The sequence below is a fragment of the Pseudomonas sp. YQ_5 genome (genome assembly GCF_043103305.1).
Classification (GTDB): Bacteria; Pseudomonadota; Gammaproteobacteria; order Pseudomonadales; family Pseudomonadaceae; genus Aquipseudomonas; species Aquipseudomonas putida_Y.
Genome location: NZ_JBICJS010000027.1, coordinates 1 through 57,671, shown reverse-complemented (window position 1 = coordinate 57,671; position 57,671 = coordinate 1). Strand labels below are relative to the sequence as shown.

At 62.6% G+C, this 57,671-nt stretch carries 47 protein-coding genes, 1 tRNA gene and 1 pseudogene (1 of these 49 running past the window's edge); 22 read left to right on the top strand and 27 right to left on the bottom strand.

The window, feature by feature from the left end; translation table 11 throughout:
- Together glp and moaB are read right to left on the bottom strand one after the other, a co-directional pair.
- A protein-coding gene (gene glp / locus ACF8EA_RS04675) for a gephyrin-like molybdotransferase Glp (protein WP_392521183.1) crosses the window boundary here: on the bottom strand, nt 1-133 show its start. 1,094 nt of this gene lie to the left of the window's left edge; 133 of the gene's 1,227 nt are visible here — the first part of the coding sequence; its start codon is at nt 131-133; its stop codon lies beyond the left edge, outside the window.
- Entirely contained in the window at nt 117-656 is a 540-nt protein-coding gene (gene moaB, locus ACF8EA_RS04670; protein WP_021785442.1) for a molybdenum cofactor biosynthesis protein B, read from the bottom strand. Before moaB ends, glp begins: the two co-directional genes overlap by 17 nt.
- Before the next feature lie 187 nt (nt 657-843).
- Between moaB and ACF8EA_RS04665 the strand changes: the two genes are divergently transcribed.
- The gene (locus tag ACF8EA_RS04665; RefSeq protein WP_003248738.1) at nt 844-1,065 is read left to right on the top strand and encodes a YgdI/YgdR family lipoprotein; all 222 of its coding nucleotides are present in this window, start codon (nt 844-846) and stop codon (nt 1,063-1,065) included.
- An 80-nt stretch (nt 1,066-1,145) separates the two neighbouring features.
- Nucleotides 1,146-1,222 (top strand) — tRNA-Pro (locus ACF8EA_RS04660).
- A 108-nt stretch (nt 1,223-1,330) separates the two neighbouring features.
- Here the strand turns inward: ACF8EA_RS04660 and ACF8EA_RS04655 are convergent.
- The 3 genes and pseudogenes from ACF8EA_RS04655 to ACF8EA_RS04645 form a co-directional block, all read right to left on the bottom strand.
- On the bottom strand, nt 1,331-2,035 hold the full coding sequence (locus tag ACF8EA_RS04655) for a methyl-accepting chemotaxis protein (protein ID WP_392521220.1): 705 nt from the start codon (nt 2,033-2,035) through the stop codon (nt 1,331-1,333).
- Between the two features lie 228 nt (nt 2,036-2,263).
- Nucleotides 2,264-2,374 (bottom strand): annotated as a pseudogene (locus ACF8EA_RS04650) (hypothetical protein); the annotation flags it as partial.
- A gap of 744 nt (nt 2,375-3,118) precedes the next feature.
- On the bottom strand, nt 3,119-4,882 hold the full coding sequence (locus ACF8EA_RS04645; RefSeq protein ID WP_392521182.1) for an ABC transporter transmembrane domain-containing protein: 1,764 nt from the start codon (nt 4,880-4,882) through the stop codon (nt 3,119-3,121).
- A gap of 210 nt (nt 4,883-5,092) precedes the next feature.
- Here ACF8EA_RS04645 and ACF8EA_RS04640 point away from each other — a divergent pair, with 210 nt between their 5' ends.
- Nucleotides 5,093-5,266, top strand: coding sequence for a PA1571 family protein (locus tag ACF8EA_RS04640; protein ID WP_003248731.1), 174 nt, complete (start codon nt 5,093-5,095; stop codon nt 5,264-5,266).
- 114 nt (nt 5,267-5,380) lie between these two features.
- Here ACF8EA_RS04640 and pdxB read toward each other — a convergent pair whose 3' ends face one another.
- The 3 genes from pdxB to rlmM form a co-directional block, all read right to left on the bottom strand.
- Nucleotides 5,381-6,523, bottom strand: coding sequence for a 4-phosphoerythronate dehydrogenase PdxB (pdxB, locus tag ACF8EA_RS04635; protein WP_392521181.1), 1,143 nt, complete (start codon nt 6,521-6,523; stop codon nt 5,381-5,383).
- A 60-nt stretch (nt 6,524-6,583) separates the two neighbouring features.
- Complete coding sequence (gene tusA / locus ACF8EA_RS04630; protein ID WP_003248727.1) at nt 6,584-6,826, bottom strand: sulfurtransferase TusA; 243 nt, start codon at nt 6,824-6,826, stop codon at nt 6,584-6,586.
- Nucleotides 6,827-7,182: 356 nt separating this feature from the next.
- Nucleotides 7,183-8,247 carry a 23S rRNA (cytidine(2498)-2'-O)-methyltransferase RlmM gene (rlmM, locus tag ACF8EA_RS04625; protein WP_392521180.1) on the bottom strand — a complete coding sequence of 355 codons (1,065 nt, stop codon included), beginning with the start codon at nt 8,245-8,247 and terminating at the stop codon, nt 7,183-7,185.
- 224 nt (nt 8,248-8,471) lie between these two features.
- Between rlmM and acnA the strand changes: the two genes are divergently transcribed.
- Both acnA and ACF8EA_RS04615 read left to right on the top strand, forming a co-directional pair.
- Entirely contained in the window at nt 8,472-11,213 is a 2,742-nt protein-coding gene (gene acnA / locus ACF8EA_RS04620) for an aconitate hydratase AcnA (protein WP_392521179.1), read from the top strand.
- A 250-nt stretch (nt 11,214-11,463) separates the two neighbouring features.
- Entirely contained in the window at nt 11,464-13,029 is a 1,566-nt protein-coding gene (locus ACF8EA_RS04615; protein ID WP_014591799.1) for a PAS domain-containing methyl-accepting chemotaxis protein, read from the top strand.
- Between the two features lie 208 nt (nt 13,030-13,237).
- Here the strand turns inward: ACF8EA_RS04615 and ACF8EA_RS04610 are convergent, their stop codons facing one another.
- From ACF8EA_RS04610 to ACF8EA_RS04590, 5 genes are all read right to left on the bottom strand, one after another.
- Nucleotides 13,238-14,122, bottom strand: coding sequence for a pseudouridine synthase (locus ACF8EA_RS04610; protein WP_021785449.1), 885 nt, complete (start codon nt 14,120-14,122; stop codon nt 13,238-13,240).
- 51 nt (nt 14,123-14,173) lie between these two features.
- Nucleotides 14,174-14,482, bottom strand: a complete 309-nt coding sequence (locus tag ACF8EA_RS04605; protein ID WP_103443928.1) for a transcriptional regulator — start codon at nt 14,480-14,482, stop codon at nt 14,174-14,176.
- A 65-nt stretch (nt 14,483-14,547) separates the two neighbouring features.
- Nucleotides 14,548-14,979 carry a D-Ala-D-Ala carboxypeptidase family metallohydrolase gene (locus ACF8EA_RS04600; RefSeq protein WP_021785451.1) on the bottom strand — a complete coding sequence of 144 codons (432 nt, stop codon included), beginning with the start codon at nt 14,977-14,979 and terminating at the stop codon, nt 14,548-14,550.
- A gap of 108 nt (nt 14,980-15,087) precedes the next feature.
- Nucleotides 15,088-15,327, bottom strand: coding sequence for a glutaredoxin family protein (locus tag ACF8EA_RS04595; protein WP_010953106.1), 240 nt, complete (start codon nt 15,325-15,327; stop codon nt 15,088-15,090).
- A gap of 234 nt (nt 15,328-15,561) precedes the next feature.
- Entirely contained in the window at nt 15,562-16,770 is a 1,209-nt protein-coding gene (locus ACF8EA_RS04590) for an ammonium transporter (protein ID WP_021785452.1), read from the bottom strand.
- A 312-nt stretch (nt 16,771-17,082) separates the two neighbouring features.
- On the opposite strand from ACF8EA_RS04590, the gene ACF8EA_RS04585 reads away from it, so the two are divergent.
- From ACF8EA_RS04585 to dacB, 8 genes are all read left to right on the top strand, one after another.
- Complete coding sequence (locus tag ACF8EA_RS04585; RefSeq protein WP_021785453.1) at nt 17,083-17,397, top strand: YqjD family protein; 315 nt, start codon at nt 17,083-17,085, stop codon at nt 17,395-17,397.
- 9 nt (nt 17,398-17,406) lie between these two features.
- Complete coding sequence (locus ACF8EA_RS04580) at nt 17,407-17,781, top strand: phage holin family protein (RefSeq protein WP_021785454.1); 375 nt, start codon at nt 17,407-17,409, stop codon at nt 17,779-17,781.
- Complete coding sequence (locus tag ACF8EA_RS04575; protein ID WP_003248704.1) at nt 17,778-18,107, top strand: hypothetical protein; 330 nt, start codon at nt 17,778-17,780, stop codon at nt 18,105-18,107. The genes ACF8EA_RS04580 and ACF8EA_RS04575 overlap by 4 nt, the downstream gene beginning before the upstream one ends.
- Before the next feature lie 75 nt (nt 18,108-18,182).
- Nucleotides 18,183-19,514: a deoxyguanosinetriphosphate triphosphohydrolase gene (locus ACF8EA_RS04570; protein ID WP_021785455.1), complete on the top strand. Its 1,332-nt coding sequence runs from the start codon at nt 18,183-18,185 to the stop codon at nt 19,512-19,514.
- A gap of 281 nt (nt 19,515-19,795) precedes the next feature.
- Nucleotides 19,796-20,413 (top strand): response regulator transcription factor, encoded by a 618-nt coding sequence (locus tag ACF8EA_RS04565; protein ID WP_021785456.1) that lies wholly within the window; start codon nt 19,796-19,798, stop codon nt 20,411-20,413.
- An 8-nt stretch (nt 20,414-20,421) separates the two neighbouring features.
- Nucleotides 20,422-24,054 carry an ATP-binding protein gene (locus tag ACF8EA_RS04560; RefSeq protein ID WP_021785457.1) on the top strand — a complete coding sequence of 1,211 codons (3,633 nt, stop codon included), beginning with the start codon at nt 20,422-20,424 and terminating at the stop codon, nt 24,052-24,054.
- A gap of 41 nt (nt 24,055-24,095) precedes the next feature.
- The gene (locus ACF8EA_RS04555) at nt 24,096-24,440 is read left to right on the top strand and encodes a YggL family protein (protein ID WP_021785458.1); all 345 of its coding nucleotides are present in this window, start codon (nt 24,096-24,098) and stop codon (nt 24,438-24,440) included.
- 202 nt (nt 24,441-24,642) lie between these two features.
- Nucleotides 24,643-26,097 (top strand): D-alanyl-D-alanine carboxypeptidase/D-alanyl-D-alanine-endopeptidase, encoded by a 1,455-nt coding sequence (gene dacB, locus ACF8EA_RS04550; RefSeq protein WP_021785459.1) that lies wholly within the window; start codon nt 24,643-24,645, stop codon nt 26,095-26,097.
- 104 nt (nt 26,098-26,201) lie between these two features.
- On the opposite strand, the gene ACF8EA_RS04545 is transcribed toward dacB, so the two are convergent.
- Nucleotides 26,202-28,592, bottom strand: coding sequence for a diguanylate cyclase (locus ACF8EA_RS04545; RefSeq protein ID WP_392521178.1), 2,391 nt, complete (start codon nt 28,590-28,592; stop codon nt 26,202-26,204).
- Between the two features lie 94 nt (nt 28,593-28,686).
- Entirely contained in the window at nt 28,687-30,879 is a 2,193-nt protein-coding gene (rlmKL, locus tag ACF8EA_RS04540; protein WP_392521177.1) for a bifunctional 23S rRNA (guanine(2069)-N(7))-methyltransferase RlmK/23S rRNA (guanine(2445)-N(2))-methyltransferase RlmL, read from the bottom strand.
- 561 nt (nt 30,880-31,440) lie between these two features.
- On the opposite strand from rlmKL, the gene rmf reads away from it, so the two are divergent.
- Nucleotides 31,441-31,656 carry a ribosome modulation factor gene (gene rmf / locus ACF8EA_RS04535; RefSeq protein WP_003248687.1) on the top strand — a complete coding sequence of 72 codons (216 nt, stop codon included), beginning with the start codon at nt 31,441-31,443 and terminating at the stop codon, nt 31,654-31,656.
- 142 nt (nt 31,657-31,798) lie between these two features.
- Here rmf and ACF8EA_RS04530 read toward each other — a convergent pair whose 3' ends face one another.
- A complete protein-coding gene (locus tag ACF8EA_RS04530) occupies nt 31,799-32,821 on the bottom strand; it encodes a quinone-dependent dihydroorotate dehydrogenase (protein WP_021785461.1) in 1,023 nt (340 codons plus the stop codon).
- Nucleotides 32,822-32,958: 137 nt separating this feature from the next.
- On the opposite strand from ACF8EA_RS04530, the gene ACF8EA_RS04525 reads away from it, so the two are divergent.
- The 5 genes from ACF8EA_RS04525 (at nt 32,959) to cobA (ending at nt 39,028) form a co-directional block, all read left to right on the top strand.
- The gene (locus ACF8EA_RS04525; protein ID WP_392521176.1) at nt 32,959-34,173 is read left to right on the top strand and encodes a CmpA/NrtA family ABC transporter substrate-binding protein; all 1,215 of its coding nucleotides are present in this window, start codon (nt 32,959-32,961) and stop codon (nt 34,171-34,173) included.
- A 15-nt stretch (nt 34,174-34,188) separates the two neighbouring features.
- On the top strand, nt 34,189-34,764 hold the full coding sequence (locus ACF8EA_RS04520) for an ANTAR domain-containing response regulator (protein ID WP_003248677.1): 576 nt from the start codon (nt 34,189-34,191) through the stop codon (nt 34,762-34,764).
- A 604-nt stretch (nt 34,765-35,368) separates the two neighbouring features.
- Entirely contained in the window at nt 35,369-36,580 is a 1,212-nt protein-coding gene (locus tag ACF8EA_RS04515; RefSeq protein WP_392521175.1) for a nitrate/nitrite transporter, read from the top strand.
- A gap of 9 nt (nt 36,581-36,589) precedes the next feature.
- Nucleotides 36,590-38,260 carry a protein kinase gene (locus tag ACF8EA_RS04510; protein WP_392521174.1) on the top strand — a complete coding sequence of 557 codons (1,671 nt, stop codon included), beginning with the start codon at nt 36,590-36,592 and terminating at the stop codon, nt 38,258-38,260.
- A 27-nt stretch (nt 38,261-38,287) separates the two neighbouring features.
- Nucleotides 38,288-39,028 carry a uroporphyrinogen-III C-methyltransferase gene (cobA, locus tag ACF8EA_RS04505; protein ID WP_103462806.1) on the top strand — a complete coding sequence of 247 codons (741 nt, stop codon included), beginning with the start codon at nt 38,288-38,290 and terminating at the stop codon, nt 39,026-39,028.
- A gap of 86 nt (nt 39,029-39,114) precedes the next feature.
- On the opposite strand, the gene ACF8EA_RS04500 is transcribed toward cobA, so the two are convergent.
- The 8 genes from ACF8EA_RS04500 to ppsA form a co-directional block, all read right to left on the bottom strand.
- Nucleotides 39,115-40,149, bottom strand: a complete 1,035-nt coding sequence (locus ACF8EA_RS04500; protein WP_003248667.1) for an OmpA family protein — start codon at nt 40,147-40,149, stop codon at nt 39,115-39,117.
- 111 nt (nt 40,150-40,260) lie between these two features.
- Entirely contained in the window at nt 40,261-40,827 is a 567-nt protein-coding gene (gene sigX, locus ACF8EA_RS04495; protein ID WP_003248665.1) for an RNA polymerase sigma factor SigX, read from the bottom strand.
- 113 nt (nt 40,828-40,940) lie between these two features.
- A complete protein-coding gene (locus tag ACF8EA_RS04490) occupies nt 40,941-41,765 on the bottom strand; it encodes a mechanosensitive ion channel domain-containing protein (protein ID WP_003248659.1) in 825 nt (274 codons plus the stop codon).
- Nucleotides 41,766-41,767: 2 nt separating this feature from the next.
- Nucleotides 41,768-42,040, bottom strand: a complete 273-nt coding sequence (locus ACF8EA_RS04485) for a hypothetical protein (protein ID WP_012271268.1) — start codon at nt 42,038-42,040, stop codon at nt 41,768-41,770.
- An 87-nt stretch (nt 42,041-42,127) separates the two neighbouring features.
- Entirely contained in the window at nt 42,128-43,123 is a 996-nt protein-coding gene (locus tag ACF8EA_RS04480; protein WP_021785499.1) for a zinc transporter ZntB, read from the bottom strand.
- 27 nt (nt 43,124-43,150) lie between these two features.
- Complete coding sequence (gene rraA / locus ACF8EA_RS04475; RefSeq protein WP_021785500.1) at nt 43,151-43,642, bottom strand: ribonuclease E activity regulator RraA; 492 nt, start codon at nt 43,640-43,642, stop codon at nt 43,151-43,153.
- A 336-nt stretch (nt 43,643-43,978) separates the two neighbouring features.
- Nucleotides 43,979-44,971 carry an alpha/beta fold hydrolase gene (locus ACF8EA_RS04470; RefSeq protein WP_274148069.1) on the bottom strand — a complete coding sequence of 331 codons (993 nt, stop codon included), beginning with the start codon at nt 44,969-44,971 and terminating at the stop codon, nt 43,979-43,981.
- A gap of 102 nt (nt 44,972-45,073) precedes the next feature.
- The gene (ppsA, locus tag ACF8EA_RS04465; protein ID WP_020193548.1) at nt 45,074-47,449 is read right to left on the bottom strand and encodes a phosphoenolpyruvate synthase; all 2,376 of its coding nucleotides are present in this window, start codon (nt 47,447-47,449) and stop codon (nt 45,074-45,076) included.
- A 191-nt stretch (nt 47,450-47,640) separates the two neighbouring features.
- On the opposite strand from ppsA, the gene ACF8EA_RS04460 reads away from it, so the two are divergent.
- A complete protein-coding gene (locus ACF8EA_RS04460) occupies nt 47,641-48,459 on the top strand; it encodes a pyruvate, water dikinase regulatory protein (RefSeq protein WP_021785502.1) in 819 nt (272 codons plus the stop codon).
- Between the two features lie 114 nt (nt 48,460-48,573).
- Here the strand turns inward: ACF8EA_RS04460 and ACF8EA_RS04455 are convergent, their stop codons facing one another.
- The gene (locus ACF8EA_RS04455; RefSeq protein WP_392521173.1) at nt 48,574-53,439 is read right to left on the bottom strand and encodes an NAD-glutamate dehydrogenase; all 4,866 of its coding nucleotides are present in this window, start codon (nt 53,437-53,439) and stop codon (nt 48,574-48,576) included.
- Between the two features lie 275 nt (nt 53,440-53,714).
- Between ACF8EA_RS04455 and ACF8EA_RS04450 the strand changes: the two genes are divergently transcribed.
- Nucleotides 53,715-54,068 (top strand): hypothetical protein, encoded by a 354-nt coding sequence (locus ACF8EA_RS04450; protein WP_014591821.1) that lies wholly within the window; start codon nt 53,715-53,717, stop codon nt 54,066-54,068.
- Between the two features lie 65 nt (nt 54,069-54,133).
- Here ACF8EA_RS04450 and ACF8EA_RS04445 read toward each other — a convergent pair whose 3' ends face one another.
- Nucleotides 54,134-55,039, bottom strand: coding sequence for a LysR family transcriptional regulator (locus ACF8EA_RS04445; RefSeq protein ID WP_021785504.1), 906 nt, complete (start codon nt 55,037-55,039; stop codon nt 54,134-54,136).
- Nucleotides 55,040-55,162: 123 nt separating this feature from the next.
- Between ACF8EA_RS04445 and lysA the strand changes: the two genes are divergently transcribed.
- A complete protein-coding gene (lysA, locus tag ACF8EA_RS04440; RefSeq protein ID WP_392521172.1) occupies nt 55,163-56,401 on the top strand; it encodes a diaminopimelate decarboxylase in 1,239 nt (412 codons plus the stop codon).
- Here lysA and ACF8EA_RS04435 read toward each other — a convergent pair.
- Nucleotides 56,391-57,314: a LysR family transcriptional regulator gene (locus ACF8EA_RS04435; RefSeq protein WP_172402883.1), complete on the bottom strand. Its 924-nt coding sequence runs from the start codon at nt 57,312-57,314 to the stop codon at nt 56,391-56,393. The two genes, lysA and ACF8EA_RS04435, sit on opposite strands and share 11 nt — an antisense overlap.
- Nucleotides 57,315-57,671: the final 357 nt, after the last annotated feature.

Below are 57,671 nucleotides of genomic sequence, written 5' to 3'. Positions count from 1 at the left end.
CTTCGGCTTCGGCCAGCGGCAGGTTTTCGGTCTCGCCAATCGGTGCAGCTTCGGCAAGCGCCAGCAGTTGCTCCAGCGCCTGTTCCACCGGCATCAGCGGCCGGGCCTGGCTGACCTCAGCCACGGCTGTCACAGGCCGCTGCCTGCTTCAGGTGCGGCACGAAGTTGCACGGACGATGACGGGCATCAAGCTGCTCGGCCAGGATGCCATCCCAACCGGTGCGCACAGCGTTGGTCGAGCCCGGCAGGCAGCACACCAGAGTGCCGTTGGCCAGCCCGGCCAGGGCACGCGACTGCACGGTGGAGGTGCCAATGTCGGCCACTGAAATCTGCCGGAACAGCTCGCCAAAACCGTCCACTTGCTTGTCCAGCAGGCAGGCCACCGCCTCGGGGGTGCTGTCGCGGCCAGTAAACCCGGTACCGCCCGTAATCAGCACCACTTGCACGCTGTCATCGGCGATCCATGTGGCTACCTGGGCTCGGATCTTGTAAAGGTCATCCTTGAGCAGCACACGCTCGGCAAGGCGATGACCGGCGGCGCTCAGGCGGTCGACGAACATCTGGCCAGAGGTGTCGGTGTCGAGGGTACGGGTGTCGCTGACCGTGAGCACGGCGATGTTCAGCGCCACGAAGGGGGTATCTGCCTTGGCTTTCATGGGTGTCCGTCACAACAGGATGAGATGGACGCAGTTATATCACAGCGCACCTTTTCCGGCGTTGCCCCCATCGGCCTTGCCCTGGATCAAGGGGACGAATTAGTCGCTATGCTGCACTTGGAGTGAACTTGCACTAACGTCCTGCGTCATAAATGTCATCTAGCACCATCGCACTTGGAGAAACACGATGATCAAACGGACCCTACCCGCCTTCCTGCTCGCCTTGGGCTTGGGCGCCCTCGCCGGCTGCTCGACTCCAACCGTCATTACCCTGAACGATGGCCGGGAGATCCAGGCAACCGACAAACCGTCCTACGACGAAGACTCTGGCTTCTATGAATTCGAGCAACTCGACGGCAAGCGCACGCGCTTGAACAAGGACCAGATCCGCACCGTCAAAGAGCTCTGATCAAGGCCCCGTTCAGGCCATGGCCCTTTAAACAACAAGGGCTTGCGGGCAAAAACGGGATGCAGTAGGATTTTGGTCATCGGAGTGTAGCGCAGCCAGGTAGCGCGTCTCGTTCGGGACGAGAAGGCCGCAGGTTCGAATCCTGTCTCTCCGACCAGATCCTTGTCAAAAAGCCCGCCATGCGCGGGCTTTTTGTTGTGTGCGAAAAATGCCTCCGTGCGCGGGTTGCAGCCGCTGTGGGCACCTGCAACCACTGCAGACCGAGTCAAGCACTCAGGCGGGAGGTGACTTCGCCCAACTGCCCTGACAAACCATGCAGGCGCTGCCCCGCCTGCTCCGTATGCTGCACCGCTTCCTGATTGGCTGTGGCAATGCGGGTAATTTCGATCAGGTTGCGCGAGATATCTTCGGCCACGCTGGTCTGCTCCTCTGCCGCCGTGGCGATCTGCCGGTTCATGTCGCGGATCGCCTCCACCGCCTGGGTAATGCGTTGCAGCATCTGCCCGGCCTGCTCGACCTGCTCAGCCCCTTCCTGGCTACGTTGCTGGCCGCTTTCGATGGCCTTGACCGCCTCCACAGCCCCCGACTGTACCGCTTCGATGATCTGGTGAATCTCTGCAATCGACGCTGCCGTGCGCTGGGCCAGGCTACGCACTTCATCAGCGACTACCGCAAAACCACGCCCGGCTTCGCCAGCACGGGCCGCTTCGATGGCTGCGTTAAGCGCCAGCAGGTTGGTCTGTTCAGCAATGCCGCGGATCACTTCCAGCACTTTGCCTATACGTGTGCTGTCATGCTCCAGATCGCGAATTACCGACGCCGTGCCGGCAATTTCGCGGTTGACCAACCCGATGATGTCGATGGTCTGCTGCATCACCTGCTCGCCCGCCTGGGCGCTGTGGTCGGCGTCATCGGCCGCACGGGCAGCCTCGGCGGCGTGGCGTGCGACCTCTTGTGCAGTGGCGGACATTTCGTGCATGGCCGTGGCCACCTGGTCGGTACGCTGGAACTGGTCATGGGTACCGCGGGCCATGTCACCGGCAATATTGCGCAACTGGCCGCTGGCACCTTCCAGCTCCTGAGCGTTGTCCTGCAGCCGGCCGACGGTGTCGGCAAGGAAGTCACGCAGGGTGTTGGCTGCCCGCGCCAGACGCCCCAACTCATCCTCCCGACGGCTGTCGACCCGGGCAGCAAAGCAGCCCTGGCTGAGCTGCGCGACGTACTCGATCAACTGACGGATCGGCTCGATCAGGCTACGGTTGACCAGCCACAGGCTGAGCAGCCCCACCAGCACCGCAGAAGCCAGCATCACCAGCAGGCCCAACCATACCGTGCGCTCGGCACTGGCATTGATGCTGGCTGCGCGCTGACGGGCATCGGCGCGCAGCTGCTCGACCAGTTCGCTCATCTGCTCACTGGCGGCACGATCCACGCCTTTGACCGCCCGGTCTCCCGCTACCGGATCGCCGCCTGCCGCAAGGAAGGCCTGGCGGCCTTGCGCATAGGCCTGGCCCAACTGGCGGTGGCTGTCGCGCAATTGCTGCAGCGACGCCTTGAGCCTGGCATCGCTATTGTCGATCAATTGCCCGAGCAGTTGTTGTACTTGCTGTTCGCGGGCCTGGAACTGCTGCCAGTACTTGTCCATCTCCGCTGGCTGGCGCCCGCGCAGTAGCACGTTTTTCCATTCCTGCACCTGTATCTTGAACTGCAGGTTGGCTTCGTCAATCAATTGCGAGGCCCGCAGCGGCCCGTCGACCAGCTCGGCGTAGCCACGCACGCTGGACGACAGGAACTGGAAACACACCAGGGCGATCAGCAGCATCGCCAGCACACTGCCGCCGAGCAGCGAAAGAATTTGCACTCTGAGGGATTTACGCAACATCGAGGGTCTCGGAACCAGAGGGAGTAGGCTGAGGCCGCTGTACAGCCTCATTACTGGCAGGCCAAAAAAAAGCTGCCATCACGCAATGGCAGCCAGGTCGAGCACTTACGCAACAGTTGAGGCAAATACTCTCAGGCAATTACTACAGAAATGTTACAAGGCCGCGACACGCTAACCGGTGGTGAACTGCAGCGCTGCCAGCCGTGCATACAGCGGGCTGTCCTCGATCAACTGACGGTGGGTGCCCACCGCCACCAGCCGACCCTGGTCGATGACCGCGATGCGCTCGGCGTGCTGCACTGTGGCCAGGCGATGGGCGATCACCAGCGTGGTACGGCCGGCCATCAGCCTGGGCAGCGCTTGCTGGATCAAGTATTCGCTTTGTGCATCGAGGGCACTGGTGGCTTCGTCCAGCAACAGGATCGGCGCATCGACCAGCAAGGCCCGGGCGATCGCCAAGCGCTGACGCTGCCCGCCGGAAAGGCCTATGCCGCCCTCCCCCAGTTGTGTCTGGTAGCCTTGGGGCAATTGCCGGATGAATTCGTCGGCATGGGCGCCGCGGGCTGCTGCTTCGACTTCAGCCAAGGTCGCCTCGGGCCGGCCATACCGAATGTTGGCCTCCACCGTGCCACGGAACAACGAGGGGTTTTGCGCCACCAGGGCGAACTGCCGGCGCAGCTGGTCGGGATCAAGCTCGGTAACCGGCTGGCCATCAAGCAGGATGCGGCCTTGCTGAGGGTCGTAAAAGCGCAGCAACAAATCGAACAGGGTCGACTTGCCTGCCCCGGAAGGGCCTACCAGGGCGACGGTCTGCCCAGGCTCGATGGTCAGGCTCAGGCCGTCAACAGCCGCCACTGTGGGCCGTGAAGGATAAGCAAACACCACCTGCTGCAACTCGATACGCCCACTGGCCCGCTGCTGTGGCAGCACCTGCGCCGCGGCGGGCGGCAGGATGGCACTTCGCGCGGCCAACAATTCGGCAATGCGCTCGGCGGCACCCGCGGCCCGCTGCAGTTCGCCGATCACCTCACTGAGGGTACCGAAGGCGCTGCCGACGATCAGGCTGTAGAACACGAATGCAGCCAGCTCGCCTGCGGATATGCGCCCGGCGATCACATCCATGCCGCCGACCCACAGCATCACCCCCACCGCCCCCAACACCAGCACGATCACCAGGGTAATCAGCCAGGCACGCTGGGCAATCCGCTTGCGGGCAACAGTAAACGCTGCTTCGACCGTATCGGCGAACAGTTCGCGGTCGTGCGCCTGGTGGTTGTAGGCCTGCACGGTCTTGATCTGCCCCAGCGTCTCAGCCACGTAGCTGCCCACATCGGCGACCCTGTCCTGGCTCTGCCGCGACAGGCTGCGCACCCGACGGCCGAACAACAGGATCGGTGCCAACACCAGCGGCAACGTTACCACCACGATGCTGGTGAGCTTGGGGTTGGTAATGAACAGCAATGCCACACCGCCAATGACCATCAGCGCGTTGCGCAAGAACATCGACAGCGATGAACCGATCACTGATTGCAGCAAGGTGGTGTCCGCTGTCAGCCGCGACTGGATCTCGGAGCTGCGGTTGTCTTCGAAAAAACCTGGGTGCAGGCCGATCAGGTGGTCGAAGACGGCACGACGGATATCGGCCACACAGCGCTCGCCAATCCACGACACCAGGTAAAAACGGCTGAAGGTACCCACCGCCAGCGCCAGCACCAGCAGCAGGAACAGCCCGATGGTCTGATTGAGCTGGTGCGCGGAGCGGGTCATGAAGCCTTGATCCACCAGCAGGCGGATGCCTTGGCCCATCGACAGGGTGATGCCAGCTGTGACTACCAGCGCCAGCAATGCCAGCAGCACCTGCCGGCGATAAGGGCGAACGAACTGCCAAGCCAGGCGCAAGGCGCGGCGTTGGCGCGGGGAAACCGATTCGGGCATGGCGACGACCACAAAGGGTGGGGAAGCGGCAGCCTACCACTCATCCCGGTCGGGAGACTGCATGAAGGTTGCTATAACGCATCGATCTAAACAGCTTATGGAGCTTTCACAGGCTTTCTGCTGGACTGTTGCTGCCGTGACCCAGAAGCTGTCACAGGCCAGTCACGGCGCAGGGCTACCCTGAGCTTGAACCTGAAGAGGAGACAGTGCATGAGCTTGCAGCATGGCAGTGATAACCAGAAGCCCCAGACCTCTCCGCAACCGCAAGTATGCGGTTCGATCATCGACGCCAAGGGGCGCGAAGTGCCGATCACCGAGCAGATGATCCAGCAGGCCTGCAAGGCCCTGGAAGAAAGCCGTGTCGAGCGCGTACGCAAAGGTTGATCGGCGAATTCTTTGCAACCCGGCGCTTGCGCCGGGTTTTTATCTGCCCAGCAAGTTGGCTTGGCCACCCCCACAGGTAACCGCACATACCTGCAAAGTCACGACAAGGTTTGCTTAGACCAACACCCCACCCAGGGCACTGACCAACTGCGCCAACTGCGGCGCCTCCCCGTGCAAGCGCACGGCCAGCCCCTCGATCTCGCGCCTTGGCGGGTATTGCTTGCGCAACTGGTCGAACGCCGCTCGCTGTTGCTGCGGATCATCGCTCAGGCTACGGCGGAAATCGGCATCATCGCGGCGCGGGTCATATACGGCGCGACACAGGGTGGCCAAGGCCCAGGACAGGTCGGTGCTGGCATCCAGATCGATCTGCGCCAACGGTGGCTTTGGCAGCAGCTCGGCCAGTCGCACCTGCTCGTCCACACCCAGGAAGCGGCACAGCGCCTGGTAGATCTGCGCCGTACCACGCTGGCGGCCATCGAGGCTATAGCCGGCAATGTGCGGCGTAGCCAGCGTGCACAGGTCGGCCAACTGCAGGTCAACCTGCGGCTCCCCTTCCCACACATCCAGCACCGCGTGCACGTCTTCGCGGTCCAGCAGCAGCTCGCGCAGGGCCACGTTGTCCACCACCGGGCCACGGCTGGCGTTTACCAGCCAGGCACCTGGGCGCAACTGTGCCAGCTGCGCCTGCCCCAGCAGGTGCCAGGTCGGGTACTCGCCGCCGCGTTGCAATGGGGTATGCAAGCTGATCACATCGCACTGCTGCAGGATGGTTTCGAGGCTGACGTAGTCGCCGCCCTCGGCGGCCTGACGCAACGGGTCGCACACCAGCACCTTCCAGCCCAGGCCGTGCAGCACCCGCACCAGACGGCCACCCACTTCACCCGCGCCCACAACACCATACACGCGCTCAGGCAATGCCACGCCATCCAGCTCGGCCAGGGTCAGCAGGCTGCCCAGCACGTAATCGACCACGCCGCGGGCGTTACAGCCAGGCGCGCTGCTCCAGCGGATACCGGCCTCTGCAAAGTAGTCCAGGTCCAGATGATCAGTACCAATGGTGCAAGTGCCGACAAAGCGTACACGGCTGCCTTCGAGCAACTGACGGTCGACCTTGGTCACCGAGCGTACCAGCAGGATATCGGCGTCCTTGACGTTGGCAGCATCGAGGCTTCGGCCGGGGTAGCGGCGAATTTCACCGAACCCCTGGAAGAAGGCATCGAGCAGCGGGATGTTCTCGTCGGCAACTATCAGCATGGTGCTCTCCTGTCTGGGGAGAGCAGTGTAGGCGCAACGCCGGGCCTGTTCCAGAGCGATTCAGTCGGCTTTCTTGCGGATCCAGTACAGGAAAGTGCCGGCGTCCTCTTGCTGCTGCAGCAGCTCGTGGCCGAGAAAGTTGCAGAACTTGGGGATGTCGCGGCGGGTCGACGGGTCAGTGGCGATGACCTTGAGCAGGCCGCCGGCAGCCAGGTTGCGTACGTGCTGGTGCAGCATCATCACCGGTTCCGGGCAGTTCAGGCCGGTGGCATCGAGGATGGCGTCGGGGGTGAAATCGGTCATGGGGGGCTCCGAAAATGATCGCTATTGTCGCGCATAGCGCGGTGCGGTCCAAGGGGGCTTAGACGCATGCCTTCAGCATTGTGTGAATATCGAGATCGAGCGCCGCCCGCGCGGCGCATCGCGAGCTTCGCTCGCTCCTACGTTTGTTTTTGGCCAGTAACGCCTGTTACAGGCGCGCGCGACCGTTTTGTTTGTACGACGCAATATCACGCCAAGCGCCAAAGCGTTCGCGCGCAAATCCCCCAGGAATAACTGGCCCGAAACAAACGTAGGAGCGAGCGAAGCTCGCGATGCGCCGCGCGGGCGGCGCTCGATCTCAATGCAAACAGCAAATGCAAACCATCCACCTGAAACGCTCAGCGCGGTTTCAAATCGAGCCGCCGCAGGTGGCAAGTCACTTCCTCGCGGTCGTGGTACAGCTGCTTGCAGGCGATCGACACCTTGATCTTGCGTGCCTTGAATGTCGCCTCCATACGGTCGAGCAAGCGCCGTACTTCGGCATAACGCTGCTTCATCGGCAACTTCAGGTTGACCACCGCCTCGCGGCACAACCCCTCACCCAGCCAGGTTTCGATCAGCGAGGTGGTACGCGCCGGCTTCTCGACGATATCGCACACCATCCAGTCAACCGGCTGCTTTGGCTGCCAGGTAAAGCCATCGGCCATCAAGTGTTGGACCAGGCCAGTGTCCATCAGGCTTTCGGCCATCGGCCCGTTGTCGATGGCTGTCACCAGCATGCCACGACGCACCAGCTGGTAGGTCCAGCCGCCCGGCGAGGCTCCCAGGTCGACGCCGGTCATGTCATCACCCAGGCGCAGCTCCCACTGCTCACGCGGAATGAACTGGTGCCAGGCTTCTTCCAGCTTGAGTGTCGAACGGCTAGGTGCCTCGCGAGGGAACTTCAGGCGCGGGATGCCCATGGGCCACAACGCGCAGTTGCTGGCCGATGCAACGCCGACAAATACCCGCCGGCCGCTGATGAAGGTCAGTAGCAAACGTGGGCGGCCAGGGTCATCGACCAGGCGGCCGGCCTTCTCCAGGGCCTTGCGCAACGGCACTTCGAACTTTCGGCAAAAGGTGGACAATTCCTTGCCTTCGTTGCTGTCCAGCACCTCCAGCCAAAGGCTGCCGAACACCGGGAAGTCGGCCAACTGCGCCAGCAGCACACTGATGCGGTCACTTTCCGGCAGTTCAACGTAACCGCCACGTGCCCACTGCCGCGGGAAAATCAGCTGGTTGAAACGCAGTTCCCCCATCAAGCGCTCGGCACCGCCCTCCTCGCTACAGACAAACTCGGCACTGGCACTTTGCGGCTTGCCTTTGGCATAGCCGGCAACACCCAGGCGGGCGGCATGTTCGCTGATCTCGGCGCAAACCTCGCCCTCGAAACCGGGCCGGCAATGCATGAACAGGGTATTCATCTCTCACTCCACTACGGCTGGCGCACCACAGGCGCCGGCAGGGCGGCGATGATAAAGGAAGTTCGGAACCTGCGACACGCCCCGCCGGTCCAGAAAAGGGTCAGGTAGCCTAAACCGGTCTAACCTGACCACTCAGCCAGGTCCGTACCGTGCGGACCGATACAGAGCGGTGCTGCCGGCAAACCGTGAATATTTGCCGGGCACCGGTGCAGAAGGAGTTGGCAATGCCCTCGCTCGATAGCCTGAACACCCTCAAGCCCCTAAAGGTCGGCGACCAGACCTACCACTACTTCAGCCTCACCGAGGCCGCCCGCCAGCTGGGTGACCTGCAGCGCCTGCCCATGTCGCTGAAAGTGCTGCTGGAAAATCTGCTGCGCTGGGAGGACGGCACAACCGTCACTGGCGACGACTTGCGCGCCATTGCCCAATGGCTTGGCGAACGGCGCTCTGACCGCGAAATCCAGTACCGCCCGGCGCGGGTGCTGATGCAGGACTTCACCGGCGTACCCGCCGTGGTCGACCTGGCGGCCATGCGCGCCGCCATGGCCAAGGCTGGTGGCGACCCACAACGGATCAACCCGCTGTCACCGGTCGACCTGGTGATCGACCACTCGGTAATGGTCGACCGCTACGGCACGCCGCAAGCCTTTGCCGAGAACGTCGACATCGAAATGCAGCGCAATGGTGAGCGCTATGCCTTTCTGCGTTGGGGCCAGAGCGCGTTCGACAACTTCCGCGTTGTACCCCCGGGCACCGGCATTTGCCACCAGGTCAACCTGGAATACCTGGGCCGCACGGTGTGGACCCGTGAGGCTGATGGCCGCACCTATGCCTTCCCCGATACCTTGGTGGGCACAGACTCGCACACCACCATGATCAACGGCCTGGGCGTACTTGGCTGGGGTGTCGGTGGCATCGAAGCGGAAGCGGCCATGCTCGGCCAGCCGGTATCGATGCTGATCCCCGAGGTAATCGGCTTCAAGTTGACCGGCAAGCTGCGAGAGGGCATCACTGCCACTGACCTGGTGCTGACCGTGACGCAGATGCTGCGCAAGAAAGGCGTGGTGGGCAAGTTCGTTGAATTCTATGGCGACGGCCTGGCCGAGCTGCCCCTGGCCGACCGCGCGACCATTGCCAACATGGCACCGGAATACGGCGCCACCTGTGGTTTCTTCCCGGTCGACCAGGTCACCCTCGACTATCTGCGCCTTTCGGGCCGCCCCGAAGCGACCGTGCAGCTGGTGGAGCAGTACTGCAAGGCGCAGGGCATGTGGCGCCTGCCCGGCCATGAACCGTCATTCAGCGACACGCTGGCACTGGACATGGACGAGGTCGAAGCCAGCCTGGCCGGGCCCAAGCGGCCACAGGACCGCGTAGCACTGGGCCAGATCAGCCAAGCCTTCGACCACTTCATCGAGCTGCAGCCCAAACCGCTGGCCAAAGAAGTTGGCCGCCTGGAAAGCGAGGGCGGCGGCGGTGTGGCGGTGGGCAACGCCGACCAGACCGGCGCAATCGACTACAGCCATCAGGGCCAGACCCACACCCTGCGCGATGGAGCCGTGGTGATTGCCGCGATCACCTCATGCACCAACACGTCCAACCCCAGCGTGATGATGGCTGCCGGGCTGGTGGCGAAAAAAGCACTGGAAAAAGGCCTGCAACGCAAACCCTGGGTCAAGAGCTCGCTGGCGCCGGGCTCCAAGGTGGTCACCGACTACTTCAAGGCAGCCGGGCTCACGCCTTACCTCGACCAGCTGGGTTTTGATCTGGTCGGTTATGGCTGCACCACCTGCATCGGCAACTCCGGCCCGCTGGACGAGGCGATCGAGAAAGCTATTGGCAGCGCCGACCTCACCGTGGCCTCGGTGCTGTCGGGCAACCGCAACTTCGAAGGCCGCGTGCACCCGCTGGTCAAGACCAACTGGCTGGCTTCGCCCCCGCTGGTGGTGGCCTATGCCCTGGCCGGCAGCGTGCGCCTGGACCTGACGCGCGACCCGCTAGGCTCAGGCAAGGACGGCCAACCGGTCTACCTGCGTGATATCTGGCCGAGTCAGCAGGAAATTGCCGAGGCTGTGGCCAAGGTCGATACGGCGATGTTCCACAAGGAATACGCCGAAGTGTTTGCCGGTGATGCGCAGTGGCAGGCCATCGAGGTGCCACAGGCCGCCACTTACGTGTGGAAGGCTGACTCCACCTACATTCAGCACCCACCGTTTTTCGACGGTATCGGCGGGCCGCCACCACAAATTGCCAATATTCACGGCGCACGGGTGCTGGCGCTGTTGGGCGACTCCGTGACCACTGACCACATTTCCCCCGCCGGCAACATCAAGACCGACAGCCCGGCCGGGCGCTACCTACGGGAACAGGGTGTGGAGCCACACGATTTCAACTCCTACGGTTCGCGGCGCGGCAACCATGAAGTGATGATGCGCGGCACCTTTGCCAACATCCGTATCCGCAACGAAATGCTGGCAGGAGAAGAAGGCGGTAACACCTTGCATGTGCCCACTGGCGAGAAGCTGTCGATCTACGACGCAGCCATGCGTTACCAGCAGGAAGGCACCCCGCTGGTGGTGATTGCCGGCCAGGAGTACGGCACCGGTTCGAGCCGCGACTGGGCAGCCAAGGGTACCAACCTGCTGGGGGTCAAGGCCGTGCTGGCGGAAAGCTTCGAGCGTATTCACCGCTCCAACCTGGTGGGCATGGGCGTGTTGCCGCTGCAGTTCAAGGCGGGGCACAACCGCAAACAGTTGGGGCTGACCGGCAAGGAGCAGATCGATGTACTGGGGCTGGACGGTGCACATCTCCACCCCGGCATGAGCCTGCCCTTGCGCATTACCCGCGAAGATGGCCAGCAGGAACAGATCGAGGTGCTATGCCGAATTGATACCCTGAACGAGGTGGAATACTTCAAGGCGGGGGGGATTCTGCATTATGTGTTGCGCCAGATGATCGCTGGCTGAGACGGATAGCCTGGCACAAGATTTGTGCCGTTTTCTAAACCGAGCGCCGCGCGGGCGGCGCTTGGTCACATGCGCGCCGGTGCCCCACAGCCGTAAGCGTCCAAGTCCCTCGCGACAGGGCTGGCCCTTGGCCACCCATTCGGTCATCATCTGACTCACCCGTCATTGATGGCAATCAATGAACCAAATATCCATTCAATAAAACCAGCGGCTTGCCGATACCTGTCGAAAGCCCTGCGGACTATCACCCATGCGTAACAACCAGCCGATTACCCAGAGAGAACGGACTTTCCCTGCCCAGCAGCGGTTGATCTCCACTACCAACGCCAAGGGTGTGGTGACCTACTGCAACGATGCCTTTATCGAAATCAGTGGTTTCACCCGCGAGGAGCTGACTGGCGCACCGCACAACCTGGTGCGCCACCCCGACGTACCGCCTGCCGTGTTTGCCCATATGTGGCAAACCCTCAAGCAGGGCCAGCCGTGGATGGGTATCGTCAAGAACCGCTGCAAGTCCGGCGACCATTACTGGGTCAACGCCTATGTCACACCCATCTTCGATAACAACCAGGTCGTCGGCTTCGAGTCGGTGCGGGTCAAGCCCACCGCCGAGCAGATCCGCCGCGCCGAGGCTCTGTACCAGCGCATCAACCAGGGCAAGCCGCCGGTACCGCGCCGCGACAAGTGGCTGCCGGTGTTGCAGGACTGGCTACCGTTCATCCTGATCAGCCAGGTGGGCTTCCTGATTGGCAACTGGCTGGGTCATTCCTGGGGCTTTGCCTTGGCCGCAGGGCTTTCGGTACCACTGGGCCTGCTTGGCCTGAGCTGGCAGCAACGCGGCCTCAAGCGCCTGCTGCGCCTGGCCGAGCAAACCACCTCCGACCCACTGATTGCGCAGATGTACACCGACAGCCGTGGCGTGCAGGCGCGCCTGGAAATGGCCATGCTCAGCCAGGACGCACGCATGAAAACCTGCCTGACACGCCTACAAGACAGTGCCGAGCACCTGAGCGACCAGGCACGGCAGTCCGATGCCTTGGCGCACAAGAGCTCTTCGGGGCTGGAGCGCCAGCGGGTGGAGACCGAACAAGTCGCCGCTGCGGTAAACCAGATGGCTGCCACCACCCAGGAAGTGGCCAACCATGTGCAGCGCACCGCCGATGCCACCCAGGAAGCCAACCGCCTGACCAGCCAGGGCCGGCAGATTGCCGGAGAAACCCGCGAGGCCATCGAACGTCTGTCGGCGGCAGTGGGCGAAACCGGCCAGACAGTTACGCAACTGGCCAAAGACAGCGACGAGATTGGTGGCGTGGTCGACGTGATCAAGGGCATTGCCGACCAGACCAACCTGCTGGCGCTGAACGCAGCCATTGAAGCGGCGCGCGCCGGTGAGATGGGCCGTGGTTTTGCCGTGGTAGCTGATGAAGTACGTCAGTTGGCCCAGCGCACCGCCGAATCCACCGGGCAGATCCACGGCCTGATCGCCAAGCTGCAACAGACCGCCAGCAACGCAGTGCTGACCATGGAAACCGGCCACCGCCAGGCACAGGAAGGCGTTGATCGGGTAATGCAGGCCGACGAGGCGCTGGTAGGCATCAGCGAAGCGGTAGCCAATATCACCGACATGGCTACCCAGATTGCTGCTGCAACCGAGGAGCAGACCGCAGTGGCTGACGAGATCAGCCGCAACATCAGCACCATTGCCGAACTGGCCGACCAGACCGCCGAACAGGCGCAGCACTCGGCACTGCTGAGCGAGGAATTGACCAGCACTGCGGGCAGCCAGTATTCGCTGGTGGAGCGTTTCAACCGCTGAAGCTCACGGCTTGCCGCGCCACCGCTGTGGGTGGGCACCGGCTCTGCCGGTGTTCGCGGGCAAGCCCGCTCCTACAACGGAATGTGCCGAACCACCGCGTATGTAGGAGCGGGTTTACCCGCGAATACGGTAGCGGCGGCAACGGTGAACGACGAGTGGAAATTGGCCAGCAGGCCGGGCCCTTTCGCAGGCAAGCCCGCTTGCTGTGTTACCAGTCCAACCGCAAGCGGCTCTCGAAGTAGCGCTCTTCACCGCTCAGCGGGTCCTCGAAGCGCAGGCTTTGCGCCAGCAGTTTCAGCGGCCGCTGGTAGTCATCCTCTTCATTGAGCAATTGCGGATAGAACGGGTCATTGCTGATTCCTGCACCCAAAGCCGCCATGTGAACACGCAATTGATGGGTCTTGCCGGTCACTGGCGACAGCCCATAGCGCCATTGCTCACCGTTCTTCTCCAGCACCTCGGCCAGCGTTTCACTGTTGGCATCACCCTCCACCTCATGCATGCGGAAAAATGGCTCGCCATGCACCAGGCGGCTTTTGTGCACCAGCGGAAACACATGCTGCGGCATGGCAGCGGCAATGGCCTGGTAACGCTTGTCGATACGCCGCTCGGGGAACAGCCGCTGGTAGGCGCTGCGGCTGTGCGGGTTGGCAGAAAACAGCACAAGCCCGGCGGTGTGCCGGTCAATGCGGTGCAACGGCACCAGGTGCGGGTTGTCCAGGCGACGGATCAGGCGGCGCAACAAGGTCTGCTCGACGTATTCACCGGTCGGCGTCACCGGCAGAAAATGCGGTTTATCGGCCACCACCAGGTGCTCGTCTACATGCAGCACCACCTCCTGCACCGGGATCGGCCGTTCGTTCGGCACCTCACGGAAGTAATGCAAACGCATGCCACGCTTGTAAGGCAGGTCGGCGGCAACTGCCTGCCCTTCGGCATCCAGCACCCGGCCACGGGCAAAGCGGTCAAGCCACTGGGCGCGGTCAATGGCCTTGAAATGGTCACACAAGCAATCGAGCACGGTCACCCAGTTACCAGGCGGCAAGCACACCGTACTGGCTTGCTGGCGGGCGGGGTCGAAAGGCGTGGTCATGGCTGGGCTCGGTACATTGATGGCCGCGCATTATCGCCCAACCCCGTGCCCTCAACCAGCCCGGGCCATCGCCTCGCAGCGCTCCTTCAGCCAGCGCAGTACCTGCACCGGCTCCCAGCGGCCAGGGTCATAGAGTGCATAGAGCAACCCCTGATAGCCCACCACATCCAACCCGCGGTGGTAACCGGCCCGCTGGAACAAGGCCTCAATCTCGGCGAAGCAGGTATTGAAGTGAACTTTGCCGAACGGCGTGCAGTCGCCGGTTACCAGGCCTTCGAGGCGCAGTTCCAGAACGGCGTCAGCCACCCGTTCCACGGGCATGCGGTTGACGCTGTACTTGAGTTGCTCGACATTGAGCATGGCTTTACCTCGATACTGTATTTATATACAGCATACGAACATCCCCTTGCTGCCGTCAATGCGCTTCATTGCAGCCCCGCCAGGTAGCCGCTGCCTTTGCGCAGGGTCAGCACCTGCCTGCGCGGCGTACCGCGCGTCACCGACAGATGCACCCATTTGTCGAATTCCAGGATCAACTGATCGAAGGGCACCGCACTTTCGCTGATTCGCCGGACGGTCTCACGCGGGCTGACCTCGATTACCGTGAAGTCCGCCGCCAGCCCTTGTACGTGCTGGCTGTCCGAGGCGCCACCGATCAACCGGTTGACCCTTTCACTGCGATACCCGCTGCTGATGATGATGGGCGCGTCGAACAATGCACGTACCTGCTCCAGCGCACAGCACAGCAATTGCAGGTTGGCCCTGGCTTCGAGGGGCGGTGCATTATCGAACCCGTCCCGGGCGGCGAGCTGGGAAACGGTCATTTCATCGAAGGTGAAATGTGGAGTGATCAGCATGGCGAGCTATTCCGATGATGGAGAAGGTTACCGGCGACGGTGCGCCTGCAACAGATCATCAGCTCGCTTCACAAATCATGGAGCAGGGTTGCAACTCCTCTGCAACCATCATTGCCCAAGAAAGGCCACCACTTGTTCGGTATCGAAGGGCCAGTGCAGCTCGGCGCCGTTGTCACAGCGCCGCAGCACCGGAATGATCAGGCCATAACGCTCGAACAAAGGCTCGCTCTCGGCGATGTCGACCAGCTCTACCAGCAGGCCATGATCGACGAGGGGCATCAACACGGCCTCGGCCACTTCGCACAGGTGGCAGCCGAGGGTACCGAACAGTTGACATTCAGGCAGCATGGGGCAGGTCCCGGGTTGGCGTACACAACAGCCTATTCTAGTGTGGTGTTTCACAAATAACGACCATAACTCGCGGCGCTTTTTGCGCTCATGCGGCGTTGTCGCTCCTCGCCGTAGCTGGGCTACGACTCGTCGCGACGCCTTGCCTGAGCGCAACAATCGCTCGCGAGTTATTGGCCGTATTTGCAAAACACCACACTAGGCCCGCCACGCCCACCCTGCACCTGACCTGGCTCAATCCTGGCTGGTAGCACCGATCCGGTGCAGCGACAGGTCCGCGCCCTGGAACTCCTGCTCATGGCTCAAGCGCAGACCATGCAGCGCACGGATTGCTCCATACACGGCAAAGCCACCGGCCAAAGCCACCAGCACCCCCATCAGGCTGCCCAGCAGCTGGCTGACCAGGCTGACACCGCCCATGCCGCCCAACGCCACCTGGCCGAATACGCCACAGGCGATGCCCCCCCACACGCCACACAGGCCGTGCAATGGCCACACACCCAGGACGTCGTCGATTTTCCAGCGATTTTGCGCTGCGGTGAAAGTCCAGACAAAGAGCGCCCCCGCCACCAGGCCGGTGACCAGCGCTCCAACCGGGTGCATCAGATCGGAACCTGCGCAAATCGCAACCAGCCCGGCCAGCGGACCGTTATGCAGGAAGCCGGGGTCGTTGCGCCCGGCCAGCAACGCTGACAGGGTGCCACCCACCATGGCCATCAGCGAGTTGATCGCCACCAGGCCACTGACACCCTGCAAGGTCTGGGCACTCATGACGTTGAAGCCGAACCAGCCGATGATGAGGATCCACGAGCCCAACGCCAGAAAGGGAATGCTCGACGGCGCGAACGCCACCAAGCGGCCCTCGCGGTAGCGCCCACGGCGCGCGCCCAGCAGCAGCACCGCCGCCAGCGCCAGCCAGCCCCCCATGGCGTGTACCACCACGGACCCGGCAAAGTCATGGAACGGGGCGCCGAAGCGAGCCTGCAGCCAAGCCTGCACGCCCAGGTTGCCGTTCCACACCACACCCTCGAAGAACGGATAGACGAACGCCACGATCAATGCCGTGGCGCACAACTGCGGCACGAATCGCGCCCGCTCGGCGATGCCCCCGGAAATGATCGCCGGAATCGCCGCCGCAAAGGTCAGCAGGAAGAAGCACTTGACCAGTGCATAGCCATGGTCGACAGCCAGCGTCGCTGCCGGCTGGAAGAAGTTGACCCCATAAGCGATCCAGTAGCCTATAAAGAAGTAGACCAGCGCCGAGATGGCAAAGTCGCTGAGGATCTTCGACAAGGCGTTGACCTGGTTCTTGTGGCGCACCGTGCCCACTTCAAGAAACGCAAAGCCGGCATGCATGGCCAGCACCAAGATGGCGCCCATGAGAATGAACAGGGTGTTGGAACCGTGGACCAGAGAGTCCATAGCGCTGTGCATGTTTTCCATGAAATAGGCAGACCTGCTGAAAAAGGCACCAGGACAGTTCAAGAACCTGCATCCCTGCACCGAATCGGTGCCAGCCCCTACCCTGTTCACGTGAGCGGGGTGAAGCCTGCGTGGTTTTTTCTTGGGTTTGTCGTGGATTGGGTTAAGGTTTATCGGTATTCGCTGCGCCGGCGCCCTGAAACGGCGCAAAACCGGTCACAGGCGCTCCGCAACGTGGCAAAAACTTAGCAAGGCCCATACCAGCAGCCGCACTTGAACCTTCCATGCGTGCTGTCACTCGAACTACCAACACTCATCGACAGGGAGAGACCCATGGCCAGCAAATCGGCAAAGAATGCACAAGAGATATTGATGGCTGACTTCCAGGCCTTGGTGCGCGACACCGAGAAGCTGCTGGCCGACACCGCCAACCTGGCCGGCGACCAGGCCGACGAATTGCGCGAGCAGATTCACGAGCGCCTGGCCCAGGCCCGCGAAACCCTGCAACTGACCCAGGACTCGGTACGTGAACGGGGTCAGGCGGCGCTGGGCAGCGCCGAGCAGTACGTGCAGGAAAACCCGTGGCAGGCGATCGGCATCGCGGCCGGCGTCGGCCTGTTGATCGGTCTGCTGGCCAACCGGCGCTAAGGGGAACCCATGGAGAATGACGCCAACGGCGCCGGCGCTTCGGGCAAGCGCCTGGGTGCGGCCATGCTGGGGCTGCTGCACAGTCACATCGAGCTGTTCGGTATCGAGCTGCAGGAGCAGAAAGGCCGCACTTTGAGCCTGCTGCTGTTCGCCGGCCTGGCGCTGGTGTTCGCCCTGCTGCTGCTGACCGCACTGTCCGGACTACTGCTGGTGCTGCTGTGGGACAGCTATCGACTGGCCGGCATCATTGGCCTGTGCGTGTTCTATGGCATTGCCGCACTGTACTGTGCCATGCGCCTGAAGGCGGCGGTGTTCGACGAATCATCGCCTTTCGGCGCCACCCTCGAAGAACTTGCCAAGGACAGGGAGCGCCTGTTGCCATGAGCCTGCCAGAACTGCCAAACACGCGTAACCCGCGTGAACTGCGCAAGGCGCTGCTGCGCCTGCGCATGGAGATGCACCGCCAGGAAATCCGCCATGAGTCCGGGCAGTTGCTTGAACCGCTGCGCCGCGTGCGCGGTATGGGCAGCTCACTACATGAAGGCCTGGGTATCAAGCATGCGCCACTGTGGGGCATCGGCGCCGTGGTGGCGCTGGGCTTTCTCACCGGCAAGGGCGTACGCAGCGGCAACCTGACCCGCCTGGTGCGCTTGGGCAGCACCCTGCTGCCGCTGGTGCGCCTCTACCTGCAAGGCGGCCGCCGCCCCTGACCTGCGCGCGACCCGGCAGCACAATGCCCTTGCTGCGGGGTATGCTGCTGCCTTCAAACTAAAGGAGTACGCGCCTTGGACTGGCACACCTTGCTTACCCGAGAACGGCTGGGCAAAGCCCTGTACAGCGCCGATGAACTCGGGCGCAGCCCCTTCCACAAAGACCATGACCGCATCATTTTCTCCGGTGCCTTTCGCCGCCTCGGCCGCAAGACCCAGGTGCACCCGGTGTCGAGCAACGACCATATCCATACGCGCCTGACTCATTCGCTGGAAGTCAGCTGCGTCGGCCGCTCGCTGGGCATGCGCGTCGGCGAAACCCTGCGCGACAACCTGCCGGACTGGTGCGCCCCCAGTGACCTGGGGATGATCGTGCAGTCAGCCTGCCTGGCCCACGACATCGGCAACCCGCCATTCGGTCACTCCGGCGAGGACGCCATTCGCCATTGGTTCCAGCAGGCCGCCGGGCGTGGCTGGCTGGACGACATGAGCGATGACGAGCGGGCCGACTTTCTCAACTTCGAAGGCAATGCCCAAGGCTTTCGCGTGCTCACCCAACTGGAATACCACCAGTTCGATGGGGGGACGCGGCTGACCTATGCCACCCTCGGCACCTACCTTAAATACCCTTGGAGCGCCCGCCATGCCGACGCCCTGGGTTACAAGAAGCACAAGTTCGGCAGCTATCAGAGCGAACTGCCGCTGCTTGAACAGATCGCCCGCAAGCTTGGCCTGCCGCAGCTGGAACACCAGCGCTGGGCGCGCCACCCGCTGGTGTATCTGATGGAGGCTGCCGATGACATCTGCTACGCGCTGATCGACCTGGAAGACGGCCTGGAAATGGAGCTGCTGCAATACACAGAAGTCGAAGGGCTGTTGCTCGACCTGGTCGGCGATGACCTGCCAGAAACCTACCGCCAGCTCGGCCCAAGCGACTCCCGCCGGCGCAAGCTGGCAATCCTGCGTGGCAAGGCCATCGAACACCTGACCAACGCCGCCGCCCATGCCTTCGTCGAGCAGCAGCAGGCGTTGTTGGCCGGGCAACTGGCGGGCGACCTGGTGGAACACATGCATGGCCCAGCCAAACGCTGCGTACTGCAAGCCAAGGACATGGCACGCAACAAGATCTTCCAGGACAAGCGCAAGACCCTGCACGAAATCGGCGCCTATACCACCCTGGAGATTCTGTTGAACACGTTCTGCGGTGCGGCCCTCGAACAGCACGGTGGACGCACGCCATCGTTCAAGAGTCGCAGGGTGCTGGACCTGATCGGCAACAACGCGCCAGACCCGCATGCCTCGTTGCACAGCGCCTTCCTGCGCATGATCGACTTCATTGCCGGCATGACCGACAGCTATGCCAGCGAAATGGCCCGGGAGATGACCGGGCGCTCCAGCCCGACCTGAACCGCGTCCGTGCAGCGCGGGCTCGGCCTGGCGCTGCACCACGCTTGCAGGAAACTTCCTACATCAACAGGGCCAGACTAAACGGCACGAATATAAACTAATGAAAAGTTACCAAAATCGCTTTGACATCGAGTTAAGCACACCTAATTCGTAGCCCATTTTGTTTTATCTTGTAAGCCGTTTCCCATATAGGCCTAACAGCCATTCCCCGCACGCCCGACGACTTCCAACTGCGATAAGGTGCCCTCTGTCACCCTCAATCGATCGCAGGGAAATCGAACATGCACTCCATATTTATCGTTGACGACCATCCAGTGATTCGCCTGGCCGTCCGTATGCTGTTGGAAAACCAGAATTACAAGATTGTCGGCGAGTCGGACAACGGCGTAGACGCCATGCAGATGATCCGCGAGAGCAACCCCGACCTGGTCATTCTCGACATCAGTATCCCCAAGCTAGACGGCCTGGAGGTGCTGGCCCGCTTTCAGACCATGGCCCTGCCCTTGAAGGTTCTGGTATTGACTGCACAGTCCCCGGCCTTGTTTGCCGTACGTTGCATGCACTCAGGCGCGGCAGGTTATGTCTGCAAGCAGGAAGACCTGAGTGAACTGCTCAGTGCAATCAAGGCCGTACTGGCCGGTTATAACTATTTCCCCAGCCAGGCAATAAAAAACAACCAGACGACCGACAGTGACCTGCAACTTTTCCGACAGGTCAATGACCGCGAACTGATGGTACTTCAACTCTTCGCCCAAGGCCGCAGCAACAAGGAAATTGCCAAGGGCATGTTCCTCAGCAGCAAGACTGTCAGTACCTACAAAAAGCGCCTGATGCACAAACTGCAAGTCAATACGCTGGTCGACCTGATCGAGATGGCCAAGCGCAACGCGCTGGTCTGAACGTGGTCATGGCCCGAGCCATCAATCGCCTGCTGCTCGCCCTGCTGCTGTTCAGCGGCGCGACACAGGCTGTCCATCGCGAAGCCGCGTCCTTTACGTTGATCGCGCGCTCATCGGCCCGACCGGTCCAGCCCGTGCTCACGCCCGAACAACGACAATGGCTCGAAGGCCGTCAGGAACTGGTGCTGGGTACGTCGGCCCCCGACTATCCGCCGTTCGACATCACCGGTGGCGGCAACGACTACCAGGGCCTGACTGCCGAATATGCAAGCCTGATCGGCAAGGCCTTGCAGTTGCCAGTGAGGGTACTGCGTTTCTCCAGCCGGCAGGCGGCGGTAGAGGCGCTCAGGCACGGCGATATCGACCTGCTGGGCAGCGCCAATGGCTACGAAGCGGCCAGTGACGGCCTGGCACTGTCGCAGCCCTATGCCGTCGATCAACCCGTACTGGTAACGCGTGAAGACGAAAACCGGGCGCTGGACATGGACCTTGCCGGCATGCGCCTGAGCATGCTTTACCACTATTTGCCCAGACAGGAAGTCCTCAGCGCCTACCCCAAGGCCGAGCTGCTGGCCTTCAGTTCTTCCAGCCAGGCACTGAATGCCGTCGCGTTCGGCCAGGCCGACGTGTTCATCGGCGACACCATCTCCACGCACTACCAGCTCAACCGCGGCCATCTGCCCGGCCTGCGCATGGCCAACTTCGGCAAACACGAGGCCATCGGCTTCAGCTTTGCGTTGCGTCAGCAAGATACCTTGCTGCTGGACCTGGTGAACACCATCCTGGACAGGCAGAGCCCGGCCATACGCTCCAGTATCTTCAAACGCTGGAGCGCTGGCAGCGACCTGCTGCTGAGCGATCGCCAACTGCAGTTGAGCGAGGCCGAGCAGCAGTGGCTGCAGAAGCACCCGGTGATGCGCGTGGCGGCAGATGACGCGGCTGCACCACTGTCCTATTTCGATGATTCGGGGCATTTCCGAGGCATCACCGCCGACCTGCTGGAGCTCATTCGCCTGCGCACCGGGTTGCGTTTCGAAGTGCAGCGCGCCAGTGGCCTTGCCGACATGGTCGCCCGCCTCAAGGATGGCCGGGCTGATGTCATCGCCGCACTGGCCAGCGCCGGGAAAGCAGGGGACGACCTGCAAATCAGCCGCCCTTACCTCGAAAGCGCCTATGTGCTGGTAAACCGCAAGGGCAACAACACACTTAGCTCACTGGAGCAGTTGCAGGGGCACCGCATCGCCATTACCCGCTACAGCACCCTGAACGCCATGTTGTCCCGGGACTACCCCAAAATAAGCTGGGTCGAAACCGAAAGCGCGTTCTACTCCATGGCGTTGCTCAACAGTGGGGCCGTCGACGCGGTGATCACCACCCTGATCGACGCCAACCACGCCTTGGCCAGCAACCCTGAACTGGTCATCCGCACCTCGGTCGGCAGCGAACCCGCCAACTTCGCCATGGCCACCACTGGCCCGTCACAGGCGCTGCTGTCTATCCTCGACAAGGCTTTGCTGAGCATCTCACCGGAGGAGCTGGGGGTAATCAACAACCGCTGGCGCGGCTTTGGCAGGCATGAGGATGACAACGCCAAAGGCTACAGCCGCCTTGCCCTGCAGGTAGTGCTGGCCACCGCCGTGCTTCTGTTGCTGGCCTTGCTCTGGAATGCCCGCCTGCGCCTGCAAATTCGCCAGCGCCAGCACGCCGAACGCGCGCTGAATGACCAGCTGGCATTCATGCGCGCCCTGCTCAACGGTACACCCCACCCCATGTATGTGCGTGACCGCGAGGGTTGCCTGAAAAGCTGCAACTACAGCTACCTTGAAGCCGTGCAGGCCCGCTCCGATCAGGTAATCGGCAAAAAACTGAACGACAGCCTGTTTGCCGATTCCGAGCAGGCTCTGCAGATCCAGGCTGATTACCAGAAAGTCATGGCTGCGGGCTCGCCGCTGATCAAGGACCGTCCATTACGGATCAAGGGCCGGGACCTGACCATCTACCACTGGATCTTGCCGTACCGCGACTCCCTGGGTGAGGTGCAGGGGATCATCGGCGGCTGGATCGACATCAGCGAACGCCGCCAACTGGTCATGGAGCTGCGCCAGGCCAAGCAGCAGGCCGACGATGCCAACCGCGCCAAGAGCACGTTCCTGGCGACCATCAGCCACGAAATCCGCACCCCGATGAACGCCGTGATCGGCATGCTGGAACTGGCGGTCAAGCGCGCCGACCAGGGCCGGGTGGACCGCAGCGCGCTGGAACTGGCGCACCATTCGGCCAAAGACCTGCTAGGCCTGATCGGTGACATTCTGGACATCGTACGCATCGAGTCCGGGCACTTGTCCCTGGCCCCGGAGGTGGTCGACCTGGCGGCGCTGGTCGAATCGGTGGGGCGCATGTTCGATGGTCAGGCGCGGCAGAAAGGCCTCGCCCTGGAGGTGCAGATCGCCCCGGCCGCACGCTGCCATGTCCTGCTTGACCCGCTGCGCTTCAAGCAGGTGCTCTCCAACCTGGTGAGCAACGCCATCAAGTTCACCGAGCACGGTCAGGTACGCATCTGCGTCGCCCTGCTGGATGACGGTACCAGCACACCAGCAGTACTGGAGCTGGAGGTGCGCGACAGTGGCATCGGCATCCACCCCGACGACCTGCAGCGCCTGTTCAACCCGTTTATCCAGGCCAACCCGCACAGCCAGGGCGCCCGCGCAGGTACCGGGCTGGGCCTGGCCATCTGCCGCAACCTGTGCGAAATGATGGGCGGCAGCCTGTCCATGAAGAGCCTGGAGGATGTCGGTACCCAGGTGCGCCTGAAAATGCCGTTGCAACGGGTTGATGCCGCAGCGCAGCCGACACCTTTGCCCGAGCAGCTCGACGTGCCCGACCCACGGCTGAACGTGCTGGTCATTGATGACCACCCGGCCAACCTGCAACTGATGGCGCAACAACTTGGCTACCTGGGCCTGGAACACGCCAGCGCCCGCGATGGGCGGGAGGGCCTGGCCGCCTGGCGGGCAGGCGACTTCGATGTACTGGTACTCGACTGCAACATGCCGCACATGAACGGTTACCAGTTGGCGACTGCCGTGCGCGCCGAAGAACGCCATACCAGGCGGCCACGCTGCACCATCCTCGGCTATACCGCCAACGCACAGCCGGAGGTACGCCGCAAATGCCTGAACGCCGGCATGGACGACTGCCTGCTCAAGCCCATCAGCCTGAGCACCCTCAGCCAGCGCCTGGCTGGCATTTGCCCGCGCCGCCAGCAACGCCCCCGACGCAAGCTGTATCAACTGGACGGCCTGGCCGCCGTGGTCGGGCCTGACCCGGTCGACCGCCAGCGCTTCCTGGAGGCCTTGCAACAGAGCCTTCAGGTCGACCTGGCCAGCCTGATGGCGCTGCACCCGCAGCTTGATAGCCGCGCCATTGCCGAGCAGGCCCACAAGGTGCTCAGCGCAGCGCGCATGCTGGAAGCCCCTGACCTGATGGCGGCCTGTGAAGCCCTCGAGGCCAGCGGTTTGACCACTGCCCAGGTGCGCCTGCGGCGCCAGGCACTGGCACGACATATGCGCCGAGTGGACCGTGCACTGGCCAGGGAATTGACCACAAGCACAGTTACTCAGGCAGGCAGCCAGGCGTGTTAACTGGTAGACTGCGCGGCGTTATTACCTAAGAGGATTGTTTCATGGCCACAAACCGCTCCCGTCGTCTGCGCAAGAAGCTGTGTGTCGACGAGTTTCAGGAATTGGGCTTCGAGCTGAACCTGGAATTCAAGGAAGATCTGGATGACCAGGCAATCGATGCTTTCCTCGACGCGTTCCTGGAAGAAGCCATGGACGCCAACGGCCTGGATTATGTAGGCGGTGACGATTTCGGCCTGGTGTGCTCGGTCAAACGCGGCTCGGTCAGCGAAGAACAGCGCGCTGCTGTTGAAGCCTGGCTCAAAGGCCGTGGCGAACTGACCAAGATCGAAGTCAGCCCGCTGCTGGACGCCTGGTACCCGGAAAAGCCGATCAACAAGGCTGAGTGATACTTGTCAGCTTCGGGCTGAAAAGGTTCATTGCTGAAAAGGCCACCCCACCCGGGTGGCCTTTTTTATTGGCGTTGCTTTTCCGTCGAACGTGACGCATCGCGGCTGCGCTTGGGGCATAATGCGTACTGTTTACGTCGTGGGGCCATCATCTCTTACAGCCCCAAAGCCCTTTTCCCTCGCCGCAGGGTATTCGCTCACTATGATCAAAACGCTTCGACCCCTCATTCTTGCCGGCCTGCTGTTGCCGCTTGCCTTGCCCAGCCACGCCGCCGTCAATACCACCCTGCCTGCCAAAGTGCAGCAGGCGCTCAAGGCCAACAAGCTGCAGGACACAGCGCTGTCGCTGGTGATGCTGCCGCTGGACGGCCCCGGCACCCCGACCGTGTTCAATGCCGATGTGTCGGTGAACCCGGCGTCGACCATGAAACTGGTCACCACCTACGCCGCCCTCGAACTGCTTGGCCCGACCTTCCAGTGGAAAACCGAGTTCTACACTGACGGCACCCTGAGCAACGGCGTGCTTAACGGTAACCTCTACCTTAAAGGTGGCGGTGACCCCAAACTGAACATGGAAAAGCTGTGGCTGCTGATGCGTGACCTGCGCGCCAATGGCGTGCGCACCGTCACCGGTGACCTGGTGCTGGACCGCAGCCACTTCGTGCAACCCAACCTGCCGCAGTTCAACGATGACGGCGGCGATGAAAACAAGCCGTTCCTGGTCAAGCCCGACTCACTGCTGGTCAACCTCAAGGCCCTGCGCTTCGTGGCCCGTAATGATGGTGGCAAGGTCACCGTCGCAGTCGAGCCGCCGATTGCCCGCATCCGCATCGACAACCAGGTCAAGCCGGTAGCCTCGAAGAAATGCACCGGTGATGTACGCTACAACCCGGTGCCTCAGGCCGACGGCATCAGTGTAACGGTCAGCGGCCAACTGGGTGACGGCTGCAACTCGCAAACCTATCTGTCGCTGCTCGACCACCCAACCTACGCCGCCGGTGCCGTACGCGCCATCTGGAGCGAACTGGGCGGCAACATCCAGGGTGGCGACCGCATCGAGAATGTGCCCAAGAGCGCTCGCCTGCTGGCCCGCGCCTTCTCGCCCGACCTGGTGGAAGTGATCCGCGACATCAACAAGTACAGCAACAACACCATGGCCCAGCAGCTGTTCCTGAGCCTTGGCGCGCAGTTCCGCACCGATGCCGACGGTGACGACGCCCGTGCTGCCCAGCGCGTGGTACGCCAATGGCTGGCGAAAAAGGGCATTACCGCGCCGCACCTGGTGATGGAAAACGGCTCTGGCCTGTCGCGTGCCGAACGGGTCAGTACCCGGGAAATGGCCGAGATGCTCAAAGCCGCCTGGAAGAGCCCTTACGCCGCCGAGTTCATGAGCTCGATGCCGCTGGTGGGCATGGACGGCACCATGCGCAAGCGTCTCAAGCGCACCGCGATGACCGGTGAAGGGCACATCAAGACCGGCACACTGAACACTGTACGGGCGATTGCCGGCTTCAGCCGCGACAGCAACGGCCATACCTGGGCGGTGGCGGCGATCCTCAACGACCCCAAACCGTGGGGTGCCTCGCAGGTGCTGGACCAGGTGCTGCTTGACCTGTATCGCCAGCCGAAGCTGGCTGGCAGCACAGCGGCCAACTGACTCCACCTGCCATCACCCGGGCCGGCTCCCGCGCTCGACGCAGGCGCGGCCTTGGGTCGTGCAAGGGCCGCAAAGCGGCCCCTACGCCGACCGCGCGCGCGGTTTTATAGCGGCTCCCCCTCCACCCGGTCCCGCCCGGCCTGCTTGGCCGCATACACGCCGGCATCGGCGCGCAACAGCAAGGCATCGGCGCCCTCGCCCAACCGCCACTGCGCCACACCAAAGCTCGCGGTCACCTGGCCCACGCCTTCCACCGGCACATTGCGCACCCCTTGCCACAACTCCAGCGCCAGCAGCCGCGCCTGGTCGACATCGCTGCCCGGGCATAGCACCATGAACTCTTCCCCGCCCAAGCGGCAGAACACATCGGTACGCCTTAAACGCTGACCGATGCGCTGGCACAGGCTGCGCAGCACCCGGTCGCCGACGGCATGGCCGAAGCGGTCGTTGATGCGCTTGAAGTGATCAATATCGAGCATGATCACCGACAGTGCCAAACCATCGCGCTGGGCCCGTTCCAGTTCGATCTTGAGCCGCTCCTGGAAGTAGCGACGGTTATGGATACCCGTCAGCGAGTCGGTGACCGACAGCGCCCGCAACTCTTCTTCCACGCCCTTCAGGTCGGAGATGTCCGTCAGGTAGCCATGCCACAGGGTACAGCCCTGCTCGCCCACTTCTGGCGTCGCCTCGCCACGCACCCAGCGCAGCCCGGCCCGTGGCAGGCAGACCCGATACTCCTCGCGCCAGGGTGACAGGTGTTCGGCCGAATAGCGCACCGAGCGGCGCACGCGCTCCAGGTCATCGGGGTGGATACGTTCGAACACCGCCGCGGCATCCTCACGCAACTGCAGCAGGTCGACCTCATAGATGTCATACAGGCCCATGCTGGCGTATGGAAAGCAAGAATGGCCGTTGGCATCCAGGCGATATTGGTAGATGCCGCCCGGCACTTCGGCGCTGAGCTTTTCCAGCAACCGGTCACGCGCTGCCAACGCCTCATGCACCCGGCGCCGCTCGGTAACGTCAATGCAGATGGCCAGGTAGCCAACCCACAACCCCTGTTCGTCGAGCATGGCAGTCACCAGCATGTTGGCGACCAGCTGGCTGCCATCGGCTCGTAGCAAGGTCCACTCACCAGGCTCGGCCCCGTGCGCCTGCACCGTTTCCGCGAACATCGCCTGGCCGCCAGCAATGGCGCGGCCAAAGCGCAAGCTCAACGCCTGGGCACGCAGGTTCAGTTCCTCCGGCAGTACCAGGTCGTCAAGGCGCAACCGGCCGATCGCTTCGCTGGCTGCGTAACCGAGCATGCGTTCGGCGCCGGCGTTGAACGTGCTGACCACCCCTTTGAGGTTGGTGGCGATGATCGCCACCTGGGCCGCGGCGTCCAGCACACTGCGCAGTTGGTTGTGGGTGCCACGCAACGACTGCTCGCTGACCTGCAGTTCGGCAGTACGCTGTGCAACCAGGGCCAGGGCGCGCTGACGCTGGCTTAACAGGCTGTAGAGCAGCACGCTGAGCAACAGGCTCAACAACCCGCCCAGCAAGCCGACCGCCAGCACTGCCGAGGTGCGGTTCGCCCGCACGAACGCCTGGCTCGGTTGAATATTCAGCTGGAAATGGTGATCGGCCAGGCGCAACACCGGGTTGCTGGCCAGCGCCAGGGGCGCGACTGGATTTTGCGAATCGAACATCACAACAGGGCCTTGTAACCCAGACGGGTCCGTGATGTGCACCACAAGGTTGTCATCGGCCGCTACCGGCCGCCCCTCGCTGACCAGCTCGCGCATGCTCAGCAAGGCCATCACATAGCCCGTTGCCGCACCACGGGGGTCGGCATCGGAAAATACCGGTGCCACCATCAGCAGGCCGGGCTCTGCCGAGTGGGTATCGAACAGGGCCAATGGCTCGGACACCGCCATGCTGCCCGGCCCCAGCGCCCGTGCCAGGGCTGCCTGGGGCCCGCTTTGACCCGCGAGGTCCAGGCCATAAGGCAACCCGGGCCGATCGCCCGACTGGGTATAGAGCACCGGGAAGTAATGGTCGCGCTGCGACGCCGGGCGCCACTGGCCTTGCGCATCCAGGTCACGAATCACATAGCCTGGGCCGGTATGGGCACTGGCCAGGCGCTCGAATTCGGCGCGTTGCCCAGCCTCGACGCGCGGCGCCCAGGCATAGGCCAGGGTGCGTTGCAGCAGTGGCCGGGCATAGCCGTCGAATTCGCGCGGGGTGATTTCGCTGGAAAAGCTGAAAAACCGTCGCAGCCCGTCCAGGCGCTGCTGCTGTTCGTCAAAGCGCTCTGCAATACGGCTGAAGCGCTCGCTGGCCAGCAACTCGAAGCGCTGGCGCAGCTGCTGCTTGTAGAAGGTGTGCGCGGCAAATGCCAGGGCAGCGGTCAACAAGCCGCCGGCCACCAGTGCGATCAGCGCCATCGCCCAGGCAGACACCCTCTCTGTGCACAAGCCAAGTAACCGCGCACGCACGCCACCCTTTGACATACACCCATCTCGTCACGTCAGCGTCCTGCGGATTATCTTGCCCTGACCTCAGTTATAGCTATTGGCCATTAGCCGCGCAATGTACCTCGTCGCCTTACCGAAGCTGCAAACGCCAGGCGCGATGGATACGGTTATTACGGGCGAAGTCCGGGTCTAGGGTCTGGGCACTGATTTCTTCCACCACGTAACGCGCCGTCAGATGCTCGTCCAGCTGGAACTTGCGGAAGTTGTTGGAGAAATACAGCACACCACCCGGCGCCAGACGGGCCATGGCCAGGTCCAGCAGTTGCACATGATCACGCTGCACGTCGAATACGCCTTCCATGCGCTTGGAGTTGGAGAAGGTTGGCGGGTCGATGAAGATCAGGTCGTAGCTGTCACGGTTGCCTTCCAGCCAGGCCATTACATCGCTTTGCTCCAGGCGGTTGCGCTCGGAATAGCCATTGAGCGCCAGGTTACGCCGCGCCCAGTCCAGGTAGGTTTTCGACAGGTCGACGCTGGTGGTGCTGCGCGCACCGCCCTTGGCCGCGTGCACGGTGGCCGTGGCGGTGTAGCAGAACAGGTTGAGGAAGCGCTTGCCGGCAGCCTCGCGCTGGATGCGCATACGCATCGGGCGGTGGTCGAGGAACAGGCCGGTATCCAGGTAGTCGGTGAGGTTGACCAGCAGCTTGACGCCACCTTCGTTCACCTCCTGGAAGCGGCCCTCAGTGGCCTGACGTTCGTACTGGCGCGTGCCGCTCTGCCGCTCGCGACGCTTGAGCACTACACGCTGCGGCGAAATGCCCAGCGCCTGCGGGATGGCCGCCAGTGCATCAAGCAGGCGCGCCTGAGCCTTGTCCGGGTCGACCGAACGTGGCGCGGCGTATTCCTGCACGTGTACCCAGTCCTGGTACAGGTCGACCGCCAGGGCATATTCGGGCATGTCGGCATCGTACAGGCGGTAGCAGTCGATCTGCTCGCGACGGGCCCACTTGCCCAGTTGCTTGAGGTTCTTTTGCAGGCGGTTGGCGAACATCTGCGCGCCTTCCGACAGCCGCGCTGGCTCGCTGGCCTGCGGCGCCTGCTGACGGGCTTCAGTGCCTTCAGGCTGCGCTTCGCGACGTTCACCCGTGACGAACTGGTCAGGCTGCACCTTGAACAGCAGCAGCTTGCATGGCAATGCGCCGTTCCAGAACGCGTACTGCTTGTGGCTACGAATGCCCATGCGCTTGCCCAGTTGCGGCGCGCCGGTGAATACCGCTGCTTCCCAGCCCATGCAGGCCTGGCGCAGGCGCTCGCCCAGATTCTGGTAGAGGTACAGCAGGCTGGCTTCGTCACCCAGACGCTCACCGTAGGGCGGGTTGCTGATGACCAGGCCTTTCTGGTTCTGGTCCGGGCGTGGCTCGAAGGTGCTGACTTCGCCCTGGTAGATCTTTACCCAGTCGCCCAGGCCGGCACGCTCGACGTTGTTGCGGCCCGGCTGGATCAGCCGCGGGTCAGCCTCATAGCCACGGATCCACAACGGTGGCTTGGCCAGGCCGGCCTGCGCGCGCGCCTGCGCTTCGTCATGCACCTTGCGCCACAGCGCCGGCACATGGCCGAGCCAGGCACTGAAGCCCCAGCGTTCGCGCTTGAGGTTAGGGGCGATATCGGCGGCGATCATGGCTGCCTCGACCAGGAAGGTACCCACACCGCACATCGGGTCGGCCAGCGCACCACCTTCGGCAGCAATACGCGGCCAGCCAGCACGGATCAGCACCGCTGCCGCCAGGTTTTCCTTCAGTGGCGCGGCGCCTTGCTGCAGGCGGTAGCCACGCTGGTGCAGGCTGTGCCCGGACAGGTCGAGGGACAGAATGGCCTCGCCACGGTCCAGGCGCAGGTGCACACGCACGTCAGGGTCGATCTTTTCCACGGACGGGCGCAGGCCTTCGCGGTTACGCAGCTTGTCGACGATCGCATCCTTGACCTTCAGCGCACCGAAATGGGTATTGTCGATGCCTGAGCCATGGCCGCTGAACTCCACAGCCAGGGTGCCGTCGGCTGCCAGGTGGTCGGCCCAGTCGACCGCGTGCACGCCGTCGTAAAGGTCGTCGGCGTTCTTCATCGAGAAGCGCTTGAGCACCAGCAATACGCGGTTGGCCAGCCGCGACCAGACACACAGGCGGTAAGCAGTTTCCATGTCGGCGGCGCCGCGAATGGCCGAGGTGTGCTCGCGCACCTCGTCAAGGCCGAGGCCCTTGGCCTCTTCGGCGAGCAGGCTTTCAAGGCCTTTGGGACAGGTGAGGTAAAGTTCGAAACGGTCCGACATGAGTATTCCAGCGCCTTGGGCTATTTGACTGACGGGGCGACGCATCGCCCCGCGATGTTTGCCCGTACACCTTTCCAGCAGGCGTGCGGGTGGCCCTCTGCGCACACAAAGTGCAGCAGAAAAGCCGGGCCGCCTGACCGATCCGTGCCTGGCCCAGTGGCAAAGACAGCTTAGATCATCAGGCAGTACGAGAAATTCTGGCGACCTGCGGGCCGATGTGACCCTTCGTCGCATTTCAAATTATTTCTGTCATCCGCAAACAACGCTGGCGAAATGACGTCAAAGAACGGCAAAACCCGATCATTACGGGGCTAAACACCAAACAAGGTTGAGTCGCATTTATTTACTTATCCCCTGACCCTTGGAAAGGTTACGTGCTTATGACAAAACGGTCATTCACACCGTGACTCGCATTCGATAGAACTGGTCTCAGGCCACTTCGCAACGAGGCGGCACTTTCAGCTCGCCACGCCGGCAGCGAGCGCAAACCGGCAGAACGACTCTGCCCGGCCTCGGAGAGGCCGACGGGACATTACAGTCAACAAGTGAGGGCAACACCCTATGAGAAGACTTAAGCGTGATCCGTTGGAAAGAGCATATTCACGTGGTTACCAATACGGGGTCACCGGCAAATCCCGCGAACTTTGCCCCTTCAATCTTCCTTCTGTTCGCCAAGCCTGGATCAACGGCTGGCGTGAAGGTCGCGGTGATAACTGGGACGGAATGACTGGCACCGCTGGCATCCATAGACTCAACGAAAATCACGCCGTTGGCTGAACGAGGACACTGAATTCGATTTACCATGCACGCCCCATCCGGGCGGCGGGCGAAGGCCCAGGGGCCCCTTGAAGGGGCCCTTTTTTATGCCTTGGCAAACCTCATCAGCCGTACCCACGCCCAATCGAATGGGCCTGTCAGGTCAGCGCGGCATTGCCGCGATAGCATCCACCGCTTCGCGAATCAGCGCCGGCCCCTTGTAAATGAAGCCCGAGTAAATCTGCACCAGGCTCGCCCCGGCCGCGATCTTTTCAGCAGCATGGCGGCCTTCGGTAATGCCACCGGCGGCGATGATCGGCAACTTGCCGCCCAGCTCACCCGCCAGCACCTTGACGATATGGGTGCTCTTTTCCAGCACCGGCGCGCCCGACAGGCCGCCCGCCTCGCCACCGTATGGCAATGCTTCGACACCTTCACGGCCCAGCGTGGTGTTGGTGGCGATCACCGCATCCATGCCCGACTCCATCAGCGCGGCGGCCACCAGCGCCGTTTCTTCGTCGCTCATGTCCGGCGCAATCTTGATTGCCAGCGGCACGCGCTTGCCGTGTGTGCCGGCCAGTTGCTCGCGGCGCTCGGCCAGGGCGTCGAGCAACTGCTTGAGCGAGTCCCCGAACTGCAGGCTGCGCAGGCCCGGGGTATTTGGCGAGCTGACATTGACCGTGATGTAGCTGGCGGCGGTGTAGACCTTGTCCAGGCAGATCAGGTAGTCATCGACGGCACGCTCGACCGGTGTGTCGAAGTTCTTGCCGATGTTGATGCCCAGCACCCCCTTGTAGCGCGACGCGCGTACGCGCTCGAGCAGGTGATCAACGCCCAGGTTGTTGAAGCCCATGCGATTGATGATGGCCGTGGCTTCCGGCAGGCGGAACAACCGCGGCTTGGGGTTGCCTGGCTGCGGACGCGGGGTGACAGTGCCGATTTCGACAAACCCGAAGCCCAACTGGGCGAAGCCGTCGATGGCCGCGCCGTTCTTGTCCAGGCCAGCAGCCAGGCCCACCGGGTTGGCGAAGTTCAAGCCCATGACCGAAACCGGCAATGACGCCGGTTGCTTGCACAGCATGCCGTTGAGGCCCATACGGCCACCGGCGCCGATCAGGTCCAGGGACAGGTCGTGGGAAGTTTCCGGGGAAAGCTTGAACAGCAGCTGGCGGGCCAGGGTATACATGGGCGGGCAAGGCTCAGGGTGAGTGAGGGGGCGATTATAGCCAGCGAGGGGCTGACAGGACAGCAAATCGTGGAGCGCTTGGCACATCGGTTGCACCCGTTCAGCCCACAGCCTTATCAGTAAGGGCGAGGACTCTTGTGAACACTGTACCCCGAGCAACGCCCCTGGCCTGGGTCAACGGCAGCGATGCGCCGGAAAAAACCAGCCTGAACATCGGCTACATGGCCCTGACCGACTGCGCTTCGGTAGTGGTCGCCGCCACCCAGGGCTTCGCCCAGCAGCACGGCCTTACCCTCAACCTCAAGCGCCAGGGCTCGTGGGCCGGGCTGCGCGACAAGCTGGTCAGCGGCGAACTGGACGCCGCGCATTGCCTGTATGGCCTGGTCTACGCCGTGCACCTGGGCATTGGCGGCGTACCTGCCAGCGACATGGCCGTGCTCATGGGGCTGAACCAGAACGCCCAGGCTATCAACCTGTCCCCAGCCCTGCAGCGCAAGGGCGTGACCAACCCTGAGGCGCTGGCGCGCCTGGTGCACCAGCATGGCGCACGCCTGACGTTCGCCCAGACCTTCCCCACCGGCACCCACGCCATGTGGCTGTATTACTGGCTGGCCAGCCAGGGCATTCACCCGCTGCGCGACGTCGACAGCGTAGTGGTGCCACCGGCGCAGATGGCTGCACACCTCCAGGCCGGGCGCATTGACGGCTTCTGCGTCGGCGAGCCCTGGGCCGCCGACGCCGTGGCCAAAGGCCAAGGCTTCACCCTGGCCACCAGCCAGTCGATCTGGCCGGATCACCCGGAAAAGGTCCTGGCCTGCGCCCGCGTCTTTGCCGAGCAATACCCCAACAGCGCCCGTGCGCTGATCAAGGCGATCCTCACCGCCAGCCGGTTCATCGAGCAAAGCCCGGAAAACCGCCGCAGCACCGCGCAACTGCTCAGCGCAAGCGCCTACCTGGACACCCCACTGGACAGCATAGCCCCCCGCCTGCTCGGCCATTATGAGGATGGCCTGGGCAACCAGTGGCAAGACCCGCATGCCCTGCGCCTGTTCGACCAGGGGCGGGCCAACTTGCCCTATCTGTCCGACGGTATGTGGTTCATGACCCAGTTCCGCCGTTGGGGCCTGCTGCGCGAAGACCCCGACTACCTCGGCGTGGCCCGGCAGGTCCAGCAACTGCAGTTGTACAGCGAGGCCGCACAGAGCCTGGGCATCGCTTGCCCGGGCCAACCGATGCGCAGCAGCCTGCTGATCGATGGCTCCCGCTGGGACGGCAGCGACCCCTTCGGCTATGCCCGCAGTTTCAGCTTGCATGCCTTGGGCGAGTTGCCCGATGCCCGTGTCGGCGTGTGAGGGGGGAAGACGAACATGTTGCGCATCCTGCTGATCGACGACACCCAGAGCAAGCTAGGTCGTCTCCGGGCGGCGTTGAGTGAGGCCGGCTTCGAAATCATTGAAGCCCCGGACCTGACCATCGACCTGCCCGCCTGCGTCGAAACAGTGCGCCCGGACGTAGTGCTGATCGATACCGACTCACCAGACCGTGACGTGATGGAACAGGTAGTGCTGGTCAGCCGTGACCAGCCGCGGCCCATCGTGTTGTTCACCGACGAGCACGACCCCGGAATGATGCGCCAGGCCATTCAGGCAGGGGTCAGCGCCTATATTGTCGAGGGCATCCATGCTGCGCGGCTGCAGCCGATCCTGGATGTGGCCATGGCCCGCTTCGAAAGCGACCAGGCACTCAAGGCGCAGTTGCTTGCGCGCGACCAGCAATTGGCCGAACGCAAGCGCATCGAGCAGGCCAAGGGTTTGCTGATGAAGATGAAGGATTGCAACGAAGAGCAGGCCTATACCCTCATGCGTCGCCAGGCCATGAGCCGGCAGCAGAAGCTGATCCAGGTGGCCGAACAGATCATTGCCATGCATGAGATGCTCGGCTGATGTGCTGGGCGTGAGATTTTTGGCGCCTGGCAGATCGAGCGCCGCCCGCGCGGCGCATCGCGAGCTGCGCTCGCTCCTACGTTTGTTTCGGGCCAATCATTCCTGTGGGATTCGCGCGCGAACGCCTTGGCGCATGACTCAATACCGCGTCGTACGAGCAAGGCGGACGCGCGCGCCTGTAACAGGCGTTACTGGCCAAAAACAAACGCAGATCGAGCGCCGCCCGCGCTCGCTCCTACGTTTGTTTCGGGCCAATTATTTCTGTGCCATTTGCGCGCGAACGCTTTGGCGTATGGCGCAAGATCGCACCGTACAAACAAGGCGGTCGCGCGCGCCTGTAACAGGCGTTACTGGCCAAAAACAAACGTAGGAGCGAGCGCAGCTCGCGATGCGCCGCGCGGGCGGCGCTCGATTTAACAGGCGCTGAAGACCTTAAGACAACCCCCACCAACAGTTGGCCCATCTCTTGCTGAACAAATCTCACCGGTAGCCAACGGCGGTTACCCCACTTGAATCCCGACAAAGACGTCGCTCTCCCCTCCACGCCCGTGGAGCGGGTAGCGGCGTCTTTTTCGTTCCGTTGCACTACCGAGTGAGGTGTTCGATGAGTACCAGCTTCTGGAAATCCGGGCATGTGCCCACGCTGTTCGCCGCGTTTCTTTACTTCGACCTCAGCTTCATGGTCTGGTACCTGCTGGGCCCGCTGGCGGTGCAGATTGCTGCCGACCTGCAACTGAGCGCACAACAACGGGGCCTGATGGTCGCCACACCGATCCTGGCCGGGGCGCTCCTGCGTTTTGCCATGGGCGTTCTGGTCGATCGCCTGTCGCCCAAGACTGCCGGCCTGATCGGCCAGGTGGTGGTTATCCTCGCCCTGGCTGCAGCCTGGTACCTTGGCGTGCACAGCTATGAACAGGCACTGCTGCTAGGTGTATTCCTGGGCTTTGCCGGTGCGTCCTTCGCCGTCTCGCTGCCGCTGGCCTCGCAGTGGTACCCGCCACAGCACCAAGGCAAGGCCATGGGCATCGCCGGCGCCGGCAACTCCGGCACGGTGTTCGCAGCCTTGCTGGCACCGGCACTGGCAGCAGGCTTTGGCTGGAACAATGTATTCGGCTTTGCCCTGATCCCGCTGTCACTGGCCCTGGTGGTGTTCGCCCTGCTGGCGCGCAATGCTCCGCAACGGCCCAAGCCGAAAGCCATGGCCGACTACCTCAAGGCACTGGGCGACCGTGACAGCTGGTGGTTCATGTTCTTCTACAGCGTTACCTTCGGCGGCTTCATCGGCCTGGCCAGCGCCCTGCCCGGCTACTTCAGCGACCAATACGGCCTGAACCCGGTTACCGCCGGCTACTACACCGCCGCTTGCGTGTTCGCCGGCAGCCTGATGCGCCCGCTCGGCGGTGCCCTGGCTGACCGTTTTGGCGGCATCCGCACCCTGCTGGGCATGTACAGCGTGGCCGCCATCTGCATTGCCGCAGTCGGTTTCAACCTGCCCTCTGCCGCGGCCGCACTGGCGCTGTTCGTCAGCGCCATGCTCGGCCTGGGGGCCGGCAATGGCGCAGTCTTTCAACTGGTGCCACAACGCTTCCGCCAAGAGATAGGGGTAATGACCGGCCTGATCGGCATGGCCGGTGGCATCGGCGGCTTCCTGTTGGCGGCCGGGCTGGGCACCATCAAGCAGCACACCGGTGACTACCAGATGGGGTTGTGGCTGTTCGCCAGCCTGGGCCTGCTGGCCTGGTTCGGCCTGCACGGTGTGAAACAGCGCTGGCGCACCACCTGGGGCTCGACTGCAGTCACTGCAGCGCGGGTCTGAGGCACGCCGATGAGCCTGCAACTGAGCTTTGCCCAGGCCAGCGCCACCGGGCCACGCGCGGAAAACCAGGACGCCCTGCGCCTGGTCACGCCGGCACCAGAGCTGGCCGCCAGCAAAGGCTACCTGTTCGCCCTGGCCGACGGCGTCAGCCAATGTGCCGACGGCGGCCTGGCGGCGCGCGCCACCCTGCAGGCACTGGCCCTGGATTACTACGCCACCCCGGCCACCTGGAGCGTGGCCCAGGCCCTCGACCGCCTGCTGCTGGCGCAAAACCGCTGGTTGCGCGCCCAAGGCAGCGGCCAGCCATTGCTGACCACGCTTAGCGCGCTGGTGTTGCGCGGCAGGCGCTTTACCCTGGCCCATGTCGGCGACTGTCGGGTGTACCGCTGGCACGAGGGGAACCTGCAATGCCTGAGCGAAGACCATGTATGGGACCAACCGGGCATGCAGCATGTACTGAAACGGGCACTGGGCCTGGACCAGCACCTGCTGGTGGATTACCTGGAGGGCGAGCTGCAACCGGGCGAGTGCTATCTGCTGCTCAGCGACGGGGTCTGGTCCAGCCTGGGCGAACAGCACATCCAGGCTGTGCTGCGCGAGCAAACCGACCTGCAACTGGCCGCCGACACCCTGGTCACCAGTGCCCACCTCAATGGCAGCAAGGACAACGCCAGCGCCTTGCTGGTGCAAGTCGAGCAACTGGGCACGGCCAACCTGGGCGACACCCTGGCGCAACTGCAACAGTGGCCTGTGCCCGGCCTGCTGCGCGAGGGCCAGGTGATCGACGGCTGGCAGGTCGAAACACTGCATGCGCACAGCCGCCAGTCCTTGCTGTACAAAGTACGCGATAGCCAGAACCAGCCTTGGCTGCTCAAGACCCTGCCCATTGCACGCGAACAGGAACCCGGGGCGGCGCAAGGGCTGTTGCTGGAAGAGTGGTTTCTGCGCCGCATCGCCGGCCGGCACTTCCCCGAGCTGCACACCGCCAGTCAGCGCCAGCACCTGTACTACGTGATGCGCGAATATCCCGGCCAGAACCTGGCGGCGTTGCTGGCCGAACAAGGCCCGCTGCCCCTGCCGCAATGGCTGGAGGTCGCCCGGCAACTGCTGCAGGCAGTAGGCGTGCTGCATCGGCGCAACTTACTGCACCGCGATATCAAGCCAGACAACCTGCACTTGGGCCGCGATGGGCAGCTGCGCCTGCTGGACTTCGGCCTGGCCTATTGCCCGGGCCTGTCCGAAGACCCGCTGCACGAGCTACCCGGCACGCCCTCGTACATCGCCCCGGAAGCATTCGATGGCCACCCGCCCAGCCCGCGTCAGGACTTGTATGCAGTGGGCGTGACCCTGTACCACCTGCTGACCGGACACTACCCCTACGGCGAGGTCGAGGCCTTTCAGCGCCCGCGCTTCGGCCAGCCGGTCAACGCCGCGCGCTACCGACCCGACCTGCCGGAATGGCTGCAGCACAACCTGCTGCAGGCCGTGGCGAGCGACCCGGCGCAGCGCTTCGAAACCGCCGAACACTGGTTGCTGCTGCTCGAGCGCGGCGACCGCCAGGAACTGCCCAGCCGACCCCGGCCGCTGCTGGAGCGCGAGCCGTTGAAGGTGTGGCGCACCCTGGCCCTGATGTCGTTGCTGACCAATCTGATACTGCTGTTCACCCTGCTCAAGGGCTGACCGCACCTTGCCGATGAGGAAACCCTGATGAATGCAAAAGTATGGCTGGTGGGTGCCGGCCCTGGCGACCCTGAACTGCTCACCCTCAAGGCAGTGCGTGCGTTGCAGCAAGCCGCCGTGGTCATGGTCGACGACCTCGTCAACCCGGCAGTCCTCGAGCATTGCCCACAGGCCCGGGTAATGACCGTGGGCAAGCGCGGCGGCTGTCGCTCTACACCGCAAGCGTTCATCCAGCGCCTGATGCTGCGCCACGCGCGACAGGGCCGTTGCGTGGTGCGGCTCAAGGGCGGCGACCCTTGCATCTTTGGCCGTGGCGGTGAGGAGGCACTGTGGCTGCAGGGCCATGGCATCGAAGTGGAGGTGATCAATGGCATCACCGCCGGCCTGGCCGGGGCCACGCAGTGCGGGATCCCCCTGACTTCACGGGGCGTGAGCCGAGGGGTGACGCTGGTGACGGCGCACACCCAGGACGATAGCGAGCTGAACTGGGCAGCCTTGGCTCAGGGCGGGACAACACTGGTGGTCTACATGGGGGTGGCGCGGCTGGAACAGGTGCGCCAGGGATTGCTGGCGGGGGGTATGGCGCCGGGAATGCCGGTGGCGATGATCGAAAATGCCTCGCTGCCGCAACAGCGGGAGTGCAGAAGCGATGTGCAGGGAATGGTGGAAGCTGCGCGGGGGTTTGGCTTGCGTAGCCCGGCAATTTTGGTGATTGGGGAGGTGGTTGGGGAGCAGCAGGCTGTGGGGCGGATCGCAATCGCAGGCTGACTGCAGGAGCAGCCTTTGAGGTCGGTTAAACCCCAGGCAAAGAAAAACCCGGCCGAGGCCGGGTTTTTCATGAAGCTTCAAACCAATTACTTGGCCTGGGCTTCTACCTGAGCTTCAACGCGACGGTTGATAGCACGGCCTTCTTCGGTGGCGTTGTCAGCAACCGGACGGGTTTCGCCGTAGCCAACCGAGTCAACACGGCTGGATTCTACGCCGTACTGCTGGGTCAGGACTTGCTTGACGGCGTTGGCACGACGCTCGGACAGCTTCTGGTTGTAAGCGTCTGGACCCACGGAGTCAGTGTGACCTTCAACCACGGTGGTGGTTTGTGGGTACTGCTTCATGAAGTCAGCCAGGTTTTTGATGTCGCCGTAGCTGTTAGGCTTGACGACCGACTTGTCGAAGTCGAACTTGACGTCCAGCTCAACGCGAACGACTTCGGCAACAGCCGGGCAGCCGTCGGCGTCAACGGTAACGTTGGCCGGGGTGTCTGGGCACTTGTCGACGTTGTCGCACACGCCGTCGTTGTCGGAGTCGGAGCAGACTTCAGCAACTGGAGCAGGAGCAGCTTCAGCTTGCTTCGGGCTACCGCCGAAGTTCAGGCCAACACCAACGCTCGGGGCCCACTCGGTGTCGCCCTGGTCGATGTTGTACTGAGCTTCTACGCCGGCACGGGCATAGAACATGTCGGTGATGTACCACTTGGCGCCAGCGCCAACGTTGGCGAAGGTGGAGTGGTCACGACCGCCACGGCCGGTCTGGCCCAGCGACTGGTGCGAGAAACCAGCGGAAACGTACGGACGGATGGCGTCGTACGGGTTGTTGAAGTGGTAAACGGCGTCCAGGGCAGTGTTCGAGCCCTTGATGTTCTTGCCGTCTTCGCCACGAGCGTTGTGTACTTCGTCGTAGCCCAGACGCAGCTCAACGTCGTCGGTCAGGAAGTAACCGATCGAGCCGCCGAACAGGTTGCCGTCGTTCTTGAAGTCGCGCTGGCTGTCGAAGAATTCTTTCTTGTAGAAGATTTCAGTCTCGACGGCGCCTTGACCTTGTGCCATAGCGCCAATCGAAGTGGCGGCTACAAGCGAACCAATGGCCAAGCCCAAGGTGTTTTTCAATTTCATCCGTTAAATCCCCATCTGGTGATAGTTAAGCAGTCCCACCACAAACAAGAGGGACAACTCGACGGCGAGTCTAGCAGAACTCACCGGTTCGTTAGAGATATTTGCACGCCACTAAGTTTCATCAAGGCCGGCAAATTTCTCCCGAAGCTTGTCTAGCGCACGCTTGTATCGCATTTTCGTGGCGCTCAGGCCCATGTGCATGATGTCGGCAATTTCCTGAAACTCCAGCTCTGCGACAAAACGAAGCACCAGAATTTCACGGTCAATCGGGTTCACATGCACAAGCCACTTATCCAGCCCGCCTTTTTCTTCCGGTTTCGGAGCCTTGTCTTCGGACGCCTCTTCAACAGGGTCCAGACTCAAGGCATCCATCAACCGACGTTTGCGGCGCTCCTTGCGGTACTGGGTAATGCACTCGTTGTAGGTGATGCTGTAGAGCCAGGTCTTGAACTTCGACTTACCCTCGAAGTTTTTCAGCCCGTACAGCACTTTCAGCATCACTTCCTGACAGACATCGTCCGCGTCACGGTCGTTCCCCAGATAACGCGCACAGACGTTGAACAGGGTCCGCTGGTAGCGCCGCATGAGCTCCTCATAGGCGCGGGTAACGTGGTACAGCTCCTCATGCGAACGCGCCACCAACTCTTCGTCTGTGAGCTCGCGGGGGTCATAGCGCATGGGCGGCGAATGAACTTTATTCAAAACGGATCTGGCCGACAGTCAGGTCAATGTCGCCGCGCGACCCCGTGGGTCGAATTTCGCGGCGGCATACATTAACAGCTTTTGTGCGGTTAGCGGCTATTGACGCGCTGTTCAAGCAGCTCGCGATTGGACAGCGACACCAATTCGCCATCATCGGTCAGCAGCGTCGTCTTCACCGTACCGATTTCCTCGATATGCCCTTCGACCTCTCCAATCCGCACCTGCTGGCCTACTTGGTATAGCTCGCGCACGTATATGCCGGCCAGGATCTGCCCGGCGATTTCGCGACTGCCAAGGCCCATGGCCAAGGCAACAGCCAGACCAACGGTAATCAGCCCGATAACGATAACGTGGTTCAGCAGGTCGGTTTTCACTTCCAGCTGGCTGATGGCCACCGAGATGCTGATGATGATCACAAGGCCTTGGGTGATACGCCCCAGGCCCGCCGAGTATTCCAGGCCGATACCTTCGGCAGCGCCACGCACCAGGCCGTTGGCCACCTGCGCCAGCAGCACGCCGGCCAGCAGCACCAGAGCCGCGCCGAACACCTTGGGCAAGTACAGGGCGAGCATGTCGAGGGTCGCCGAAACCCGCTCCAGGCCCAGCGATTCCGCGGCCGAGACCAGGAAAATGAGCAGCACGAACCAGTAGACGATCTTGCCGATCAGGGTCGAGATCGGCACCTGAATACCGCCCCGGCCGAGCATCTTGGTGAGGCCGGTGCCGGCCATCAGGCGGTCCAGGCCAAATTTGGCCAACAGTTTGGACAGCAGCGTGTCGAGCAGCTTGGCCACCACGAAACCGAGCAGCACCACGACCAGCGCGCCGAACAGGTTGGGGATGAAGTTCGCTACCTTGGTCCAAAGGGCAGTCATCGCGGTGACCAGGCTCTGGGTCCAGAGATCGAGTTCCATATTCAATCGGCCTTATCTGCTTTGCTGCCGGTGGCAGCGTTGCGGGAAGAGTGTCGACGCACCGGCGCAACGTGCGCCGAGCCATTGTTCACGGCAATCAGCAGCGCCTGGCACCAGCGACCAAGCAGGCTGAACAGATCACCCGCGCCAACCTGGCGGTTGGCGGTTTTCAGCACGCGACCCAGGCAAGCGGCGTCGTCCCGGTCGTCCCGGTCATTGCCGGAGGGTGACGCCTTGAGCAGGTCACGCAGGGATTCTTCAAACGGATCGTGCATGGGCACCTCGCGCAGTGTCAGCAAGAGACGAGATGGCCGGGCAACGGGTCACACATCCCGTTGGGACGAATGTTTCAAATTGCACAGCTATACCCACCGCAACCGCCGGAACAGCCACCACTGCCCCACGGCCAACCCCAGCACGACAATGCAGGCGAACAGGAAGCCCAGAGGGTTTTCCGCCCCGGGGATGCCGCCGACATTGATGCCCAGCAGCCCGGTGACAAAGCTCATGGGCAGGAAGATGCAGGTGATGATGCCAAAGCGGTACATGGTGCGGTTCATCCGCTCGCTGCGCCGCCGGTCCTCGCTTTCCAGCACCAGCGCAGCGCGTTCGCGGGCCAGTTCAAGCTCTTCGAGGTAGCGGATCAGGCTGTTGTTGAGTTCATTCCAGTAATCGGCGTCGGCATTGGCGAACCAGCTCCATTTACTGCGCGACAACTGCGCGTAGATTTCCCGTTGCGGGGCGAGAAAGCGGCGCAAGCCAGCGGCACGGCGGCGGATCTGCTGCAGGCTGCCCTGCTCCGGGGTATACCGCTCGTCGGATTCGACCTTTTCTTCCTCCAGGTCGACCAGCTCAGCCAGGTCACTGACCAGGCCCTGGACCTTTTCGGTCAGCAGTTCGCCCATCAACAGCAACAGCTCTGAGGCCGATTTCGGTCCCCTGCCCTGTTCCAGCAGTTGGAGAATTTCATCGCTGGCGCGCAAAGGCCTCAGGCGCAACGAGATAACCCGCTGCGCCTCGGCGAAAATGCGTACCGAAACCATGTCTTCGGGCTCGGCGCCCGGATTGAGGTTGACCCCCCGCAGGAACAGCAACAGCTGTTCGTCCGCCAAGGGCAGCAGGCGCGGCCGGGTGTTTTCTTCCAGCAGCAGTTCGCAGGCGAACTCGCTCAGGCCGCTGTCGTGCAACAGCCAGGTACGGGTTTGCGGATGGCTGCGGTCCCAGTGCAGCCACAGGCTTTGCTCCGGTTGCAGCTGCAGGTCATCCAGTTCGGTACGGGCAATCGAGCGCGCGCCGCCTTTGCCATCGAGCACCAGGGCATGCACCAGCCCCCACTGCGCGTTGTCTTCCTCCAACATCAAAGCTCCATCAGCGCGTGCAGCGCATTACTCCGGCATTTTCAGCGGGCTCGGCGAAACCAGCACGCCATTGTTGTCGGCATATACATACTCGCCTGGGCGGAAGGTTACCCCGGCGAAGGTCACCGCAACGTTGAGATCGCCGATACCGCGCTTGTCAGTCTTCATCGGGTGACTGGCCAGGGCCTGCACGCCAACGTCGGTCTGGATCAGCACGTCGACATCACGCACGCAGCCGTAGATCACCAAGCCTTCCCAACCGTTTTTTGCGGCTTTTTCGGCGAGCATGTCACCGAGCAGCGCACGGCGCAGCGACCCCCCGCCATCGACCACCAGCACTTTGCCCTTGCCGTCGAGTTCGACCTGCTCCTTGACCAGCGAATTGTCCTCGAAACACTTGATGGTAACGATCTGGCCACCGAACGAATCGCGGCCACCAAAATTGCTGAACATCGGCTCCAGCACTTGTACCAGGTCCGGGTAGGCGTCACACAGGTCGGGCGTTACGTAATGCTGCATGGGAAGCTCCTGTCAGTCACAACGAAAGCGGGTATCGGCCAAGGCTACACCTTGGAGGCTGTCGCAGTCATCCGGGACCGGGCAGTCATTTGTATTCATCCTGTCTCGGCCCTTCCACGCGTGACCCGTTCCTGCACAGGAACGCGCCGTTATCCAGTGTAGGAGCGGGTTTACCCGCGAATACGGTAGCGGCAGCGACAGTGAACGGCGGGTGGAGATTGGCCAGCAGGGCCGGCCTCTTCGCGGGTAAACCCGCTCCTACGACGGCCTGTGTTCACCACCAATCTGTGTAGGAGCGGGTTCACCCGCGAAGAGGCCATGACAGGTACAGCAAACTCAGCTGGCAGGCACAGGTTCCGCAACGACAGTGGACGCATGCACCGGCAGCAGCGGATTACGCAGCCAGCGCTCCACCAGCGGCCACACCTGCACCTGCGCGGCCTTGCTCACCAGCATGTCGACATGCCCGAAGGCCTCGAAACCTTCCTCACGCCCCAGCCGCAGGAACTGCTTACGCTCGCCTCCCAACTGCTCAAACAGCTTGCGGCAGGCCCACACTGGGTCCTGGAAGTCCCCAGCGCCGGCCACCGCCAGCAGCGGCACATCCACATCTGCCAGCCCCGCCCACCAATCGTGCTTCTTGTCGCCAAAGCGCCCGAACAGGCCGTGCCAGCGCATGCTCTCCAGAGCCAGGCCTATCGGCTCGTCTTCAGGCCCACGCTTGAAGCGTGGCCCGGATATCTGCCCCCAACGCTTGAGCACGAGCTTGGCACCCCAAGCCAGCGGTGGCACTTTCAACGGCCAATAGACACGGCTGATCTGGGTGCCGAACAGCGCCACGCTGGCCACCTGCTCGGCGGCCAGGAAACCACCACCCAGCGCTGCTACCAGGGTGGTGCCACCCAGGGAATGGCCGGCCCAGTGCGGCGCCTGGCCCGACTGCTCGCGCACGAAGGCGTTGATCAACGGCAGGTCATCACGGGCGTAGGCGGCAACGCTGTTGTGCTTCCAGTCCAGGTTACGCGGCGACAGGCCATGGCCACGCATTTCCGGAATCCATACATCGAAACCGGCGCGCGCAAGATAGGCGCCCAGGCCAACCCCTTTGGGCGAATACCAGAAGCGCCGATTGGAGAAACTGCCATGCAGGAGAATGACCGGCACGCCTTGGGCCTGGGCCTGATCGGCCAACCCCAGACGGGTGATGGCGATCTCGACGCTGGGGTCCGGGCCATTACCGGCCTTGATCCGATACACGTCTTCGCTGAGATCGCCGCGGCGCTCGGCACTGAGCAGGGCCACGGGGAATAAAGTGCTGCTGCTTTGCATAAGGTTGCTTGGTGCACAAAAAAGGGCGGGATCCATTGCTGGAGCTCGCCCTGGAAAAAACCAGGCAGGAGGACGCCAGACGTCCTCCCGCGTTTCACTGCATCAGGCCGCGCCTTGGCCTTCGGCGAGGAAGAACCAGGTTTCGAGTACCGAGTCCGGGTTCAGCGACACACTTTCGATGCCCTGTTCCATCAGCCACTTGGCAAGGTCCGGATGGTCCGAAGGGCCTTGGCCGCAGATACCGATGTACTTGCCGGCCTTGTTGCACGCGGCAATGGCGTTGGCCAGCAGCTTCTTCACCGCAGGATTTCGCTCGTCGAACAGGTGGGCAATGATGCCCGAGTCACGGTCCAGGCCCAGGGTCAACTGGGTCAGGTCGTTGGAGCCGATCGAGAAGCCGTCGAAGTATTCCAGGAACTCTTCGGCGAGGATGGCGTTGGACGGCAGTTCGCACATCATGATCACGCGCAGGCCGTTGTCGCCGCGGGCCAGGCCGTTTTCGGCGAGCAGGTCGACAACCTGGCTGGCTTCGCCCAAGGTGCGTACGAACGGCACCATGATCTCGACGTTGGTCAGGCCCATCTCGTTGCGCACACGCTTCAGTGCACGGCACTCGAGCTCGAAGCAGTCACGGAACGATTCGCTGATGTAACGCGAAGCACCACGGAAGCCCAGCATCGGGTTTTCTTCTTCCGGCTCGTACAGCTTGCCGCCGATCAGGTTGGCGTACTCGTTGGACTTGAAGTCCGACAGGCGCACGATGACCTTTTTCGGGTAGAAGGCCGCCGCCAGGGTGCTGATGCCTTCTACCAGCTTCTCGACGTAGAAGCCGACCGGATCGTTGTAGCCGGCGATGCGCTTGTCGACGCTTTCTTTCAGGTCTGCAGGCAGGCCCGCATAGTTCAGCAGCGCCTTGGGGTGCACGCCGATCATGCGGTTGATGATGAACTCCAGGCGTGCCAGACCGACACCGGCGTTGGGCAGCTGGGCGAAGTCGAAGGCGCGGTCCGGGTTGCCAACGTTCATCATGATCTTGAACGGCAGTTCCGGCATGGCATCGACCGAGTTCTGCTTGATGTCGAAGCCCAGTTCGCCTTCGAAGATGAAGCCGGTATCGCCTTCGGCACAGGAAACGGTCACGCCCTGGCCGTCTTTCAGTACCTGGGTAGCGTTGCCGCAACCGACAACCGCCGGGATACCCAGCTCACGTGCGATGATCGCCGCGTGGCAGGTACGGCCACCGCGGTTGGTGACGATGGCGCTGGCGCGCTTCATCACCGGCTCCCAGTCAGGGTCGGTCATGTCGGAGACCAGCACGTCGCCCGGCTGGACCTTGTCCATTTCCGATACGTCGTTGATGACACGAACCTTGCCGGCACCGATACGCTGGCCAATGGCACGGCCTTCGACCAGCACGGTGCCTTTCTCTTTGAGCAGGTAGCGTTCCATGACGTTGGCGCTGGAACGGCTCTTCACCGTTTCCGGGCGAGCCTGGACGATGTACAGCTTGCCGTCGTCACCGTCCTTGGCCCACTCGATGTCCATCGGGCGCTGGTAGTGCTGCTCGATGATCATGGCCTGCTTGGCCAGCTCGCTGACCTCGGCATCGGTCAGGCAGAAGCGTGCGCGCTCGGCGCGGTCGACTTCGACGGTCTTGACCGAACGGCCGGCCTTGGCTTCGTCGCCATAGACCATCTTGATCGCTTTGCTGCCCAGATTACGGCGCAGGATGGCCGGGCGCCCGGCCTGCAGGGTGTTCTTGTGCACGTAGAATTCGTCAGGGTTGACCGCACCCTGCACCACGGTTTCGCCCAGACCATAGGCGCCAGTGATGAATACCACATCGCGGAAGCCCGACTCGGTGTCGAGGGTGAACATGACACCGGCGGTGCCGGTTTCGGAGCGGACCATGCGCTGCACACCGGCAGACAGGGCTACCAGCTTGTGATCGAAGCCCTGGTGGACGCGGTAGGCGATGGCGCGGTCGTTGAACAGCGAAGCGAACACTTCCTTGGCCGCACGGATCACGTTATCGACGCCGCGGATGTTGAGGAAGGTTTCCTGCTGGCCGGCGAAGGAGGCGTCCGGCAGGTCCTCGGCAGTGGCCGAGGAACGCACGGCAACGGCCATGTTGTCGTTGCCGGCGGCCATTTCGGCGAAGGCCGTACGGATTTCCGAATCCAGTCGTGGCGGGAATTCGGCCTCCATGACCCACTGGCGAATCTGCGCGCCGGTCTTGGTCAGGGCATTGATGTCGTCAACGTCCAGCGCGTCGAGCGCAGCGTGAATCCTGTCGTTCAGACCACTCTGTTCGAGAAAATCGCGGTACGCCTGCGCCGTAGTGGCAAAGCCGCCCGGCACCGATACACCAGCACCTGCAAGGTTGCTGATCATCTCGCCCAGGGATGCGTTCTTGCCCCCCACATGCTCCACATCATGGACGCCGAGCTTATCGAGGGAAACTACGTACTCTACCAAGGTGATCTCTCCACTAACTGTGTTGGAAAAGCTCAAAAGGCGCCCGCCTGTCTTCTTTGACTTGGCCGGGCGTTTGTGGCCTGTACCTGGAAAATAGGCTCTGCAAATGTGGCAGAATGTCGACAGCCGCATTCGGCAAACCGAACTTATCATATCCAAGAATCGTCATCAGCTTAAGGCCCAGATCGCAAATGAAACGAACCGCGTTCTTCATCTCCGACGGCACGGGTATCACTGCCGAAACCCTGGGCCAGAGTCTGCTCGCGCAATTCGAGAGCATTCCCTTCAACAAATTCACCCGTCCTTACATCGATTCGCCGGACAAAGCGCGGGCCATGGTCCAGCAAATCAACGCGGCGGCCGAGCGGGACGGGGTCCGCCCGATCATCTTCGATACCATCGTCAACCAGGACATCCGCGAGATCCTGGCGACGTCGAATGGCTTCATGATCGACATCTTTTCTTCGTTTTTATCCCCGCTCGAGCAGGAATTGATCGCCCATTCGTCGTATTCCGTGGGCAAATCCCACTCGATCGGCGGCAATTCCAACTACATGGAGCGCATCGAGGCGGTGAATTTCGCCCTGGATAACGACGATGGTGCACGCACCCACTACTACGACAAAGCCGATCTGATTCTGGTTGGCGTGTCGCGTTGCGGCAAGACCCCAACCTGCCTGTACATGGCCATGCAGTTCGGCATCCGTGCCGCCAACTACCCGCTGACCGAAGACGACATGGAGCGCCTGCAGCTGCCGGCGGTGCTGAAAAAGCACCACAACAAGCTGTTTGGCCTGACCATCGACCCCGACCGTCTCACCGCCATCCGCCACGAGCGCAAGCCCAACAGCCGCTATTCCAGCTTTGCCCAGTGCGAGTTCGAAGTACGTGAGGTGGAAAGCCTGTTCCGCAGGGAGAACATCCCCAACATCAATTCCACGCATTTTTCGGTGGAAGAGATTTCGGCGAAGATCCTGGTTGAGAAAGGTGTGGAGAGACGGTTCAAGTAAACCTGTCCGGGCCCGCCCCCTGTAGGAGCGGGTTCACCCGCGAAAGGGCCAGCCCAGGCATACAAAAAAGCCCCGGCATCACTGCCGGGGCTTTGTTTTACCTCACTACAAGGCTCAGGACGGCACCGCCGCCGCCTGCCCGCTCATGGCCAGATCGACCAGCTCGCGGTTGGCCACCGCGTACATCGCATAGTCAGTACCCGTGGCATTGCGCAGGTCGTCGAGCATGGCGCGCCAGCGCTCCACCATTCCCCGGTGCTGCTCTGCCCACAGTGCCACGCGGGCATCCATGTCTTCCGGTGCATCGGCCATCTGCAGGACCGAAATGGTGATCGCCCGCTGCTGCAAGTCGATATCGTCGCGGAATGCCTCGCGGGCCAGCGCCTGCCAGTTGTTTTCCACCGGCAGGTTGCTGATTTCCTGCAGGTACCAGGTCAGGTCCAGCGCGCTGCCCACGGCGAAGAACGCCTTGGCCACCTGCGCCGGCTCATGGCCGGTAACGTCGGCCGCTTCAATGATCGGCAGCAGGGTGTACAAGTGGCTGGTACCCGCCACCATACGCGCCAGCAACTCCGGCACACCGGCCTCGACAAAGCCCTGGTAGCGCACCATCCAGCGTTCGCGGGTGGGGCCTTCGAGCAGTTCATCAAGTTTCAGCCCCAGCTGCGCGATCTTCGGCCCGAAGTGCGCGGTATCACGCCCGGCGTCCTGTTCGTTGCGGCGGCTACGCAGGAACCAGCGGGTGGCACGACGGCCCAGGCGCATCAGCTCGTCCATCAGGGTGAGCTGGATTTCTGCGGGCACCTGATAGTCCAGCGCCTCGATCTGGCGGAACCAGTGCGGCAGGTGGAAGATGTCGCGCACGATCACATAGGCCCCGGCCACGTTGGCCGGGCTCATGCCGGTCGACTCCTTCAGGCGCTGGACGAAGGTGATACCCATGTTGTTGACCAGGTCGTTGGCGATCTGGGTGCTGACAATTTCCCGTTTCAGGCGGTGGCGACGCATGGCCTCGGCGAACTTGCTGACCAGGGACGGCGGGAAAGCGGTGTCCATGTCACGGGTCAGGTAGTCGTCGTCCGGCACCAGCGACTTGAGCAGTTGCTCCTTGAGGTCGATCTTGCTGTACGAGATCAGCACCGACAGCTCGGCGCGGGTCAGCCCATGGCCGGCAGCCAGGCGTTCGGCCAACTGCTCCTCGGACGGCAGGAATTCGATGGCGCGGTCAAGTTTGCCCCGCGCCTCAAGGTCGGCCATCAGGCGCTTGTACTCGGCAATCCGCTCGCGGGCGCGGCGGGCGGCCAGCGACAGCGCCTGGGTCTGCTTGTAGTTGTTGCCCAGCACCAGCCCGGCCACTTCGTCAGTCATGCTGCCCAGCAGCTGGTTGCGCTGCTTCTCGGTCATGTCGCCACCCTGCACCACTTCGTTGAGCAGGATCTTGATGTTGACCTCGTGGTCGGAGCAGTCCACGCCGCCGGCGTTGTCGATGAAGTCGGTGTTGGTGGCGCCGCCGTTCAGGCCGAACTCGACGCGGCCGAGCTGGGTCATGCCCAGGTTGCCACCCTCGCCCACTACCTTGCAGCGCAGTTCGTTACCGTTGACCCGCAGCGCATCGTTGGCCTTGTCGCCGACATCGGCGTGGCTTTCAGTGCTGGCCTTCACGTAGGTACCGATACCGCCGTTCCACAGCAAGTCCACCGGGGCCTTGAGCAGCGCGTTAAGCAGCTCGGTCGGGGTCAGTCGGTCGGGTTCGATGGCGAAGCGTTCCTTCATCTGCGCACTGATGGCGATGCTCTTGGCACTGCGCGGGAAGATCCCGCCGCCTTCGGACATGATGCTGGTGTCGTAGTCGCTCCAGGCCGAGCGCGGCAGGTCGAACAGGCGCTTGCGTTCAGCGAAGCTGGAAGCGGGCTCCGGGTTGGGGTCGATGAAGATATGCAGATGGTTGAACGCTGCCACCAGTTGCAGCTTGTCGGACATCAGCAGGCCATTGCCGAACACGTCGCCGGCCATATCGCCCACACCAATGACGGTGATCGGGTCTTCCTGCACGTTAATGCCGCGCTCGCGGAAGTGGCGCTGCACGCCCACCCAGGCACCGCGCGCGGTAATGCCCATCTTCTTGTGGTCGTAACCGGCCGAGCCGCCGGAAGCAAAAGCATCGCCCAGCCAGAAACCGTAGTCGATCGCGATGCCGTTGGCGATGTCGGAGAAGGTCGCAGTACCTTTGTCCGCCGCTACCACCAGGTACGGGTCGTCATCGTCATGACGTACCACGTTGGCCGGCGGCACCACGCCACCGTCCTTGAGGTTGTCGGTGATGTCGAGCAGGCCGGAAATGAAGATGCGGTAGCACGCCACGCCTTCGGCAGCAATCTCGTCACGGCTGCCGCCAATCGGCAGACGGCGCGGCAGGAAGCCGCCCTTGGCGCCGACCGGCACGATGACCGAGTTTTTCACTTGCTGGGCTTTGACCAGGCCCAGCACTTCGGTGCGGAAGTCTTCTTCGCGGTCGGACCAGCGCAAGCCGCCACGGGCGACATTGCCAAAGCGCAGGTGCACGCCCTCGACGCGTGGCGAATAGACGAATATCTCGAACTTTGGCACCGGTTTGGGCAGTTCGGGGATCAGCTTGGGGTTGAACTTGAAGCTGAAGTACGACTTGTTCTGGCCGTTTGCGTCTGGCTGGTAGAAGTTGGTACGCAGGGTGGCCTTGATCAGGTCCAGATAGCGCCGCAGGATGCGGTCTTCGTTGAGCACCTGCACGTCGTCCAGCGCAGCCAGAATGGCCTGCTCCAGGCGCTGCTGCTTGTCGTCAAGGTCGTCCTGGGTGAGCTTGCGCGCCAGGTAGAAGCGGGTCTTGAACAACCGGGTGAGCTCGCGAGCGATATCGGTGTGGTTGTTCAGGGTGCTGGCGATGTAACCCAGGTCAAAGCCCAGGCGAATCTGCTTCAGGTAACGGGCGTAAGCGCGCAGCAATGCCACGTCGCGCCATGGCAGGCCGGCAGTCAGTACCAGGCGGTTGAAAGCGTCGTTCTCGGCGTCACCACGGACGATGTGGATGAAGGCGTCCTGCAGGGTGTCGTTGAGCTGCTGGATGTCCAGGCTCAGGCCTTCGCTGTAGGTAAAGGCGAAGTCGTGGATCCAGTATTCGCGGCCATTGGCATGGCGCAGGCGATACGGGAACTCGCCGAGCACACGCAGGCCAAGGTTTTCCAGAATCGGCAGCACATCGGACAGCGCCAGCGGGGTGTCGGCGTGGTACAGCTTGCAGTGCAGGGTGCGCTCGCCAACCTGGGTCAACGGCTGATAGAAGCTCATTGCCAGCGGCTTGCTTTCCGACAGGCTCAGCACATGCTGCAGGTCGACTACCGCCGAGTGCGCGGCGAAGCGCTCGCGGTACCCGGCCGGGAAGCCTTTGGGGAAATCGGCGAGGATGTTGGTGCCCTGGGCTTCGCCGAAGTTCTCCACCACCAGTGCCGAGTAATCGTCATGCCACGAGCGGCAGGCCTGGATGACTTCGCGCTCCAGCTGCTGCGGGTCGATGTCGATGCGGTTCTTGGGGTCGACCCGCAGAATCAGTTGCACACGGGCCAGAACCGATTCGGAGAAGAAGGTCCAGAACTCGCAGTCGCTGGCCTTCAGGCGCTCCATCAGCACCTGCTGGATCTTCTGCCGCACTTCGGTGGAGTAGATTTCCCGCGGGACGTAGGCCAGGCAGTAGCAGAAGCGGCCGTACGGGTCTTTGCGCAGGAACACGCGGATCTTGTTGCGCTCCTGGATTTGCACGATTGCCATGACCGTGCTGAACAGCTCGTCGATCGGCGTCTGGAACAGGTCGTCACGCGGCAGCACTTCCAGCACCTGGGCCAGTTCCTTGCCCAGGTGAGCCTTGGGATCGAAGCCCGAACGGCGCTCGACTTCGGCCACCTTCACGCGAATGTACGGAATGGCATGCACGCTTTCGCCATACACCGACGAGGTGTACAGCCCCATGAAGCGGTGCTCCTTGATGACCTTGCCGTCGGCGTCCAGCTGACGGATCGACACGTAGTCCGGATAGGCCGGGCGGTGCACGCGGCTGGGCAGCGCGGCCTTGGCGAACGACAGCAGCAGCGGCTCGTTGAGGTAGGCCACAGCGTAGTCTTCGATGCGCAGCTCTTCTGCGGTCAGGCCCACGCGCAGGCGGCGTGGCAAGCCGAGGAACGACTGCTCGTCGTAGACCATCTGGCCGCCATCGGCGTCGCCCTTGACGGTGAATTCTTCATAGCCCAGGAAGGTGAAGTGGTTATCCAGCAGCCACTCGAGGAAGGCCTTGACTTCGCTCTTTTCGTTTTGGGCAGGGCCAAAGGCGGTCTGTTCCACCTGCGCCACCACGTCACGCAGTTTGGCCTTCATCGGTTCGAAGTCGGCCACCACCACCCGTACCTCGGCCAGCACCTGCTCGATTTCGCGGGTCAGCACTGTCAGCTCGGCGGCATTGGCGCAGCGGTCGATCTCCAGATACATCAGTGACTCGTAGCACACGCCCTCGCCCTGGGTACCCTTGGGCAGCAGTTCCAACAGCTCGCCTTTGGCGCCACGGCGCACGCTGAGCACGGTGGTTTGCAGGGTGTGGATGCTGTAGCCACGGCGGTTGAGCTCGGTGCGCACCGAATCGACCAGGAACGGCAGGTCGTGATGCAGCACTTCGACCACGGTATGGGTCGACTGCCAGCCATTGCGTTCGTAATCAGGGTTGTACACCCGTACTTGCGGATATTCGGGGTCGAAACGCTCGATGATGCGCCAGGCTGACAGGGTGCAGCCGGCCAGGTCGGAAAGCCTGCGTTGGGTGAGTTCGTCCAGAGAGATGATGCCGAAGAACTGCTCGGCGAACAGCGCCACTTGTGGCAGGGACTGCTCGCTGATGTGCTGCGCCAGGGCCGCTTGCAGTTGATGCTGGAAGTCGGCTTTGCTGGCTGCGGTGAAGAACGCCATCTGTGGTACTCCGCTTGGGCTTTGTAATAATTGAAGCGTCGCTGCGTGCGCCGTGTACGGATCAACGATAGCCAACCCGTGGCATGGCGGACGGTAAAAAACCAGACGTTGAACGTGCGCAGGCACGCCCAGGGCTCGCCGAAGCTTAACGACTGATCGGTCATCTACGCTTGCAGCGCTGCGACAATTTCGGTCAAGGGGGGGTAACTTTACGTTTATGCCTGTACGCAAGACTGTCAGAATCCCCTTCCGTTTCCTTTGATTCGAGCCTGCTCATGCAAATCAACACCGCCCTGCTGTTCGCCACCCCTTGCGATGACGAGGAAGACAACATGGCGACCCTGTGTTGCCACAGCGACAAAGGTCAGATGTTCCTGCTTACCCGCTACCCGGACGAGGACACCGTCGACCTGACCCTGGATGATGAGCCGTCGACGCTGGATGGTCTTAAAGTGACCCTGAGCGCCAAGCGCCTGCTGATTGAAGTGGCGGCCGGTGACCGGGACGCGCTGAAGGGGGATGAAGTGCTGGAGATCAACCTGACCAGCGAGTTGAGTGACATGGATGAAGTGAAGGAAACCCTTGAAAACATCCTGGCCGGTACTGGAACCTTGGTCTGCGAGCTGTAGGAGCGGGTTTACCCGCGAAGCAGGCACTGCGGGGATGGCATGGAATCTGAGTGCCCCGCAAAGCCCTAGCCCAATGCTGCCTGCATTTCTTGCGCCTGCACCCGCAACGCCTCGCAAAACGGCTCCACCGCTGCCGATGCCGGCCGATGATCCGGGCGTATCAGCATCACCTGATACGGCACCGACACCCGTAACCGGCGGATCGGCAACCCGCCTTGCGCCGCCTCCAGCCCGCTCAGCGGGTTGATGATCGCCACCCCCAGGCCTTGCCTGACCATGGCGCACACCGAAGCTGCACTGGTGGTTTCGATCACCGTGCGGCGGTTGACCCCGGCCGCACGAAAGTGCTGATCCAGACGCTGGCGGTAGGTATCCAGACTGGCCAGGTTGATGAAATCGACCTCATGGAAATCACTCAGCTCCAGTTCAGCCTTCACTTGCAGCGGGTGATGCTCGGGCAACACGCACACCATGTTGGCACTGAACAGCAATTCACCATACGCGCCACGTGGTATCTGTTCGACTTCAGTCAGGCCAAGGTCATGCTGCTGGGCAACCAGTGACTCCTCCAGCAAAGGCGACTCCTGCGCCAGAATGCTCACGCTCACGCCGCTGTGCTGCTGGTGAAAGCGCTGGCAAGCCTTGGGCAACAAGGTTTGCGAGAACAGCGGCAGGCAGGTGATGGCCAGCCGGCCCTGCTCGAAGTTGCGGATGGCCTGGGCAAAGCGATCGATCCGCTCCAGCCCGACGTAGGCGCGCTCGACCTCCTCGATCAGCAGCAACGCCTGGGCTGTGGCCACCAGACGCCCTCCCTCACGTTCGAACAGGTTCAGGCCAGTCACCTGCTCCAGCCGCGCCAGTTCGCGGCTGACGGTGGGCTGCGAGGTGAACAACAGGCGCGCCGCCCCTGTGACGCTACCGGCCGCCATAATGGCGCGGAACACTTCGATGTGGCGAACGGACAGTTTCACGGCAATACCCGGAGAGTCGACAATTGGTATATCAGATATGAATAGCTGGCAGAAGAATAGCTATTTTTCTGAATTCACCCTTTGGCGCATCCTCGTGGCCTTCCTTATACGAGTAACGCCACCATGACCGCACCCTTCACCCTCCTGGCCGAGGCGGTTCGCCAGCACGGCTCGCCGCTATGGGCATACGACACCCGCACCATCGCCGATCGTGTCGAGCAACTGAGCGTATTCGACACTGTACGTTTCGCCCAGAAAGCCAACCCGAACGTGCATGTGCTGCGCCTGATGCGCGCCCATGGTCTGGTGCTGGATGCAGTGTCGCTGGGTGAGATGGAGCGGGCCTTCGCCGCCGGCGCGAGCGTTGACGGTGACCCTGCCGGCGTGGTGCTGACCTGTGACGCACTGGACCGCCCCACCCTGGAGCGAGTGGTGGCCTCGAAGATCGAAGTCAACGCAGGCTCCATCGACATGCTGCGCCAACTGGGTGAACGCTCGCCCGGCCACCGCGTGTGGATCCGCATCAACCCGGGCTTCGGCCATGGCCACAGCCGCAAGACCAACACCGGCGGCGAAAACAGCAAGCACGGCATCTGGCATGAAGAGCTGGACGAGGCGCTGGCGTGCATCAAGGCCTATGGCCTGCACCTGGTGGGCGTGCACATGCATATTGGCTCCGGGGTGGACTACCAGCACCTGGAACAGGTGGCCCGCTCGATGATCGAACTGATCGGCCGCCTGGGCGTGGACATCGAGGCGTTCTCCATTGGCGGCGGGCTTTCCACCCCTTACCGCAGCACCGACAAACCGGTCGACCTGCAGCGCTATGCGCAGACCTGGGCGGTAGCGCGCAAGGAAGTCGAAGCGATGCTTGGCCACCCCGTGCGCATGGAAATCGAGCCAGGGCGTTTCCTGGTGGCCGAGTCGGGCTACCTCGTGGCCGAAGTGCGCGCCGTCAAGCAAGTGGGCCGCAATACCTTCGTCATGATCGACGCCGGCTTCAACGACCTGATGCGCCCGGCGATGTACGGCGCCTACCACGGCATGACCCTGCTTGATGCCAACGGCCAGCCGGTGGACCGCCCACGGCAACCGACTGTGGTGGCCGGGCCGTTGTGTGAATCGGGTGACGTGTTCACTCAGAATGACCAGGAACTGACCCCGCAGGACCTACCTCAGGCACAGGTGGGCGACCTGCTGGTGATTCACGATGCCGGCGCCTATGGCGCGTCGATGTCGTCGAACTACAACAGCCGGCCGCTGCTGCCGGAGTTTCTGATCGAGGGCGGGGTGTTGCGGATGATCCGCCGGCGGCAGACGGTGCAGGACCTGCTGAGCCTGGAGACCGACATCATCCCGTGACCGCTTCCCGTAGTCCGCCCATGTAGTGCTCCAGGCGACTACGCAGCCAACGCTCGGCCGGGTCGCTGTCAGTGGTGCTCAACCAGACCATGGCCAGCTCCAGTGCAGCAGTCTCGAACGGCAGCGTCTCGGCCTGCAGGTTGCCCCAGCGTTCCATACCCTGTGCGGCATAGTCCGGGCAGCAGGCCAGCAGGTCGGTACCGGCCAGAATCGCCGGCAACGAACTGAACTGTGGCACCGACAAGACCACCTTGCGTTCACGGCCGATGTCTTTCAACCAGTCGTCGACCACACCCTGGGTGTTGGCGGTCGGCGAAACCTGGACATGCGGGCGTTGGCAAAACTCATCCAGTGAAAGCGGCGTGGTGGACTTGTCGGCCCGCACTACCCTGGCCTGCATGGTGCGTAGCACCTTGCGTTTGGCATTGGCGGGCAGGCCCTTGGTCTGGCTGATACCCACCGTCACGTCGCCCGCCGCCAGCAGGTCCGGAATGCGCCAGTAGTCCACATGCTGCACGACCACCACCACGTTTGGCGCCTCCACCCGCAACGCCCGCAACAGCGGCGGCAACAGGCCCGACTCGACATCATCGGACAAGCCAATGCGGAAGGTCATCTTGCTGGTCAGCGGGTCGAAATCATGGGTCATGCTGAGGGCCACGGACATCGCATCCAAGGCTGGCGTGAGGTACTTGATCACCTCTTCGGCCCTGGCCGAGGGCTCCATGCGGTTACCCACACGAACCAGCAACGGGTCGTTGAACATCGTACGCAACCTGGCCAGCGCCGCGCTGACCGTGGGCTGGGCGACGAACAGCTTCTCCGCGGCGCGGGTGAGGTTGCGTTCCTGCATCAGCGCTTCGAACACCACCATCAGGTTGATATCGGCTTTGCGCAGTTCGTTGCGGTTCATGGGTGCTCTCGGGCCGTGCTTGTTGTGTGGGTTCAATTTCAGCATCAACAAGCATCCTAGCCGAATCGAAACCTGCACTGCACCCTACGCAATCGCCATCGCCCCGTACTGAGCGACCGGGGTGATCTTCGGCTCTCTTCTCTTCCGCGCCCCTGCCGTGCACCGCCCAGGCGTTGACTCGCGAAGCGGTCATTCATGATGCCGACACTTTTTTGGCCGCCATTCGCGCAGTGCGTTGAATGGCGGGTTGGGTGGTCGGCGAGGGGATCGGGTCAGGGCCAGCAGGGGCTTGCCACAACCTGTTTGGCGCCTGGGAGATCGAGCGCCGCCTGTATGGCGGTAGAGGTGCGTCGCCTG

Excerpts from the sequence above, each read along its gene's own strand:
- acnA (WP_392521179.1), top strand. The coding sequence starts at position 8,472 with ATGCCCTCGCTCGATAGCCTGAACACCCTCAAGCCCCTAAAGGTCGGC.
- ACF8EA_RS04520 (WP_003248677.1), top strand. The coding sequence starts at position 34,189 with ATGTTGCGCATCCTGCTGATCGACGACACCCAGAGCAAGCTAGGTCGT.
- ACF8EA_RS04560 (WP_021785457.1), top strand. The coding sequence starts at position 20,422 with ATGGCCCGAGCCATCAATCGCCTGCTGCTCGCCCTGCTGCTGTTCAGC.
- rlmKL (WP_392521177.1), bottom strand. The coding sequence starts at position 30,879 with ATGTCGGACCGTTTCGAACTTTACCTCACCTGTCCCAAAGGCCTTGAA.
- ACF8EA_RS04450 (WP_014591821.1), top strand. The coding sequence starts at position 53,715 with ATGCAAATCAACACCGCCCTGCTGTTCGCCACCCCTTGCGATGACGAG.
- lysA (WP_392521172.1), top strand. The coding sequence starts at position 55,163 with ATGACCGCACCCTTCACCCTCCTGGCCGAGGCGGTTCGCCAGCACGGC.
- ACF8EA_RS04455 (WP_392521173.1), bottom strand. The coding sequence starts at position 53,439 with ATGGCGTTCTTCACCGCAGCCAGCAAAGCCGACTTCCAGCATCAACTG.
- rraA (WP_021785500.1), bottom strand. The coding sequence starts at position 43,642 with ATGCAGCATTACGTAACGCCCGACCTGTGTGACGCCTACCCGGACCTG.
- tusA (WP_003248727.1), bottom strand. The coding sequence starts at position 6,826 with ATGACCGATTTCACCCCCGACGCCATCCTCGATGCCACCGGCCTGAAC.
- ACF8EA_RS04595 (WP_010953106.1), bottom strand. The coding sequence starts at position 15,327 with ATGCTGCCTGAATGTCAACTGTTCGGTACCCTCGGCTGCCACCTGTGC.
- ACF8EA_RS04575 (WP_003248704.1), top strand. The coding sequence starts at position 17,778 with ATGAGCCTGCCAGAACTGCCAAACACGCGTAACCCGCGTGAACTGCGC.
- ACF8EA_RS04645 (WP_392521182.1), bottom strand. The coding sequence starts at position 4,882 with ATGCCCGAATCGGTTTCCCCGCGCCAACGCCGCGCCTTGCGCCTGGCT.
- ACF8EA_RS04510 (WP_392521174.1), top strand. The coding sequence starts at position 36,590 with ATGAGCCTGCAACTGAGCTTTGCCCAGGCCAGCGCCACCGGGCCACGC.
- ACF8EA_RS04545 (WP_392521178.1), bottom strand. The coding sequence starts at position 28,592 with ATGTCAAAGGGTGGCGTGCGTGCGCGGTTACTTGGCTTGTGCACAGAG.
- ACF8EA_RS04605 (WP_103443928.1), bottom strand. The coding sequence starts at position 14,482 with ATGCTCAATGTCGAGCAACTCAAGTACAGCGTCAACCGCATGCCCGTG.
- ACF8EA_RS04615 (WP_014591799.1), top strand. The coding sequence starts at position 11,464 with ATGCGTAACAACCAGCCGATTACCCAGAGAGAACGGACTTTCCCTGCC.
- ACF8EA_RS04555 (WP_021785458.1), top strand. The coding sequence starts at position 24,096 with ATGGCCACAAACCGCTCCCGTCGTCTGCGCAAGAAGCTGTGTGTCGAC.
- ACF8EA_RS04435 (WP_172402883.1), bottom strand. The coding sequence starts at position 57,314 with ATGAACCGCAACGAACTGCGCAAAGCCGATATCAACCTGATGGTGGTG.
- cobA (WP_103462806.1), top strand. The coding sequence starts at position 38,288 with ATGAATGCAAAAGTATGGCTGGTGGGTGCCGGCCCTGGCGACCCTGAA.
- sigX (WP_003248665.1), bottom strand. The coding sequence starts at position 40,827 with ATGCGCTATGACCCCCGCGAGCTCACAGACGAAGAGTTGGTGGCGCGT.
- ACF8EA_RS04500 (WP_003248667.1), bottom strand. The coding sequence starts at position 40,149 with ATGAAATTGAAAAACACCTTGGGCTTGGCCATTGGTTCGCTTGTAGCC.
- pdxB (WP_392521181.1), bottom strand. The coding sequence starts at position 6,523 with ATGCTGATAGTTGCCGACGAGAACATCCCGCTGCTCGATGCCTTCTTC.
- rmf (WP_003248687.1), top strand. The coding sequence starts at position 31,441 with ATGAGAAGACTTAAGCGTGATCCGTTGGAAAGAGCATATTCACGTGGT.
- ACF8EA_RS04485 (WP_012271268.1), bottom strand. The coding sequence starts at position 42,040 with ATGCACGATCCGTTTGAAGAATCCCTGCGTGACCTGCTCAAGGCGTCA.
- ACF8EA_RS04565 (WP_021785456.1), top strand. The coding sequence starts at position 19,796 with ATGCACTCCATATTTATCGTTGACGACCATCCAGTGATTCGCCTGGCC.
- ACF8EA_RS04610 (WP_021785449.1), bottom strand. The coding sequence starts at position 14,122 with ATGACCACGCCTTTCGACCCCGCCCGCCAGCAAGCCAGTACGGTGTGC.
- ACF8EA_RS04530 (WP_021785461.1), bottom strand. The coding sequence starts at position 32,821 with ATGTATACCCTGGCCCGCCAGCTGCTGTTCAAGCTTTCCCCGGAAACT.
- ACF8EA_RS04665 (WP_003248738.1), top strand. The coding sequence starts at position 844 with ATGATCAAACGGACCCTACCCGCCTTCCTGCTCGCCTTGGGCTTGGGC.
- ACF8EA_RS04490 (WP_003248659.1), bottom strand. The coding sequence starts at position 41,765 with ATGGAACTCGATCTCTGGACCCAGAGCCTGGTCACCGCGATGACTGCC.
- moaB (WP_021785442.1), bottom strand. The coding sequence starts at position 656 with ATGAAAGCCAAGGCAGATACCCCCTTCGTGGCGCTGAACATCGCCGTG.
- ACF8EA_RS04580 (WP_021785454.1), top strand. The coding sequence starts at position 17,407 with ATGGAGAATGACGCCAACGGCGCCGGCGCTTCGGGCAAGCGCCTGGGT.
- ACF8EA_RS04590 (WP_021785452.1), bottom strand. The coding sequence starts at position 16,770 with ATGGAAAACATGCACAGCGCTATGGACTCTCTGGTCCACGGTTCCAAC.
- rlmM (WP_392521180.1), bottom strand. The coding sequence starts at position 8,247 with ATGAATACCCTGTTCATGCATTGCCGGCCCGGTTTCGAGGGCGAGGTT.
- ACF8EA_RS04655 (WP_392521220.1), bottom strand. The coding sequence starts at position 2,035 with ATGTCCGCCACTGCACAAGAGGTCGCACGCCACGCCGCCGAGGCTGCC.
- ACF8EA_RS04470 (WP_274148069.1), bottom strand. The coding sequence starts at position 44,971 with ATGCAAAGCAGCAGCACTTTATTCCCCGTGGCCCTGCTCAGTGCCGAG.
- ACF8EA_RS04515 (WP_392521175.1), top strand. The coding sequence starts at position 35,369 with ATGAGTACCAGCTTCTGGAAATCCGGGCATGTGCCCACGCTGTTCGCC.
- ACF8EA_RS04600 (WP_021785451.1), bottom strand. The coding sequence starts at position 14,979 with ATGCTGATCACTCCACATTTCACCTTCGATGAAATGACCGTTTCCCAG.
- ACF8EA_RS04460 (WP_021785502.1), top strand. The coding sequence starts at position 47,641 with ATGAAACGAACCGCGTTCTTCATCTCCGACGGCACGGGTATCACTGCC.
- dacB (WP_021785459.1), top strand. The coding sequence starts at position 24,643 with ATGATCAAAACGCTTCGACCCCTCATTCTTGCCGGCCTGCTGTTGCCG.
- ACF8EA_RS04640 (WP_003248731.1), top strand. The coding sequence starts at position 5,093 with ATGAGCTTGCAGCATGGCAGTGATAACCAGAAGCCCCAGACCTCTCCG.
- ACF8EA_RS04480 (WP_021785499.1), bottom strand. The coding sequence starts at position 43,123 with ATGTTGGAGGAAGACAACGCGCAGTGGGGGCTGGTGCATGCCCTGGTG.
- ACF8EA_RS04585 (WP_021785453.1), top strand. The coding sequence starts at position 17,083 with ATGGCCAGCAAATCGGCAAAGAATGCACAAGAGATATTGATGGCTGAC.